General features: G+C 35.8%; 47 protein-coding genes and 1 tRNA gene (2 of these 48 running past the window's edge). 14 read left to right on the top strand and 34 right to left on the bottom strand.

What is annotated here, in order from left to right:
* A protein-coding gene (locus DD829_RS17185) for a hypothetical protein (protein ID WP_228408232.1) crosses the window boundary here: on the bottom strand, window positions 1-1,777 show its 5' portion. 1,436 nt of this gene lie to the left of the window's left edge; 1,777 of the gene's 3,213 nt are visible here — the first part of the coding sequence; its start codon is at window positions 1,775-1,777; the stop codon falls past the left edge of the window.
* A gap of 187 nt (window positions 1,778-1,964) precedes the next feature.
* Between DD829_RS17185 and DD829_RS17180 the strand changes: the two genes are divergently transcribed.
* A complete protein-coding gene (locus tag DD829_RS17180; RefSeq protein ID WP_116547973.1) occupies window positions 1,965-2,762 on the top strand; it encodes a T9SS type A sorting domain-containing protein in 798 nt (265 codons plus the stop codon).
* Window positions 2,763-2,861: 99 nt separating this feature from the next.
* Window positions 2,862-3,650: a T9SS type A sorting domain-containing protein gene (locus DD829_RS17175; protein ID WP_116547972.1), complete on the top strand. Its 789-nt coding sequence runs from the start codon at window positions 2,862-2,864 to the stop codon at window positions 3,648-3,650.
* A gap of 45 nt (window positions 3,651-3,695) precedes the next feature.
* Here the strand turns inward: DD829_RS17175 and DD829_RS17170 are convergent, their stop codons facing one another.
* The 9 genes from DD829_RS17170 to DD829_RS17130 form a co-directional block, all read right to left on the bottom strand.
* A complete protein-coding gene (locus DD829_RS17170; RefSeq protein ID WP_228408231.1) occupies window positions 3,696-6,512 on the bottom strand; it encodes an aminopeptidase in 2,817 nt (938 codons plus the stop codon).
* Window positions 6,513-6,566: 54 nt separating this feature from the next.
* Entirely contained in the window at window positions 6,567-7,946 is a 1,380-nt protein-coding gene (gene pyrF, locus DD829_RS17165; RefSeq protein ID WP_108408649.1) for an orotidine-5'-phosphate decarboxylase, read from the bottom strand.
* 228 nt (window positions 7,947-8,174) lie between these two features.
* Window positions 8,175-8,522 (bottom strand): YkvA family protein, encoded by a 348-nt coding sequence (locus DD829_RS17160; RefSeq protein WP_076390861.1) that lies wholly within the window; start codon window positions 8,520-8,522, stop codon window positions 8,175-8,177.
* A gap of 83 nt (window positions 8,523-8,605) precedes the next feature.
* On the bottom strand, window positions 8,606-9,145 hold the full coding sequence (locus DD829_RS17155) for a TlpA family protein disulfide reductase (RefSeq protein WP_108408650.1): 540 nt from the start codon (window positions 9,143-9,145) through the stop codon (window positions 8,606-8,608).
* 14 nt (window positions 9,146-9,159) lie between these two features.
* Window positions 9,160-9,912, bottom strand: a complete 753-nt coding sequence (locus tag DD829_RS17150) for a hypothetical protein (RefSeq protein ID WP_108408651.1) — start codon at window positions 9,910-9,912, stop codon at window positions 9,160-9,162.
* A 1-nt stretch (window position 9,913) separates the two neighbouring features.
* Entirely contained in the window at window positions 9,914-10,477 is a 564-nt protein-coding gene (locus DD829_RS17145) for a thioredoxin family protein (RefSeq protein WP_108408652.1), read from the bottom strand.
* A gap of 17 nt (window positions 10,478-10,494) precedes the next feature.
* Window positions 10,495-11,565, bottom strand: coding sequence for a chorismate synthase (gene aroC / locus DD829_RS17140; RefSeq protein WP_076390865.1), 1,071 nt, complete (start codon window positions 11,563-11,565; stop codon window positions 10,495-10,497).
* Between the two features lie 51 nt (window positions 11,566-11,616).
* Entirely contained in the window at window positions 11,617-13,251 is a 1,635-nt protein-coding gene (locus DD829_RS17135; protein ID WP_116547971.1) for an LIC_10190 family membrane protein, read from the bottom strand.
* A 56-nt stretch (window positions 13,252-13,307) separates the two neighbouring features.
* Window positions 13,308-13,850, bottom strand: coding sequence for a glycine zipper domain-containing protein (locus tag DD829_RS17130; protein WP_108411672.1), 543 nt, complete (start codon window positions 13,848-13,850; stop codon window positions 13,308-13,310).
* 230 nt (window positions 13,851-14,080) lie between these two features.
* On the opposite strand from DD829_RS17130, the gene DD829_RS17125 reads away from it, so the two are divergent.
* Together DD829_RS17125 and DD829_RS17120 are read left to right on the top strand one after the other, a co-directional pair.
* A complete protein-coding gene (locus DD829_RS17125; protein ID WP_108411673.1) occupies window positions 14,081-14,515 on the top strand; it encodes a hypothetical protein in 435 nt (144 codons plus the stop codon).
* Window positions 14,516-14,950: 435 nt separating this feature from the next.
* On the top strand, window positions 14,951-19,414 hold the full coding sequence (locus tag DD829_RS17120; protein ID WP_108409554.1) for a GEVED domain-containing protein: 4,464 nt from the start codon (window positions 14,951-14,953) through the stop codon (window positions 19,412-19,414).
* Window positions 19,415-19,817: 403 nt separating this feature from the next.
* On the opposite strand, the gene DD829_RS17115 is transcribed toward DD829_RS17120, so the two are convergent.
* The 10 genes from DD829_RS17115 to thrA all read right to left on the bottom strand — a co-directional run bounded on the left by DD829_RS17115 (window position 19,818) and on the right by thrA (window position 28,994).
* On the bottom strand, window positions 19,818-20,045 hold the full coding sequence (locus DD829_RS17115; protein ID WP_076390870.1) for a hypothetical protein: 228 nt from the start codon (window positions 20,043-20,045) through the stop codon (window positions 19,818-19,820).
* A gap of 585 nt (window positions 20,046-20,630) precedes the next feature.
* Window positions 20,631-21,209 carry a hypothetical protein gene (locus tag DD829_RS17110; RefSeq protein ID WP_116547970.1) on the bottom strand — a complete coding sequence of 193 codons (579 nt, stop codon included), beginning with the start codon at window positions 21,207-21,209 and terminating at the stop codon, window positions 20,631-20,633.
* 5 nt (window positions 21,210-21,214) lie between these two features.
* Window positions 21,215-21,724 (bottom strand): hypothetical protein, encoded by a 510-nt coding sequence (locus DD829_RS17105; protein WP_116547969.1) that lies wholly within the window; start codon window positions 21,722-21,724, stop codon window positions 21,215-21,217.
* A 156-nt stretch (window positions 21,725-21,880) separates the two neighbouring features.
* Window positions 21,881-21,951: transfer RNA gene (locus DD829_RS17100), tRNA-Cys, on the bottom strand.
* A gap of 56 nt (window positions 21,952-22,007) precedes the next feature.
* Window positions 22,008-22,514, bottom strand: a complete 507-nt coding sequence (locus tag DD829_RS17095; RefSeq protein WP_116547968.1) for an RDD family protein — start codon at window positions 22,512-22,514, stop codon at window positions 22,008-22,010.
* Window positions 22,515-22,536: 22 nt separating this feature from the next.
* Entirely contained in the window at window positions 22,537-23,901 is a 1,365-nt protein-coding gene (locus tag DD829_RS17090; RefSeq protein ID WP_108409897.1) for a DUF4403 family protein, read from the bottom strand.
* Between the two features lie 32 nt (window positions 23,902-23,933).
* A complete protein-coding gene (folB, locus tag DD829_RS17085; protein ID WP_076390875.1) occupies window positions 23,934-24,296 on the bottom strand; it encodes a dihydroneopterin aldolase in 363 nt (120 codons plus the stop codon).
* A gap of 5 nt (window positions 24,297-24,301) precedes the next feature.
* A complete protein-coding gene (gene thrC / locus DD829_RS17080; RefSeq protein ID WP_116547967.1) occupies window positions 24,302-25,603 on the bottom strand; it encodes a threonine synthase in 1,302 nt (433 codons plus the stop codon).
* Window positions 25,604-25,615: 12 nt separating this feature from the next.
* Window positions 25,616-26,539, bottom strand: coding sequence for a homoserine kinase (locus tag DD829_RS17075; protein ID WP_108409529.1), 924 nt, complete (start codon window positions 26,537-26,539; stop codon window positions 25,616-25,618).
* Window positions 26,540-26,549: 10 nt separating this feature from the next.
* Window positions 26,550-28,994, bottom strand: coding sequence for a bifunctional aspartate kinase/homoserine dehydrogenase I (gene thrA, locus DD829_RS17070; RefSeq protein ID WP_116547966.1), 2,445 nt, complete (start codon window positions 28,992-28,994; stop codon window positions 26,550-26,552).
* A 506-nt stretch (window positions 28,995-29,500) separates the two neighbouring features.
* Here thrA and DD829_RS23385 point away from each other — a divergent pair.
* Together DD829_RS23385 and DD829_RS17065 are read left to right on the top strand one after the other, a co-directional pair.
* The gene (locus DD829_RS23385) at window positions 29,501-29,698 is read left to right on the top strand and encodes a bacteriocin-like protein (protein ID WP_123906912.1); all 198 of its coding nucleotides are present in this window, start codon (window positions 29,501-29,503) and stop codon (window positions 29,696-29,698) included.
* An 18-nt stretch (window positions 29,699-29,716) separates the two neighbouring features.
* Entirely contained in the window at window positions 29,717-29,899 is a 183-nt protein-coding gene (locus tag DD829_RS17065) for a hypothetical protein (protein WP_108408938.1), read from the top strand.
* Window positions 29,900-29,940: 41 nt separating this feature from the next.
* On the opposite strand, the gene nadA is transcribed toward DD829_RS17065, so the two are convergent.
* The 3 genes from nadA to DD829_RS17050 all read right to left on the bottom strand — a co-directional run bounded on the left by nadA (window position 29,941) and on the right by DD829_RS17050 (window position 32,589).
* Complete coding sequence (nadA, locus tag DD829_RS17060) at window positions 29,941-30,960, bottom strand: quinolinate synthase NadA (RefSeq protein WP_087712302.1); 1,020 nt, start codon at window positions 30,958-30,960, stop codon at window positions 29,941-29,943.
* A 106-nt stretch (window positions 30,961-31,066) separates the two neighbouring features.
* Window positions 31,067-31,633, bottom strand: coding sequence for a guanylate kinase (gene gmk / locus DD829_RS17055; RefSeq protein WP_116547965.1), 567 nt, complete (start codon window positions 31,631-31,633; stop codon window positions 31,067-31,069).
* Window positions 31,634-31,731: 98 nt separating this feature from the next.
* Window positions 31,732-32,589: a YicC family protein gene (locus DD829_RS17050; protein WP_076390880.1), complete on the bottom strand. Its 858-nt coding sequence runs from the start codon at window positions 32,587-32,589 to the stop codon at window positions 31,732-31,734.
* A 185-nt stretch (window positions 32,590-32,774) separates the two neighbouring features.
* Here DD829_RS17050 and miaA point away from each other — a divergent pair, with 185 nt between their 5' ends.
* Window positions 32,775-33,695 (top strand): tRNA (adenosine(37)-N6)-dimethylallyltransferase MiaA, encoded by a 921-nt coding sequence (gene miaA / locus DD829_RS17045; RefSeq protein ID WP_108409572.1) that lies wholly within the window; start codon window positions 32,775-32,777, stop codon window positions 33,693-33,695.
* Between the two features lie 319 nt (window positions 33,696-34,014).
* On the opposite strand, the gene DD829_RS17040 is transcribed toward miaA, so the two are convergent.
* From DD829_RS17040 to DD829_RS17025, 4 genes are all read right to left on the bottom strand, one after another.
* On the bottom strand, window positions 34,015-35,427 hold the full coding sequence (locus tag DD829_RS17040) for an efflux transporter outer membrane subunit (RefSeq protein ID WP_108409573.1): 1,413 nt from the start codon (window positions 35,425-35,427) through the stop codon (window positions 34,015-34,017).
* Between the two features lie 293 nt (window positions 35,428-35,720).
* Complete coding sequence (locus tag DD829_RS17035; RefSeq protein WP_108409574.1) at window positions 35,721-38,903, bottom strand: efflux RND transporter permease subunit; 3,183 nt, start codon at window positions 38,901-38,903, stop codon at window positions 35,721-35,723.
* 225 nt (window positions 38,904-39,128) lie between these two features.
* On the bottom strand, window positions 39,129-40,289 hold the full coding sequence (locus tag DD829_RS17030) for an efflux RND transporter periplasmic adaptor subunit (protein ID WP_076390884.1): 1,161 nt from the start codon (window positions 40,287-40,289) through the stop codon (window positions 39,129-39,131).
* Between the two features lie 361 nt (window positions 40,290-40,650).
* Window positions 40,651-41,247, bottom strand: a complete 597-nt coding sequence (locus DD829_RS17025; RefSeq protein ID WP_108409471.1) for a TetR/AcrR family transcriptional regulator — start codon at window positions 41,245-41,247, stop codon at window positions 40,651-40,653.
* A 291-nt stretch (window positions 41,248-41,538) separates the two neighbouring features.
* On the opposite strand from DD829_RS17025, the gene DD829_RS17020 reads away from it, so the two are divergent.
* Window positions 41,539-42,093: a thioredoxin family protein gene (locus DD829_RS17020; RefSeq protein ID WP_076390886.1), complete on the top strand. Its 555-nt coding sequence runs from the start codon at window positions 41,539-41,541 to the stop codon at window positions 42,091-42,093.
* Window positions 42,094-42,266: 173 nt separating this feature from the next.
* Here the strand turns inward: DD829_RS17020 and DD829_RS17015 are convergent, their stop codons facing one another.
* Window positions 42,267-43,172 (bottom strand): AraC family transcriptional regulator, encoded by a 906-nt coding sequence (locus DD829_RS17015; RefSeq protein ID WP_108409470.1) that lies wholly within the window; start codon window positions 43,170-43,172, stop codon window positions 42,267-42,269.
* A gap of 123 nt (window positions 43,173-43,295) precedes the next feature.
* Between DD829_RS17015 and DD829_RS17010 the strand changes: the two genes are divergently transcribed.
* Genes DD829_RS17010 through DD829_RS17000 form a run of 3 tightly spaced genes read left to right on the top strand, consistent with a single transcriptional unit; the run spans window position 43,296 to window position 48,487 of the window.
* Window positions 43,296-44,525, top strand: coding sequence for an MFS transporter (locus DD829_RS17010; RefSeq protein WP_108409469.1), 1,230 nt, complete (start codon window positions 43,296-43,298; stop codon window positions 44,523-44,525).
* 1 nt (window position 44,526) lies between these two features.
* Window positions 44,527-46,005, top strand: coding sequence for a trehalase family glycosidase (locus DD829_RS17005; protein ID WP_108409468.1), 1,479 nt, complete (start codon window positions 44,527-44,529; stop codon window positions 46,003-46,005).
* A gap of 28 nt (window positions 46,006-46,033) precedes the next feature.
* Window positions 46,034-48,487, top strand: coding sequence for a TonB-dependent receptor (locus DD829_RS17000; protein ID WP_108409467.1), 2,454 nt, complete (start codon window positions 46,034-46,036; stop codon window positions 48,485-48,487).
* 149 nt (window positions 48,488-48,636) lie between these two features.
* Here DD829_RS17000 and DD829_RS16995 read toward each other — a convergent pair whose 3' ends face one another.
* Window positions 48,637-49,923 (bottom strand): DUF6602 domain-containing protein, encoded by a 1,287-nt coding sequence (locus DD829_RS16995; protein ID WP_116547964.1) that lies wholly within the window; start codon window positions 49,921-49,923, stop codon window positions 48,637-48,639.
* 339 nt (window positions 49,924-50,262) lie between these two features.
* Window positions 50,263-50,901, bottom strand: a complete 639-nt coding sequence (locus tag DD829_RS16990; RefSeq protein ID WP_108411206.1) for an MBL fold metallo-hydrolase — start codon at window positions 50,899-50,901, stop codon at window positions 50,263-50,265.
* A 129-nt stretch (window positions 50,902-51,030) separates the two neighbouring features.
* Here DD829_RS16990 and DD829_RS16985 point away from each other — a divergent pair, with 129 nt between their 5' ends.
* Window positions 51,031-52,242, top strand: coding sequence for a type IX secretion system plug protein domain-containing protein (locus DD829_RS16985; RefSeq protein ID WP_076390897.1), 1,212 nt, complete (start codon window positions 51,031-51,033; stop codon window positions 52,240-52,242).
* A gap of 117 nt (window positions 52,243-52,359) precedes the next feature.
* Here the strand turns inward: DD829_RS16985 and DD829_RS16980 are convergent, their stop codons facing one another.
* Together DD829_RS16980 and DD829_RS16975 are read right to left on the bottom strand one after the other, a co-directional pair.
* Window positions 52,360-52,611, bottom strand: a complete 252-nt coding sequence (locus tag DD829_RS16980) for a hypothetical protein (RefSeq protein ID WP_076390899.1) — start codon at window positions 52,609-52,611, stop codon at window positions 52,360-52,362.
* Window position 52,612: 1 nt separating this feature from the next.
* A complete protein-coding gene (locus DD829_RS16975; RefSeq protein ID WP_123906910.1) occupies window positions 52,613-52,843 on the bottom strand; it encodes a hypothetical protein in 231 nt (76 codons plus the stop codon).
* A 461-nt stretch (window positions 52,844-53,304) separates the two neighbouring features.
* Between DD829_RS16975 and DD829_RS16970 the strand changes: the two genes are divergently transcribed.
* Window positions 53,305-55,251: a M4 family metallopeptidase gene (locus DD829_RS16970; RefSeq protein ID WP_165796752.1), complete on the top strand. Its 1,947-nt coding sequence runs from the start codon at window positions 53,305-53,307 to the stop codon at window positions 55,249-55,251.
* A gap of 82 nt (window positions 55,252-55,333) precedes the next feature.
* Here DD829_RS16970 and hemH read toward each other — a convergent pair whose 3' ends face one another.
* Both hemH and DD829_RS16960 read right to left on the bottom strand, forming a co-directional pair.
* Window positions 55,334-56,356 carry a ferrochelatase gene (hemH, locus tag DD829_RS16965; protein ID WP_108411519.1) on the bottom strand — a complete coding sequence of 341 codons (1,023 nt, stop codon included), beginning with the start codon at window positions 56,354-56,356 and terminating at the stop codon, window positions 55,334-55,336.
* Between the two features lie 62 nt (window positions 56,357-56,418).
* Window positions 56,419-57,297 carry a NifU family protein gene (locus DD829_RS16960; protein WP_108411520.1) on the bottom strand — a complete coding sequence of 293 codons (879 nt, stop codon included), beginning with the start codon at window positions 57,295-57,297 and terminating at the stop codon, window positions 56,419-56,421.
* 154 nt (window positions 57,298-57,451) lie between these two features.
* On the opposite strand from DD829_RS16960, the gene DD829_RS16955 reads away from it, so the two are divergent.
* Window positions 57,452-57,671, top strand: the beginning of a protein-coding gene (locus DD829_RS16955; RefSeq protein WP_108411521.1) for a gamma carbonic anhydrase family protein. It continues 317 nt past the right edge of the window; 220 of the gene's 537 nt are visible here — the first part of the coding sequence; it begins with the start codon at window positions 57,452-57,454; its stop codon lies beyond the right edge, outside the window.

Below are 57,671 nucleotides of genomic sequence, written 5' to 3'. Positions count from 1 at the left end.
CTCTGATGAATTTGGTATCCTGAAGTACAGCATTGGTATTCAGATAGGATAAATTTCCTTTTGTGAAAAATTTACCGCTGATCCATCCAAAATCAAGATCATTCTTTATTCCTTTATATGTTTCCTGCTCATCAAGATAGTTGATTCGGTAATTTAATGTTGATTTATTGTTCCATTTGTTCAAAAAGCTGAAAATAAATCTGTTCTGCGTTCTTCCGCTGAATTCCTGCGCCAGATTGAAATCTCTGGAGAATTCCACATCATTAATTCGGTCTAAAATATGAAACTGCTTGTCTATGTATTGATATTCGAAATTCGGAGTTCCTTTCCAGTTGTTTTTGGTGAAGGTTTTGTTTCCGAAAATTCTCCATGCATATCCTATATTCTGCTGAGAATCTTTTGATGAAAATAAATTGACATCATAATTGCTCAAAGAAATATCCGCTCCTATTTTTCCGTCTTTTAATAAATATTCTGAGTTTACAGAATACACCTGCGATTTTTCCGGAGAAGGAAGTTTCCTTACGGCACGATAATCTCCCATGTTGGGACCAACGTAAGCGAAAACACGCCCGTTGTTGTTTGTCTGCGTAATTTTGTAATCTCCTAAATTAGCCCCGAAATACGTATAAGAAACGCTGTACAATGTTTGTGTGGCATCGGTTGAAAACTCATAATAATTTCCTCCCGAACTTTGAACCAGTTTATATAAGATTTTATTGACATCATATTCTGTCACCACTCCGGAAGGAGCATACATTAAATTCGGATTGTTTCCGGCATCTGCAAGAATCTGCTGATCTTCCTGTGAAAGATTTAAAGAAAGCGGTGCATTTTTATTATCATTTTCCATAAACCAGTTCAGTCCGAGCTTCAGTTTTTCCCTTTTATGCTCAACTTTTCCGGTAAATAAATATCTTGAATAATTTCTGTTGGTATAATTATAAGATATCGTAATGAAATTCTGCTGGAAAATCGGTCGGAAACTGGTAAAAGTAACTTCTCCGGTATTGTAATTGATGATGTAATCCTGATTTTCACCGCGTTTCATGAGGATTCCGTCGATAAAAACCTGTTCAGAACCTGAAATTAAAGTGATAAACTGTTCTCCGTTTTTTCCGGTTAAACGATAAGGACCCTGATTTCCTTCCACTCCCTGAAAACGGATTCTGTGAAATTCACTTCGTGCAACCCCCATCGAAACATCCACAAAGGTTTTGTTCTCTTTCCCGAATTCCGTCTGAAATTCTAGTCCCATGCTTCTTCGCTGATATTTAGCGAAATAATTTTTAGCTTCCACCAAATCCAGATGTCCCGCTCTCAATATCGATTTGTCCTTGATATTAAGCTGCATATAAATTTTGTCGAATTCCTCAAGCGTTTGTGTATATCCATCTGCCTGAATCGGGAGATTATGATCCGAAATACTTGCAAGAATAGTCACATCTTTCGAAAGCCTTCCGGAAATCTGTAAATCCATAGAACTTTGTACAGACTGTCCTTGATTGTTCCCAAACGTAATCCCACGAATGATGGATCCTTTGGAATTTAATTCCCCTAAAAATCTTTTTTTATCATTTTTAGCAAGAACTCCTTCATCTACAATAATGCGGTTGTTGGTTTTTACAAAATCCAGCGTGTCTTTTGCGAAAATATCCTGCTCAAATCTGGCAGCGAGAATGCTGTCCCGTTTAAGACTGTCATTTTTAAGAGTGTCTTGCGGAAGATTGGGATTTTTCCATGTAAATACCTGAGCATTTCCTGAAAATATGCCCACGAACAACAACACGAATATCAGAATAAAATTTCGCAAATCTCTAAAAATAAAGCGTAAAAATACTTAAAAATACTTTATGGAAAGGGTTTTAGTATTATTAACAGAAAATTAACCCAATTATTGCATTACTAAAAAAAAATGGCGTAATTTTGGCTTGTAAATTATTAATAATTAAAATTTTAAAATCATGAAAAAGATTTACTCTCTATTTGCTGCAATGGTATTTTCAGCGTTTGTATCTGCACAAACTACAATTTATTCTGAAAATATGGGGACTCCGACAGCTACAACTGCTATTTCTGCCAATACATTTCAGAATGGTAGTCCGATTTCTTATTCTGGAACTGCTGATGTTAGAAATTCATTGGCTTCTTCAGGTTATACTGGAGCTTCGGGAGGTGGAAATATATTTTTTACAGGAACAGTTGGTACAAACTTTATTATAAGTGGAATTAATACATCGTCTTACTCTAATATTCAGTTGAGTTTTGGTCAACTAAAAACTACAAATGCTTCTAGCAACGAATTAACAGTAGAAGTAAGTTCAGATGGATCAACATGGACACCATTAACTTATACAAGAGCTACTGGTAGCGGAACAGCTAATACTTATATCTTAATTACTCCTACAGGAACAATTCCTTCAACTTCAACTTTAAGCATTAAATTTACCAACACGATTACAGGAAATTGGAGGCTTGATGATATTAAATTAACTGGAACATCAGGAACTTTAGCCGTTACAGATCTATCTACTGTAAAAGGAAGTAACTTTGTTAAAAATACTTTAGTTAAAAATGATGAGATTACTTTCGGAGCTGATGCTAAAGATATGAAAGTTTACAACATGCTAGGACAGATCGTTAAAACAGCTTCTGTAAAAGAAAATGAATCTGTAAGTGTTGCTGAATTAAAAGAAGGGAACTATATTGTAACTGGAGTTGTAAATGGTAAAAAAGTTTCTCAGAAAATTATTAAAAGATAACTTTAATAATATATTAAATATATACCACCATTTAACATAAATGGTGGTTTTTTTATACCTTTGTAAATGTAAATTATTAATAATTAAAGCTTTAAATTTATGAAAAAGATTTTTACTGTCTTAATAGCACTTTCAGCTATGAGTTCTTTTAACGCTCAGAATCTTATATCAAACGGGAATCTTGAAACTTGGACTGATCCTGCTGCTAAACCAGATGGATGGTTCAGTATGGCAGGAGGAGCAAAAGAAACAACTTCAGTTCATGGAGGTAATAATTCTGCAAAAATTTCACCTGTCGCAGTGAATACTAACGGAAACTTAGATTATATTGATGTAGCAGCAACAGGAAATACTGATTACACTGTTTCTTATTGGGTGCTGGATAATGATCCTAATGCTAGAGCAAGACATTGGATACAGTTCAGAACTGCAAGCGCTAATATTTCCGTTACAGGAAGTTCTTTTCAGCCATCGACTTATACATCTGATAACGCTAATTGGGTTAATGTAACAGCAACGGCAACAAGTCCTGCAACTACAGAATTTTTAAGACTTAGTTTACGAGTTTATGCTCAAAATAGTGTTACTACAGGTGCTATTTATTTTGACGATGTTGTTCTAATTCCTTCAGGCTCTTTGGGAACTATAAATCCTGAAATTCTTAAGAATAGCGTAAAAATTTCCAATACCTTGGTTAAAAACTCTTTTGATTTATATCTTACAGGAAACGCAGAAGTTAATATTTTTTCATCTTCAGGGCAGATATTTGAAAGCAAAAAAATAAGGGATTTTGCTACTTTTGATGCTTCTCTGCTTCCTGTTGGAGTTAACTTTGTACAGATTAATCAGAATGGGAATATTGTAGTCAAGAAGATTATAAAGCAATAATATTTAATAATATATCAAAAAAATGTCGCCTTAGAGCGACTTTTTTTAATACCAACCTCTTCTCGCCGCATTAATAATAGAACTCAGATTAAGAATTAAAGTATATCGTATTCTTTTTCCGTAATCTTTAAAGCCGGGTTCGAAACCTAAAGAAGACTGTACAGGAAGATAAATTTCAAGAAAATCGGGGATGATTCTCACTTTTACGCCACTGTCCCAGATAAATTTCGTCGATTGGTTTTTGTTGTCATAAACTCCTGCATCTGCATAGACGTGGAAAATTTTCCATACACTTGTATCTACGTTTACTGAAGTAATCCATTTATTTACACTTCCTGGAATGAACGATTTAAATCCTCCGTCTGCCAAAACATACTGCTGGGAAAGAATTCCTCCTGTTGCGCTCTGTCCCAGTAAGTTATAGGAAAAAGAGTAGTCTGAAACTCTGGAAATTCCGTAATTGAAGGTGTTGTTTCTGGTATTGTTTTTAATAAAATATCCTGCGAATAAACGTACACTCAGTTTTTGTCTTGGCGCAAATTCCCATCGGTAAAATCCTTCTGCGGTTACTTTATGAAAATCTTCCATCCACTGTGTACTTACGCCCAGACTTTTTTCGTGAATACTCTGGCTGTCGTTATATCCATATCCAACGCTCCAGAGATTATACCGGTCATAGTCGTTATTGGCAATCATCAACGCATTAAGATCTCTTTCAAAATAGTTATAAGAAACGCCTAAACTTCTGCTTACCGTACTTCTCGGGTTTTTTCGGAAATTTAAATTTGAATAAATAGAGGCTTTTCGGTAGGCAAGATCATAATCATAGTGAAAATAAGAGCCTGAAACTCCAAAAGTAAGACTTCGGATGATGCTTTCAGCAGGAAGGAAGGAATAAGCAATGGCTCCCGAACCGGTCAGTTTTCCTGTTCCGGTACTGTAAGTCGGAGTAATGGAATACAGGAACTTCTGATCGAAAAACGACTGGTTTTTAAAATTAAATCCGATCAGAAATTTATCGTACGTATTGCTGAAACGTACTCTCGGATTGATATAAATTTCATTAAATTCAGGATTGGGGATATCTTTAATCAGTTTAAGCTTTATTTTACGCATATTGGAAAAGAAACCTTTCGCATACAAAAAGTTATCCCTGTAATTGTCTTCCGGAAAAATGTAATCATCATTCAGCGTTATTTTATAGGTGTCTAAAGCCGGAATGGAGAAGTTTTTTGTCTTTTGATTTTCTTCTGTTTCGACCCAATATTCTGTGATTTCCCCGTTTTTTGATGTCGTCTGCAGCTTCACCGGAATATTGGCAGATGTATTCTTCTGAATGGTTACATTCAGAGAATCGCCTTCTCTTTTAAATTTTCTCAGTCTGAAATTTACCCTGTTTTTATGTTCAAGAAATTCAGGGAGGTAAGCTGTTCTTTTATCTTTTTCTGCTAATTCTTTTAAAAAATCAGCAGGATCAATCTCTTTGTCGGTATTTTTAGCAATAAAATCCTTTACAAGAGCTTCAAAATTTCCGTAGCCCATTTTGTCGGCAGAATAATTGAAAAGCGTTCCTGTTTCAAAATTACTGATCGCCATGTCATTAAAATTACTCAGGTCAGAATAATCTTCATCAATTTTCTGATCCAGATTCTGAGACATAATGTATTGATATGCCAAACCATATCTTTCAGTAAGTTTTACATCCGAAGCATGAAATAATTTTAAAGGTTTTACGCCGAAAATTTTCGTTTCAGGTAAATTTCCCAGCAATTTGGTATCTGCGTAGAATTTTTTGAGGTACTGAATTTCCAGATAAGATTTCAGTCCGTTTCTGAACCAGTGATGATCCTGTTTGTCGGTAATAATTATTTCATCTAAAACTTTTTTGGCAACGATGCCGAAATAGTCAAGATCTGTTTTTTCGGCATCTGTAAAAAGCTGGAATCTGAATTTCCAGAAAGCAATGTCATTATTTCCGAAAAAATCTTCCTTGTTTCTGAATTTATCTGAAATAAAAATTCTTTCGGGAACAGAACCAATCCTTTCTTTGATGAATTTTAAATGTAACGGAAGATAAAATTCCAGACTCTGTTTTTCTTCTGGTTTTAAATTATAGCCAAACTTAATTTCTGTATGAATATCATTTGTATTGATATTAATGGAAGGATATTCGTTTTGTGAAATCAGAAACTCTGGATCAGAATCAAGATAACCATTGAAGGAATTGATCTGTGTCTGTAAAAGATTACTTTCCGCAAAATAATTAACCGGAAGATCCAAATTTACCGTCCAGAATGTATTATAACTCACGGTTTCTTCAATGTCGGCATACTTTCTTTTGGAAATATTGTCCGGATCAAAACGATCCGGAACAATAAAGAAATATTTTAACGCTACATGAGTATCAGAAGTTCCGTATCCTGTAAATTTCTTATCAGGAAGCTGAATCTGATATTGCAGCTGAAGTTTTATTTTTTCTCCGGGTTTCAGAGTTTCTTTCAGGGGAAGAAAAATATTTTCCTCAGAAGTTTCTCCAACAGGAATTTCTTTGCCTGAATTTTTAACCTGTAAATTCAGCAGTTTACCCAGTTCATTTTTTTTGGCAAAATGAAGATCGGTATTCCTGTCTTCCAGCTTTCGGTAGACCAGAGAAGTTCCGCGCCTGTTGTAAGCGGCGACCCAATTTAAAAGCTTAATGGAGTTAAGATCTTTCTCCGAATTGTTGAAATACACAATTTCTTCGGTTACATCGAGCATCTTTTTATCCTGAGACAGCTTCGCTCCGATGTAAATACTATCTTTCTGTGCAGAAACTTCTGCAACACCCAAAAACAAAATAAGACAAATACTGATTCTTTTCAAAATTCCTGATAAAGTATCAAATATAACTTATTTTACAGAGATTTTGCAAAGATTTTAGTGCTGAACTTCTTTTTTTTCTAAAGAATTTAAATAGGCTTTCCAGCCTTCGTTTTTATAAGTCTGAGCTGCCTGTTCTGCATTTTCAGCTTTATAAATGCCTCTTCCTACAATAATGAAATCTGTATGAAGCTTTTTGAAAACGTGTTCCGGAGTATTGTACTGCTGTCCTTTTCCGTCTCCTGAATCGGCTAAATTTACACCCGGCGTGAATAATAACATTTCCTCAGGAAGCGCATTTTGAGATACTCCTCCGATAACATTCGGGTGCGATGAAGCTATTTTTAACGCTTCTTCACGATAAGCACTTGTTGTTAACGCTCCTTTCGAAGACATTCCGATGATGGCTACAACGCCTACATTTTTGAAGCAGTCTAAAGATTCAAAACCTCCGATTACCTGAGAAGTTACAAAATCTGCCCAGTCTGTAATTTTAAAAACACCGCTTGTAAACTGAAGTTCCTGCGTGTTTCCGATGTCTGCAAATTTTCTGTCTTCCATTAAAAGGAAATTGTGTTTTGCAGCAAGAGCTTTTAATGGAGTAATGGTTTTTTCGTATTCGAAATCCGAAATAATATCGATATGAGTTTTTAAAGCAATAACGTGTGGTCCCACTTTTTCAGCTAAATCTAATAATTCCTGAGTGGTGGTAACATCCGCAGAAGCAATTAAGTTAGATTCTTTTGCTAAAGCGGTTTCCAGTAATTTTTTGGAAACGGAATGTTGTGCAGTTTCTAATTTCTGTTCGTAAGAAGGTCTTATTTTTTCTTCAAACTGAATATGGTTTCCCTGTAAAAAATCCTGAATTCTTTTTACTTCATCATCCGTAAGTTCGCCGTTTTCACGAAGAATGGTGCAGACTTCAGAAATATTGAACAGCGTATGAACTCTGTAGCCACGGCTTTCCAGAAGCTCTTTTCCGCCCTGTTCTCTGTCTAAAACCACCACGATGTCTGCAACTTTGATGTCTTCCTGCTCAACTTCTGCAATGGTTTCAATTAAAGATTTTCCGGAGGTGATCACGTCTTCCACCAAAAGACAGTTTTGTCCTTTCTGGTAAATTCCTTCGATCAGTTTTTTAGTTCCGTAGTTTTTAGCTTCTTTTCTTTTAATAATTAACGGAATATAGCTTTCCAGAGACATCGCTGTAGCCATCGGAAGTGCTGCATAAGGAACTCCGCAGATCAGATCAAAATTATCCAGAGGAAGCATATCCAGTAAATAATTGGCTAAATTTTTTAAAATTTTCGGATCTGAAGCCAAAGGTCTTAAATCTACATAAAAAGGGCTTTCGATTCCGCTTTTCAGGGTAAATCTTCCGAATTTAATGATGCCCAGTTTGTAGCACTCCAAAAAGAATTCTTTTTTACTTTCCATTATTTTTTATTAGATGTTGCAAATTTAAGGAAATGATGTTAAATGTCAATTGTGAATTTTGTTTCGTTTTTTTTCAAACACGAATGACACGAATGTTTTCACGGATGACACAAAATTAATCTGCGAAATCAATAAAATCTGCGAGATTAAAAATTAGGATTCGCCTTTAGCATTTCTCCATAAAAAAACCACTCGTACGACGAATGGTCTTTAATTATTATCTTCAAATTATTTTACAATTTCGGCATCAATTACTTTCGTGGTGCCTGAATTATATTTTTGCTCGGTTTCCCAGAGAAGAAATTTATCTACCTCTTTTATCAGCTTTGGAATTGCAAGTGATAAAACAGCAAGATCATCCAAAACGCCGATCACTGGGACGGCAACTTCCGGCAGAAGATCTATCGGGGAGATCACGTATAACAATCCTAACAACGGCAGAATAATATCGATGGATCTCATAGGATATTCTCCTTTTCTCCACATTTTTATCATTCTGAAAATATCAGGGATTTTTTTTACGAAACCTTTGTGGTTAATCGCTTCTTTTGCCAGATTCAGTTTAGAATACTTCATTTTGTGTTTAGGTTTAAATAATTTTTTTTAACTCTGTAAATTTCGCAAATTCTGTACCAATAATTTACAAAATTTAGTTAAAATTATTTAATAATATTATCTATAAACTGATGGGTAGATTCTGTGTTCCAGTCTCTTGAGGCATCTTCCTTGATTAAAATTCGTCCGTCTTTATCCAGAAGATAGGTTGTAGGAAACACTTTCGGAAGGATTTTCTCCGAGATCGGACTTTGCGCAATGTATACAGGAACGTTGTAATTATTTTCTTTCAGAAATTTTCTTACAGCATCCTCTTTATCTTCCATGGCGATTAAAACAAAATTTACATGATCTTTTCTGGTTTCATACAGTTTCTGGATCGAAGGCCATTCTTTTCGGCACGGAGGACACCATGTTCCCCAGAAATTAAGGAAAACCGCTTTTCCTTTAAAAGCTTTAAGATTGGTACTCGGAACATTAATTCCCTTCAGATCGATATCATAATCTTCTTCGCTGATGTGTACCGCGTTTTCAATGGTGGCTACCGGAAAAAATGCTTCCTGCAGTTTCTCCTTTACTCCCGGAATAAATGCGATAACGGCAATAACTGCAATCAGTACAATGTAAATTATATTTTTTTTCATTAAATCTATATTATTTATTTTGTCCCAATATATTGAAAGTAATTATTTTTAAGCTGATAAACCAGAAATTTTTTTGAAACGACACCCTCTTTATCAACAATCGGAATATACAATTTGTCTTTTTCAAATGTAATCAGTTTCAGCGGACGTTCCGGTCTGTCAACAACGCTGAAAAAGTCAAAATCAACCTGAATTTTATTGAGAGTTGTTGTTTTTGTTTTAAAAATCTTATCAGAATCAATTAACAGATCTTTTCGGATTGTAAATGCCTGAATTGCCTGAGCCATATCTTTCGTAGAGAAAATCCCGTTAGAAATAACAAGATAATACATCTGATTATTAAGATGAACTTTTACAATTTCCGAAATAAAATAAGGAGTATCAGACTGTTCTTTATTATAAATGGTTTTTACTTTTCCATTTGAGGAATATTGAATGATCTGATCAAAACTTTTCATTGTTCCTCCCAGTTCTGTATCCCAAACATAAAATCTGAGTTTTTTATCTTCGGAGGTAATAATGCTTACTTTATTATTTAATTTTTTAAAGTTATACGACAGTGTTTCAGGATTTTCGGAAATGAATTTCTTGAATTCTGCAGAAAAATGTAAAGATTGGGATTCTTTATTGTCATAGTCGTCATTCTGAGAAAATTTTTCATATTCTTTTGAAAAAAATAATTCTTTATTTTCAAGCTTTGAATTTTGAGCATTCAAAAAATTCGAAATGCATAGAATTACAACAAAAAATCTGAAAAATTTCGACATATTACAACAATTCTAAAATTTCCTGAACAGCATCTTTTCCTCTGTTCTTAGCATAATATACCTGAAGATCGTTATAGAAATGATCTTTTGTATATACTTCAGGATCAGCTTTGTATTTCATCAGAAGTTCTGTTCCGAATTTCGGACGCGGTCCCCATGAATTTTTAACGTTAAAATCTTTATCCAGAATAATCACTTTCGGAATCGATTCGGTTCCGTTTGTTAAAAACTTACTGATTAAACTCTTGTCGCTGTCTCTCAGGAAAATACGAACCTCATTTTTACCTTCGAAAAATTTAACCAAAGCAGGAACGGTTGCACTTGCATCACCACACCAAACCTCAGAAATAATTAAAATTTTACCGTCGAAATTTTTAGATTCTAACTGTTTTAGCTGTTCTTCATCTGCCACATATTTCTTTAACGTTCTGTCGATTCTCTGAAGCCCAAGTTCGTAATAAGGTTTATAATCTGCCTCCTGCTGATTGGAAGGGGTTTCTAATCTCTGTTTTCCGATTTCCACATACTCTTCGAAAGAGATGCCTTTTTCCCAGTAATTTTCCACTGCTAAAATTATGATGTTTAAAAATTATTGATGTTTCTTGTTTTGTTGATGAGGAATAAATCTGCCAGAACAAACGCCGCCAGACTTTCCACCACCGGAACTGCTCTTGGAAGAACGCATGGATCGTGACGTCCTTTTCCTTCTACAATTGCCGGATTTCCGTATTTATCCACACTTTCCTGAGGTCTTAAAATCGTTGCCACAGGTTTGAAAGCTACACGGAAATAAATATCCATTCCGTTGGAAATTCCACCCTGAATTCCTCCTGAAAGATTGGATTTTGTGGTAAAATCTTCATTGAAAAGATCGTTGTGTTCTTTCCCCGTCATTTTGGCACCACAGAAACCGCTTCCGTATTCAAAACCTTTTGCTGCATTAATGTTGAGCATGGCTTTGCCTAATTCCGCCTGAAGTTTTGAGAAAACGGGTTCGCCGATTCCTACAGGAACGTTTTTGATGACACAGGTAATCGTTCCGCCAATCGTGTTTCCTTCTTTTTTGATTTCTTTGATTCTCTCGATCATTTTTTCTGCCGTTTCCGCATCCGGACAACGCACTTCGTTGCTTTCGGTTTTCGAAAAATCCAAAGCCTGATAAGGTTTTTCACAGAAAATTTCGCCTACGGAAGAAACGTATGCGTTGATCTCGATATCCGATAAAAACTGTTTTGCTAAAGCTCCGGCAACCACCCAGTTAATGGTTTCTCTTGCAGAAGATTTTCCGCCGCCGCGATAATCCCTCAATCCGTATTTCTGATCATAAGTAAAATCTGCGTGGCTTGGACGATAAGATTCTGCAATATGATCATAATCTTTTGATTTCTGATTTTCGTTTTCGATGATGAAGCCAATCGGAGTTCCTGTTGTTTTTCCTTCAAAAATTCCTGAAAGAAATTTTACCGTATCACTTTCTTTTCTTTGGGTTACGATGGCAGACTGCCCCGGTTTTCTGCGATCCAATTCGTACTGAATTTTATCGAAATCTACCGTTAAACCTGCCGGAAAATTATTAATGATTCCACCGTAAGCCAGACCGTGACTTTCTCCAAATGTTGTAAGACTGAGAAGATTACCTAAAGTATTTAACATACTACAAATTTAAGGCTTTTTCTTCAGATAAAAAGGCTCCCGAAATATGATCTATTTACCGAGAGGATTGATAGTATAAATAACAGATTTTGCCTGTTTTCTTTCCTGATTGTTTAACTTTTTCCAGACGAATCCTTTTTTCAGGTTTTTATCATCAATTAATTGAGGAAATATCCCGAGTTTTTCATCCTGTGAAACGTAGCCTGCGGAAATAGCAGGGAGTTTAGAATCGTAATTAAAAGGATAATTGGTGGAAACATTAAAATTTAAATTACCAACCCTGAAAGAATCAAACTTTGTGCTTTCATAGACCGAAGGGTTGTACAACTGTTCTTTTTCAAATTTTCCCATAAAACTTCCCGGATTAAAGCTTGGGAAGTAGGTCTGCAAAATATTCGGGAAAGTTAAAAAGCTAATAAAGAGGATACTTAAAACAGAAAATACCGCAACCGATTTCTTCTGGTTAAAATAATCTCTGAAAAGGATAAAGAAGATCACGAAAAAGACATCCATAAAAAATCTGTACTGCGCTGAAAAAAGAAGAACCAAAACACTTTTAATGATAAGCGAGATACAGATGAAAGTAATAATTCTGTTTTTTTTGATGAAGGTAAAAACAACGAAAATGATCAGACTTACAATAAAAAGAAGATTTATTTTTGCTTTGATTCCATTGAGAAAAAGCCAGTTTCTGATGTAATCAATGGCAGAAAATTTCTGAATTTCTTCATACGAATACTGCATGTCGTATGTTTTCTGAATAGCAAACTGAGAAGATATTTTTAAAACTTCAGGATTGGGTTTCCAGCTTACTCCTAAATCTATTATTGAAACTGGGAAAACGGGATATCCGAATGTGTAAATATTTTTAATGAAAAACAGGAAACCGATTAAAATTCCGAAGATTAAATTTTTTAAGTCGGATTTCAAAATAAAAACAGAGTAGAGAAAACTCAAAACCGGCAGCCAGATCATAGTAGGTTTGATGATAAAAACAAAAACTGAAAAAGCGAACAGGAGAGAGGTTTGTTTATTTTGTTTTAGAATTTCATTTAAAATGATGAGTGAAAAAACAATAAAAGGCAAATCCGGACTTGGTGACTGACAGAACAATAGTAAAACCGGAATAAAGCAAAGTTGAATCCAGCTTTTCTTTTCTATTATATATAAGGTATAAATAATCAGTACAACTGAATTAATTCTTAAAAACGGATCGGAAAAATTGGAAAATCCCGCCTGAAAAATATGCCATACCGACATTTGTCCTAACGTGAGATCGAGGTTGGATATTCCTTTTACCAAACCCAATTCTTTCAGCCATTTTATAGTGGGAACATAATATCCGAAATGGTCCAAAATATAGGGATAAAAAGATCCGCTGAATAAAATAATTAATGAAACTAAGCAGATCAGCGAAAAATCTTTTTTTGAAAAGGCTGTAAAATCTTTATAAAATTTATCCTTAAAAAAATAAACCAGTCCTGTTGCAATGGTAGAAAATTCTACATAACGGTTTAAAGGAATAAAAAATGCAAGAATTGTCCACAATAAGCTTATTCCAAGAATTCCTAAAAGAATTTTTCCGGATATTCCTTCAATTAATTTTCCTGAAAAATTTTCTACAATTTTCCCTGTTCCCATTAAAACAGGAATGAGTAAAAGTGTGGAAAGCAAAAGTAAAATCATAAAAAAAGATTGCCTAAAAATAAGCAATCTTTCTCTTTTATGATGAAAATATAATTTTATCTTGGCTGTACTCTACCGCTTTTTCTGTCCTGCGCTCTACCCAAAGTATATCCTGTCGCACCCCCGATTACACCCCCAATGGCTGCACCGGCTCCCGGACTTTTCTTATTAACAATAGCTCCTAAAGCCGCTCCACCTACAGAACCGATGATGGTACCTTTAGCCGCTTCGCTCATCCCTTTTTTCTTGGCGGTTGTCTGCGAAGAACTTCCATTATTGGCATAAGTTCCGTTGCTGGAACCTGAGCTTTGGCTTGGTCTGTCTCTATAAACGGTACGTGTTTCTCTTATCACTTGCGGTCTCGCGTTTGCTGCTGCTGTTTTCGCTTTTTGTACTTCAGCTACACTATCCGCTTTTTTCTGTGCTTCATAAGCCATTTTTTCTTTCTCGATGGCTAATTTTTGTTTTTCAATTTCCAACTGTCTCATCTGGAACTCCATTTTCTGCTGTTCCAAAGATTGCTGGGCTATCTGGTCGTCTTTTTTACAGGCGGTCAGTAAAAATACCGACATCAGTCCTGTTAATACTATACTTTTCATAACTCAAATTTTTATAAGGATTTTAAGTCAATCCAACTTCGATGTTAATTCTGTTTCCAATTATGAAGCCAAAATTCAGTTAAGCAATGTTAAATTTTTTAAATGAATCTTAAAATTATGATGTAAATCCTTTATTCATAAATGGTTTTAAGGTGTTAAAAATTGTTGATTTTTACTTAAAACCTAATTAATATGAATTCTTTATCTTTGGATCACCAAATTACAGTATTATGAAAAAATCAATTGTAAAAATTATGCTTTTTACAGGCGTAATTGCTGTCGTAAGTTCTTTTTCGGCATTTAAAGGTGATTCTGAAAAAAATCACTCACCATCTAAAAACATTTCTCAGACAGAAACCTTTCAAATCCGTTTTGGGTTACAGAATCAGAATGGTTCTAAAACACTTTCAGGAAGTTATGATCTAGGTAATTTTGTAGCAACAAATACCGTAACCGGAGAAACTTTTGAAACGTATGGCGGAAGCGGAATGCAGTCTTTGCCCCAGTATTTTGACGGTCTTCCTGAAGGAAATTATACCTTCACTGCCACACAGGGACAGGGAGGATGGGTAGGCTACGGTTCTGTGACGGCAGAAGTTTCTGAGGCCAAAGTGGATGCAGATGGTTATGTTACGGTGTATGTTCCTATTGCCTGGGAAGAATAATTTATACTTATTTACAAATTGGCCTGTCTTTTAAGCCTCCTGAGTAAGGGGGCTTTTTTATTTAAAGCAATAACGCGTTGTTTTTTTACAGATCGAATTTATAATAGGGATGCCTGAGTTTACTATTTGATAAAATCGTTTATAATAAAACATAAAGGATGACGTTATTAAAAAAAACAAATTTGGCAACATTAATGATTTATATAGTTAAAATTTAATGCATTTTCTGCAAAAAGATTGTAATTTATACTATATATTATCAAAAAACGAGTTAGATTTGCAGTACAACAACAAATTTCTAGCCTATGGTGAATTATTTTACTTTTTTTCAATTTTATCACAAACTCAATATCTTGGATAATCCTTATTCGAGATATAATTTCTTAAGCAAAATTTATAACTTTCATATCCTAAGAGGATCTAATATTTATTAATATGAAAAAATATCTATTGTTTTTTTTCTTGGCACTTTCGTATATACTGAGTGCACAGGTAAATTCTTATAGTTTTTCACAATCTACGGGAAGCTATACAGATTTGCCAAGTACGGCAACGGTCTTGGCAACTGCAACAGGGAACACAGGAGCGGCATCATTAGATAATGTTGTTTATCCGGTTACTCTTCCTTTTCCGGTTTCATTTAACGGAAGTAATTATTCTTCCATCAATGTTTCAACAAACGGATTTATTACTTTCGGAGCAACCGCTCCGGGAACTGCTACCTACAGCCCGATTTCCAGTACGGAAACTTATGCAGGGGCTGTTTCTGCATGGGGTAGAGATTTAAATTCTGTTTTTAATATTGCTTCTAAAACAGGAAGCATCAGTTGGGCTGTTGTAGGAACAGCGCCTAACAGAGAGATTGTAGTACAATGGTCAGACTTCAGACCTTCTTATTCTACTTCTACCACGAGTGTTTATACTTTTTCTTTTCAGATAAGACTTAGAGAAACTACAAATACGATTGCCGTAGTTTATAAGGGAGGAAGTTACCTTGCGGGTACTACGTCTGTAAGCGGAACGATTCAGGCGGGATTAAGAGGGGCTACGAATGCCGATTTTAATCACAGGCTGAATGCTACCACTGCTTTGTTTACGGCTTCTACTTTGGCAACAGCGAACAGCAGCACCCAATCTTTCAATACAACCGCTGCAACTCCGGGAATGCCTTCAGATGGTCTTATCTATACATGGACTCCGCCATCTTGTTTTGGTGCTTCAGGTTTTGCTTCTTCAGGGGTTACGGCCAACAGTGCTACTGTTACATGGGCTGCAGCATCAACACCTCCGGCGAACGGGTATGAAATATATTACAGTACAACGACTACTGCTCCTGCTACACCTCAAATCACAGGTATTGCGGGAACGGCTACAAGTTATACAATTCCTGGTTTAGCTGCCAATACAACTTATTATGTTTGGATTAGGTCAAAATGTAGTTCAACCGCTCAAAGTTCTTTAATAGGACCTATTACTGTTTATACAGGATACTGTACACCTACAGGCGGTACGTCTTCTACAACCTACTATTTGAATAATATTACAACTACAGGTGGATGGACTAACCTTGCGTATACAGCTACTTCTTATCAGGCTTATGTAAACTCTCCTGGAGTGGTGTTAAGCTCTCCGGGATTTACTGTAACAACCAACTTAGCGACATCAGGTGGAAGTACATATTATTATTATGTATGGGTAGACTGGAATAATGATCTTGATTTTAATGATCCGGGAGAAACTATTTTAGCAACCACTACTTATACAGGAACTGCAACGGCAAATATTGCTATTCCTGCAGGACAGGCGGTAGGAAACTACAGAGTACGTACATCATCATCATTTATTGGTGCAAATACTTCGTGCGGACCATCTCCGTATGGAAATTTCGTGGATTTCACTTTATCTGTTGTAGCTCCTCCAACGTGTCTGCCTCCGACTGGTCTTACGATCACTACGGCAACAACATCAAGTGCTACAATACAGTGGACAGTTCCTGCAACACCACCGGCAAATGGATATGATGTTTATTATAATACTACAGGTGTTGCTCCTACAGCGGCAACAGTTCCTCAATATAGCGGTGTAACGGGACCTAGCCAGTTGATTACCGGTTTGGCTACAAGTACAACGTATTATGTTTGGGTAAGAGCGAAATGCAGCAGTACAGATATTAGTTATTGGTCCGGACCTCGTACGGTTTACACAAATTACTGTGTTCCTACGGGAGGTTCATCTTCAACAACTTATTATCTGAATAATATTACAACTACAGGTGGATGGACCAATTTAGCTTATACTGCATCTTCGTATCAGGCGTATGTAAATTCTCCTAGTGTTGTTTTAAGCTCTCCAGGATTTACAGTAACGACCAACTTGGCGACATCCGGTGGAAGTACCTATTTTTATTATGTATGGGTAGACTGGAATAATGATCTTGACTTTAACGATCCGGGAGAAACTATTTTAGCAACGACTACTTATACTTCAACGGCAACAGCAAATATTGCGATTCCTGCGGGACAGCCGATAGGGAACTACAGAGTTCGTACTTCATCATCATTTATTGGTGCAAATACGGCTTGCGGACCTGCTGCGTACGGAAACTATGTAGATTTTACCTTATCTGTGGTAGCACCTCCGACGTGTCTTCCTCCGACTGGTCTTGTGATTGCAAATGCGACAACGTCAAGTGCAACAATACAGTGGACGGTTCCGGCGACACCACCGGCAAATGGTTATGATGTTTATTACAATACTACTGGAGTTGCTCCTACAGCAGCAACTGTTCCTCAGTTCACTGGAGTTCCGGGACCTAGCCAACTGGTATCGGGATTAGCTTCAAGCACAACGTACTATTTCTGGGTAAGAGCAAGATGTAGCAGTTCAGATATTAGTTATTGGTCCGGACCTCGTACGGTTTACACCAATTATTGTCTTCCTACAGGTGGTTCATCATCGACAACCAATTATTTAAAAACGATTACATCAACAAACGGGTTTACGAATCTGAATTACACTGCTACGACTTACAGTGCGTATGTAAATAATTCGGCAACAAGTTTCTCTGTATTGCCTGGAGGAATTGCTAACGTTTCGATGAATGCAGGAACAAGTACATATTACTATTATATCTGGATCGACTGGAATAATGATTTAGTATTTGATCCGGCTACTGAGCAGGTGTATTATTCCGGAGGTTATATCAATTCTGTTGCTAACGCTCCGATAAGTTCTGTAGGTCGTCCTTCAGGTTCTTACAGAGCAAGATTTGCAGCGTCTTATATCGGTACGGTAACTCCTTGCGGACCGGCTCCTTATGGTAATTATGTAGATTTTACATTTATCATTAAGCCATGTTCTACAACAGCACCTACGAATGTATATGTGGATGCAATTGCTCATAATGCAGCGACTGTACACTGGACTCCTTCTCCTGATAACCTTGGTTATAAAGTATACTGGAGAAAGAACGGAACAACACCATGGGTAAATTCATCAGTTGTATTAACGCCGCCGGCAACAGCGTATACAATCAATACAGGTTTAGATCCTGCTACAAAATATGATGTAATGGTAGTTGCTGTTTGTAACAATACTGAAGGTACTGCTACACCGGCTGTGTTTACTACAAGATGTGATCCAACCCCTCCGAATGTAACCATAAGTAATATTACTACAAACTCTGCAATCGTAACTTGGGCTCCTATTGTGGCGAGTGCTACTTATGTAATCAGATATAGAATTGTAGGTACAGGAACATGGACTACTGTGAATATCACTGCACCTCCTTTAAATACATATGCAATTACCGGATTAACTCCGTATACTACATATGAAGTACAGGTGGCAAATATCTGTAACGGTGAAACGACTGTTAACACTTGGTCTAATCCTAAGGTATTCACTACGGAAAGAACTTGTCAGTTACCTCCTCCGGGACTTACCATTACAGCGATTACTCCAACTACAGCACAAGTAACATGGGATCCTTTCCCGGGAGCTACTTATATCTTAAGATACAGAAAAGTAGGAATTCCGAGCTGGACAATGGTACCGTCTAATACCAATACGATTACTCTAACAGGTTTATTGGAGCTGACTAAATATGAAATGCAGGTAGCAAACGTTTGTAGCGGAACTCCGGGAACGTATACACTTCCTTATTTCTTCACAACGCCAACTATTGTGTATTGTCAGATGGCATCTACAGGAGCTATAACTTCAGAATATATTTCTAAAGTAACGGTAACGCCAAATGGCAAACCTCAGATGACGAATATTTCTGTAGGATCTAACTATACAGATTATACAGGAGTTACAACTAAATTTATCGACCTTATTCAGGGATCTTCGAACAACAAGATCGTGATCGATAAAAAATTAGCAGGAAACAATAAAGCGGGTGTTGCAGTATGGATCGATTTCAACAGAAACGGATACTTCGATATCAACGAAAGAATCCTTGCGGACGGACCAAATACGAATCCTACAGCAAGTACAACGTTTACAGTACCTGCAGATGCGTTCATCAGTCTGGTAGACTACAAATATGTAGTAATGAGAGTGGCAATGGGCAAAGATATCATTCCGGTAAATTGTACCAACTTCCCAGATGGTGAAGTAGAAGATTACACGGTAAGAATTTCTAAGCTTCCGGTTCCTAACTCGATCAATCAGTCTGATATATTGATTTATCCGAATCCGGTTAGCACAATATTAAATGTTAAGAACATCAGTTCGAGAGGGAATTATAAGATCTATAATTCAGCCGGACAGGTGGTATCAAGCGGTATTATCTTAAACAACAAAATTGATGTTCATACATTAATAAACGGCGTTTATGTAATCGATATTGAAGATTCTAAAGGAACTGTACAGAAAAAGTTCATTAAAGAATAAAATAATTAATAATTTACACCAAATAAGCCTTCAGAAATGGAGGCTTATTTTTTTGTTTTCTTAATAAATGTTAAAATGTGAATTATAGAAAAAATTCGACGATAATAGAATATTTAATTTGTCATATGCCAGTAATTACAGCAATAAAAGAAAGTTAGCAGGTATAAAAAAGAAAATATATCCTGTTATAATGAAATTAACAGTTTTTTAATCTTTGATAAAAATTGTTAATTGATGAAATTAATATTTCATATAGATGTATCTAAAACTAACATTTCATAAATTTGCAGTCACTCATGTTTAATTTGAGTTTTCATGGTTATTAGTTTTTATCCTCGTAGAAATACGGGGATTTTTTATTGTACAAAGAAAAAATAGCAAGAGAGAAAGAAGAATAGAAGCTTTAATTTTGGTTTTTCGCAAATAAGAACACTTTAAACCTGTCATTACTGCTGTATCTTTTACAGCTTTCATCCATAAACAAATCAGGAGATTTTTTAAACTCTTCAATGTACTTAAGACCTTCTTCGTCTATACTTGGAATAATAATGTAATCATACAGCGTTTTTGTAAACTCGCTGGAATTTTTTAAAATGTTCTTCTTGTGTTTTAATGCTTCGTTAAATGTCATGATTTTAGTTTATGCAAATTTAATCATTATTAAGTGAAAAAAACAGCACTCTAATGAAGAAATTTTGTATGCAATATTTAGTTTTTTTCGAAAATAAATACATAAAATATTGATTATCATTAATTTAATAATTTGTATTTTCGTTTTTTAATAGAATTATTTCTATGATTTAGGTCATAAAATATAGAAATAGTTATAACTAAATTTAATATATAACATTTAAATGTTTTAGTATCTCAGTAAGTTTGCCTCTCATTCGTGAGAGGTTTTTTTATTATGACTCAGATCATACGGTAAAGAATGGTTTTATTGTAGCTTTAAAACTTCAATTTCCATTCGTTTTTAAACAGTTTTAGAAACTTCTCAGTTTTTCTGGGAAGTTTTTATTTTCAGTTGCGAAAATCTGTAAAATGATAAATCGTCGGGAAAAAGTCGGGAAAAGTAAACAAAAATACTAAATGCTTTTATGAAGCTATTTAAATATTTGATGGAGTTATCATCTGTTTATTTCGTGTCTTTTTGATGTTTTTAGTTGTTTTTGTAGTAAACAAATAAAACAATAACAAAGTCCTGTTTGGAGCTTTGTTATTTTAATAAATTTTTCTTTTTAATATCTTCTTCTATTAGTAGATTAAATTTGTCAATATTTAATTTTTCAATTAACATTTCTAGGTGTTTTGACGAAGGGAATAAGATAAATGAATAATCGACTTCGTCACTTCTGTTACTTTTAATAATGATATAACTTTTTCCTTTTCTATAATAATAATCTGCATAAAAAGGAGTTTGTGAAATTATCGGACCATTCAAATAAACGCAGCTGCCTTTCAAATTCTTATTATACCATTCAATTTTTTTATCAACTGAAGTGATTTTATTGGCTATATTTATTTTATCCCATTCATTTTTCTTTTCAGCCATATATTTTAGATAGTCTAAGAAGACATAAAACTCGTGTCTGGTTAATATAAATGATGATTTTTTAAAAATAGGATCATCTGATTCAACATCAATTAATATATTTTCTACAATAGGGTCATTATCATAGTCAAGCATAATATTATAACTCTTTTTAGGATTTTCCATTGAGTAGGAGCTATATTTTATAATATTCTGACTAAGAGCTAAATTCGAAAACAAAACAAAAATTATTAATTTTCTCATTTTTTCTAATTATTATTTAATTTCCACTTTGTCCCATCTTCAAAAACGACTTCATAGGCTCTTGCACCAATAAGCTTTTTTCCATCTCTACTTAATATATCCCATTGTCCAGAATCAGTTTTGCCTGGCTTTAGTGCGTCATCAGTAAAGCCTCCACCTGTACCAGTTGAAACTCCCATATCAGCAGGCTCACCAAATGAATTTTCACCGTACCATTCAAACCGAATTGCTGAAATTGTTTTGTCAGAGATGTTTTTATATGTTAATGCAACGTCTTTATAGGTAGAATATTCTTTTTCTACAAATCTGTATTTTAAAACTTGAACAGGGGAATTTTTAGTTAACTCTTTATCTAAAAAACTTTCTTTCGTATCTAAATTTGCTTTTTGTTGATTTGAAGCCATAATGCTATCAACTATTTTACCTGCTTTAGCTTCAATTTCCGGAGAGTATTCTTGCTTTTTTCCGCAAGAAAACAATAATAATATTGTTAAAGTGAATAGTGTTTTTTTCATAGTTAAAAATTTTCCGCAATATATAAAATCTTTGTAATTTTCTATTACGGAAAGCCTCAACAGAAGAAAAGGGATCGGATCATAGCCAAAAGTTGGGGAGAAAAGATAAATAAAAAAATCCCTAAACGCTTAAGCAGCAATTTAGGGATTTTAAAGAGGTACCTAGCGGATTCGAACCGCTGTAGATGGTGTTGCAGACCACTGCCTAGCCGCTCGGCCAAAGTACCATTTACCATTTTTGAGGTGTGCAAATATAGTAAAATTTATTTTCGAACAAAAATTTTTAAGCAATTTCTTTCGTGCCAATGCTCTCTATTTCGCTTTTTGCCTGTCTTTCAGTCTCATAATTTTTTGTGTGAATTACCCTTGTATCGCTCCAACTGTCGTGCCATCCGTTTTCGCCAAGAAAAGAAAGAGCATCAAAAGGTACTAATCTGGAAAAAGTACGACCTATAATTTGTCCTATTGTTGGCTTATTTCCGTCAATGCTAATTACTGAAGTTCCTGTTATAAATTTAGCGAGTGTTTTTCCAAAATAATATTCCATTAAAATAAAATAACCCAAATAGAACACAAAATATATGAGCATGGAATAAAAACTAAGTGAAGAATCATTTTCCAGTAAATCATCAGTTATTGATTTTCCGTAAATAATGGCATAAATAAGTGAAAAAACAAAAATCATTGCATAGTATGCGAACTGAACAAAAATTCCATCTAAAAATGTATTTGCAAATCTCTGCGACTTTGTTGCTCTGTGGATATCCACAATCTTAAGGTACTTTCTCATGTGTAATAGTTTTTTATAAATTTTAAATTCCTGTTAGTGTTAATTTTAAGGTAGCTTTAGTATCAATAACGGCAGTAATTCCATAAGGATTGAGGAGGATTTTGCTGGGCTTGAGGCTGAATACTTTTCCGTTCATTTTTAAGCCTTTATAATATTCTTTATTGAATGCTTCTTCGATGCTTTTCATTGAACTGTTTTCCAGTTCCTGGGTAGGAATTCCGTATTCTTCCTCGATCATTTTTACAATTCGTCCTCTAAAAAGGAGCGTGGCTGTTTTTTGAAGGAAATTTGCCGTTTTCAGGTTGAATTTTGTGTTAGACAATACAATTTTCTTTTTGGCTTCATCATACACCGGAATTCCGGAAATAAAAGCTTTTCCGTTTACATACCCTTCGGTTTCCGCTTCTATCATCACCTTATCATCAACGCCGTATACTTTAATGTCTTTAATTTTTACGGATGAACCTCTTACATCATATTCCTTATTCAAAAACATATTTCTCGCAATATTGGTCGCTTCTGTAAACGGAATATTGGCGGTTGTCTGAAGCAGAAACTGATTTCCCAAAGTCGGAATAAATGTGAAACCCGGAGCCGACTTTATCGCAGGAGCAGAACCCGGCTGATTTCCCGTAAATGTTTCAGAAAATACATCAATTCCGATGTTGGTATCAATCTGGTTGGCGTAAAATTTTAGAGGAGTAATGTTCACTTTCACCGGAGAAACTTTCAGCCACGTTTTGTATTCTTCAGAAATATTAAAAGGCTGTGCAAAAACATTCCACGCCATTACGGCGTATTGCTGAAAGTTGAGCTGGGTTGCCATTTGGCTGTCGATGGTTTTACAGAATTTCTGCTGTTGTTCCACCAGACTCTTTTCCACCAGAGAAGTAATCGGGATTTTAATTCTCCCATAATCCAGAACCGGTTTGGTTACCCATCGGAAACCGTTAGGTTTTGTGTTGGTGGTGATGGTCCAGTTATTCTGAAAATTTAATACCGCATTAAAGGACATCACCGTTTCAAAAGTGGTGTTCTGATACGTGTAAATTCCCAGCGTTCCGATGCCTTTTTCTGCCCAGACTTTTAAAGGAACTTCAATCAGTATGTTTTGATTGGTTCCTCCTGCAAGACGGATAGGACCGGTTTTCCAGACTTTTACTTTAAACTGGTCATTGTCATTATCCGTGTAAGAATCGTCCTGATAAATCAGATCTTTTACCGATGCATTAATCAGATTGCTAATCTCTGAAAGCGGAATGGCAACCGGCATGGTAATACTCGACTTTACTTTCGGAAAATTATAGTTCGGAACTTCAGAACTCATCGTTGTTTGTCCCGAAACAGCCGTACAAAACAGAAGAAATATTATTTTTACAACTTTCAATTGTGTAATTTTTTATAAATGAATATCAGAATTTAAGGCTTAAAACTTTTTTCCAGCTCAATACTTGCTCCTGTCATTTCGCCTTTCATCGGTGGAGCTGTTTTCGTTATTTTTAATTTGATATAATCTACCTGCGGAAATGTCTCATGAATTTTAAAGATGATTCTTCCTGCGACGTGTTCCAGCAATTTAGACTTTATTTTCATCTCATCATGAATAATATCATTGATGTCTGCGTAACTGATCGTATCTTTCAGATCATCAGAAGCTGCTGCATTCCAGAGGTCGGTATGAAGTTCTGCATTTACAATATAATAGGTACCAACAATATTTTCTTCCGGAAGAACACCGTGGTAAGCATATATTTTTACATTTTCTAAATAAATCCTGCTCATAACTCTTAAATTTCTGTAAGCAAAAATCGTTTTAATTCTGCAAAATCGGGACTAATTTCAATACTTTTTTTCTCTTTTTTCATTAATAATTCTAAAGATTTGGGCAAATCTGCTGAAGTATGAATTGCTTTCTCTACTGCCTGAGGAAATTTTACGGGATGTGCGGTTCCCAGAATGAAGCCTTTTTTAGGATTGTCTTTAAAATATTTCTCCATAGCAGCGTATGCGACTGCGGCGTGAGGATCGAGGAGATGATAGTAATTTTCATACACATTTTTAATGACAGCCAATGTTTTTTCATCATCTACAGAATATCCTGAAATCATATCCGCTAAATCCTGAAACTTATTCCCGAAAAGCGTTAAAATTCTTACAAAATTACTCGGATTTCCTACGTCCATTGCATTAGAAAGCGTAGCTACCGTTTCTTTTATCTGTAGTTTTTCTGTTTCTAAATAGTTGGGAATAACATCGTTTTCGTTACACGCAGCAATAAAATGTTCTACAGGAAGTCCTCGGAAATAAGCCAGAATTCCGGCACACAGATTACCGAAATTTCCGCTTGGGACGGCAATAACAGGTTTTCCATTTTCTGTTTTTTTCCATTGCTTCAGCGCGAGCAGATAATAAATTTGCTGAGGAAGCCATCTTGCGACATTAATGGAATTGGCAGACGTTAAAAATAATTTTGAATTAATTTCTGCGTCCGAGAAAGCCTGCTTTACCAAATTCTGGCAATCATCAAAACTGCCATCAACTTCTAAAGCAGAAATGTTTTCGCCAAGTGCGGTTAACTGCTTTTCCTGAACTTCGCTTACCCTATTTTTTGGGTAGAGAATAACCACATCAATATTCTCAGTTTTATAGAATCCATTCGCAACGGCTCCTCCTGTATCTCCCGATGTAGCAACCAAAACCGTTACTTTTTTATTTTCACTTTTCAGAAAGTAGGAGAGGCAGCGGCTCATAAATCGGGCTCCCACATCTTTAAAGGCTAAAGTCGGGCCATGAAAAAGTTCTAAAGAACAGATGTTTTCATTGATTTTTTTCAACGGAATTTCAAAATTGATGGTTTCCGAAACGATTTCTTTTAAAATCTCTGAAGGAATTTCATCGCCCACAAAATCTTTCATGCATCGGTAGGCAATTTCTACATCGCTGTAAAGATCTAAATTTTCAATAAAATCTTTTTCAAATAATGGGATGTATTCTGGGAAAAATAGTCCTTTTTCTTTTCCCTGTCCTTTTATGGTAGCTGTTTTGAAATCAACAACTTCTTCTTTATCTTTTAAATTATAATACTTCATAGGCTGATTTTTTTATTCTTCAATAATTTCTATTCCTTTAGGATTTACTTTAGAAACATAAGCGAAACTTTCAATGTCAATTGTACGGTAAACAGATTTCATCATTTCTGCTATTTCGTATGAAATTTTTTCGTTTTCGGAAAGCATAAAAACGGAAGGTCCGGAACCTGAAATCCCTCCGCCTAAAGCGCCTAAACCGAGACTTTTTTCTTTAATTTCATCGAATTTAGGAATCAGAATACTTCTTACAGGCTCTACGATCACATCTTTTAAACTTCTTCCGATTAGTCCGAAATCATTATTCTGGATTCCGGCAACCAGCCCTGCGATATTTCCCCATTGCTCTATGGCGTCCTTCAGAAGAATATTTTTTTTCAGGATTTGTCTTGCATCGGAAGTTTTTACTTCGACTTGCGGATGAACAACTGTTACAAATAAGTCCGGTGCATTCAGTGGAATAATATCAATAGGATTTGAAGATTTGATTAAAGTAATTCCGCCAAAAATACAAGGGGTAATATTGTCTGCATGTTTCACCCCTGAAGCTAATTCTTCACCAAACATGGCAAAATAAATCATCTCTTCTTTAGAGAGAATATTTCCCAGCAACCAGTTGGCTCCAAAAGCAGCTCCTGCTGCACTTGCCGCACTGGATCCCAATCCGCTTCCGGGTTTTATTTTTTTATGAATGATTACCTCGAAGCCGTTTTTAAGGTTTAATTCCTCCTGAATTTTCAATAAAACTTTTCCTGCAACATTTTCTGAAGTTTCTTCCGGCAGTCCGAAATCGTCTGTGTGTCTGATGATGATCTCAGAGGTTTCCAGCAGTTTCAGTTCCATTATATCAAACGGTTCATGAATTGCCATTCCTAAAATATCGAATCCGCAAACCAGATTGGCAATGGTAGCCGGAACTTTTAATTTAACTTTTTTCATAATCTAACTTTTAAACTGAACGGAGAATATCTGCGAAAACACCACTTGCTGTAACTTCTGCACCGGCTCCCGCACCTTTTACAACAAGAGGCTGTTCATAATATCTCAGCGTTTTGAAAATTACGATATTATCTTTTCCATACAGGTGAAAAAGATCGCTTTCCGGAGCAATATGCTTCAGTCCTACTTTTGCTTTTCCCTCTTTAAATTCAGCAACATATTTTAAAATTTTGCCTTTATTTTTTGCTTCCTCCAAAAGATTCCTGAAATGATCTTCATACTTGGAAAGTGCATCATAAAAGTCGTTTACGGTTCCTTTCATGCATTCTGCAGGAAGAAAACTTTCATTTTCAATACTGTTAAATTCAATGGAATAACCTGCTTCTCTTGCAAGAATCAGAATTTTTCTGGCAACATCAGTTCCAGCTAAATCAAGTCGGGGATCGGGTTCTGTATAACCTTCTTTTTGAGCCTGAGCCACAATTTCAGAAAATGTCCTGCTTCCGTCGTAATTGTTGAACACAAAATTTAAAGTTCCGCTGAGAACCGCCTGAATAGAAGTAATTTTATCGCCGCTTCGGATAAGATCATTAATTGTTCCGATAATCGGCAATCCTGCTCCCACATTGGTTTCAAATAGAAATTGACAACTGTGGTTTCTGGCTGTATTTTTTAAATTTTTATAATTTTCAAAATCAGAAGAAGCGGCAATCTTATTACACGCAACAATATTTACACTTTTCTTCAGAAGTTGCTCATAGATATTCGGAACTTCGGAACTCGCGGTAATATCTACGAAGACAGAGTTTCTTAGATTTCTTGAAATAATTTCCTGCGCAAATTTTTCCGCAGAAGCTTCCTGACCATTTTGATCGAAGTTGGTAAATTCATTTTCTGAAATTCCTTTTTCTGAGAAAATCATCTTACGGCTGTTGGACAGTCCTGCAATTCTTAAATTAACAAGAAGGTGTTCTTTAAGATAGTCGTTCTGGCTATAGATCTGCTGAATTAACTTCATTCCCACATTTCCTGTTCCGCAGATGTAGAGATGTACCTGTTTTATTTCGGACTCAAAAAATTCTTCATGTAAAACATTAACCGCTTTTGTAATATCTTTTTCTGAAATAACAATACTGATGTTTTTTTCTGATGATCCCTGAGCAATTGCTCTGATATTGATGCCGTTATTTCCCAGACAACCGAACATTTTGGCACTCACGCCGCTTCTGCTTTTCATGTTTTCTCCCACCAAAGCAACAATGGCAAGATCTGTTTCAATTTTTACGGGATCAATTCTTTTGAGCTTTAAATCATCTTCAAAAGCAGAATCAATGGCGCTTTTTGCATTGAAAACATCTTTTTCGCTGATCGCAATTGTAATAGAGTGCTCTGAAGAGCTTTGGGTAATTAAAATGACATTAATCTTTTCCTGACTCAGGCATTGAAATAGTTTTGCGGAAACTCCGGGAATGCCTATCATCCCGCTTCCTTCTAAAGTAAGCAGAGCAATATGGCTCATATTGGATACACCAACAGCAATTTGTTCATTTTCTAGATGAGATTTTTTTACATGATGAGAAATTAATGTTCCCTGAGCTTCCGGATCGAAAGTATTTTTAATTCTCAGGTCAATATTTTTCACCATTACCGGCTGAATGGTTGGAGGATAGAGAACTTTTGCCCCAAAATGAGAAAGTTCCATTGCTTCGGAATATGAAATTTCAGCAATAGGTTTCGCATGGGAAACCAATCGCGGATCTGAAGTCATCATTCCGCTTACATCTGTCCAGATTTGAAGTTCATCTGCATGGATAACAGAAGCAATGATTGACGCCGTGTAATCTGAACCGCCTCTTCCTAATGTTGTTGCATTTTCTTTTGCATCTTTTGCAATGAATCCGGGAGTAATAATGATCTGATTTTTATTTTCATTCAGAAATTTTGTCAGATTTTCTTCTGTAGCTTCAAAATTTACTTTTGCGTTGGTGAAATTGCTGTCTGTAACGATGTGAGAATCCATCCATAATGCATCCAAACCATTTGACTTTAGTCTTGCTGTGATAATATTTGAAGAAAGAAATTCGCCGTACGATGTAATTTTATCTTTAATTCTGTCTGTAAACTCTTTCAGGATAAAAATGCTGTTGCAGATGTCCTCAATATCATTAAAATGTTTTTTCACGAAACTAAGCCAAGAACTCTGTTCTGCAAAAGGAATAAGATCTTTAACAAGGTCTAAATGTTTTTCTTCAAGATTTTTAAGGATGTGAATATAATTTTCATTGTTGTGAGAAGCGGCTTCTGCAGCTTTTATCAATTGATCTGTAACCCCGTGAAGTGCTGAAACGACAACGACGATTCTGTTTTTCTGAGATTCTTTTTTAATAATGTTTTCTACTAACATTATATTTTGTGAATGGGCAACCGAAGTACCCCCGAATTTTAAAACTTTCATTATTTGTTTTTTAATTATAGAAAATTGAATTTTACTCTTTAGGAAAAAGAGTACGCAGACTTATAATGATATGTGAAAATGCACCCCGTTATGGGGTAGTTGTAGTTGTTGTAGCAATAACAGAAACAAAAGATACTTCCGAAATAGAGAAAATCGGAGTGGAAATATCTGATATGTTTTTTGAAAAATTCATTGCTGTATGAACAAATGTACAAATTTTTTTGAATAATTTACTTCATTGTTTGAATTAAATTGAATTAGTTTCCACAATTCATAATTATTTTTTTTGAACAGGAGGTATTCTTAGTAACGCCCGGATTTAGTGTAAAATGATGATTTATAAATCTTTAGTGATAATCTGTAGAATACTTTTATTCTAAAAATAATTTAAACGAATGATGACCACATTAAAAGATTATTGCTACATGTGAATTAATTTATCAACGGAGGGTGATTTGTTGTGTTTTTTTATTAATTTTAGGCGTTCACCAAACCAATTAAATACTATGAAAAATCTAAAAAAACTAAGCAGACAAAATCTTCGTTCCATTAGCGGAGGTATTACAGACAATTGTGTGGTAGATTCGGATTGTGGTCCTAAAGGCTGTGCAGTATGTACAGATCTGAGAGGTAGAAGAGTATGTCTTTATCTTAACAATTATGATCCGTTTAATCCCAATAGCTGCTTAATTACAGAAGGTTAAAACTTAATTATAATTATTATGAAAAAACTATCAAGATCAAAATTAAAAGAAATCAAAGGTGCAACAAGCTGTACAGGGTGTCCTGTTCAGAATAATTACGGAAACGGACCAGAATATTCAGCTTCATGTGCAAGTTACTTCGCATTATCACAAAACTGTCAGATGTGCGTGGATGTGAGCGCAGACTGTTTTGAAAATTAATCTGAAAAAACAAAAAGCACTGCCAAAAACAGTGCTTTTATTTATTTTATGCTTTTTGAAAGATCAAGCATCGCTTCTATAGGTTTCAGCGCTCTTAATCTTAAATCTTCATCGATGATAATTTCAGGAAGCTCATATTTCATACATAAATATAATTTTTCCATGGTATTACGCTTCATGTAGAAACATTCCGAGCAGTTACAGCTTTCATCAAAAACCAGAGCAGGAATTAATTCTTTATGAGGAGCACGTTTTTTCATTTCGTGAAGAATTCCTTCTTCTGTAGCGATGATGAATTTCTGACAGTCATCCTTTTCAACATAATTCAGAAGGGCAGAAGTGGAACCGATAAAATGAGCCAGCTTTAAAACGGCTTCTTCGCTTTCAGGGTGTGCAATTAATTTTGCATCAGGATTATCTGCCAATTGTTTTGCAATTCTTTCCATAGAAAATGCTTCGTGTACAATGCAGCTTCCGTCCCAAAGGATCATATCGCGTCCTGTTTTCTGAGATAAATATCTTCCTAAGTTTTTATCCGGTGCGAAAATTATCGGTCGGTCTTTCGGTAAAGCTTCAATTACTGTTTCAGCGTTTGAACTGGTAACAATAATATCACTTTCAGCTTTCGTTTCTGCGTTACAGTTGATGTAGGTTGCCACCAAAGCATTTGGATGCTGTTCGCGCATTTTTCTCAGACCTTCTCCGGAGCATCCGTCTGCCAATGAACAGCCAGCCATTGTATCGGGAAGAACTACTTTTTTAGTCGGATTCAGAATCTTCGCAGCTTCCGCCATGAAATGAACTCCGCAGAAAACAATCATATCTGCATCTGTATCTTTTGCCTGTCTTGCCAGTTGCAGAGAATCTCCCAGAAAATCAGCAATATCCTGAATGTCTCCGGGTTGATAATAATGCGCCAGAATAACGGCGTTTTTTTCTTCTTTCAATTTAAGAATTGCCTGTACAAGCTCTTCTCCTTGAGGAATTGCTATATCTTTTATATCCAGAAATCCTCTTACAGGAATCGCAGATTTAGCTTTTTCTAATGTTTCGGTACTCATATCAACCTCAATGTTTTAGAATCAGAAATTAAAAAATAGGAATTAAAAATTAGAATTTTGACGTTTTATAATAAACCTCAAGCTTCTTGTTTCCATCATCCGGTCTTTAACTTCCAATAAAATTTTTTATTAAACTTTCTATTTCTTTTTTTGCTTCGTTCAGATCGCTGTTGATGACGATTTTATTAAATTCCTTTGCGTAAGACATTTCTTCTTCTGCCTTTGCCACACGCGTTTTGATGGTTTCTGCATCATCTGTGTTCCTTGAGATCAATCTTCGTTCCAATTCTTCAATGGAAGGCGGTTCAATGAAAATCGACAAAGCCTGTTCTCCGAAATACTTCTTTAAGGAAATTCCGCCTTTTACATCTACATCAAAAATAACCACTTTTCCCTGATTCCAGATTTTTTCTACTTCAGATTTTAATGTTCCGTAATATTTGTCGGTATACACTTCTTCAAATTCTACAAAAGCATCTTCCGCAATCTTCTGTCTGAATTCATCGGGCGTTAAAAAATGATAATCCACTGCATGAACTTCGCTGCCTCTCGGCTGTCTCGTTGTACACGAAATCGAGAACTGCAATTCATTGAAAACCTCCAGAGAATGCTTTACCAATGTTGTTTTTCCGCTTCCCGACGGCGCTGAAAATATGATAACTTTATTATTCAAAGTTTTTAGTTTATGGTTTAAAGTTAAAATCTATTATTCAAAATTATTATGTTTATCCAAAGTTTTTTACATTGAATTTTAAACATTAAACGTTGAATTTAAAGTACATTTAACGTCTGTTCTTTAATCTTCTCTAGATCATCCTTCATCATCACTACCAGTTTCTGAATTTCAGAATGATTGGCTTTGGAACCTAATGTGTTGATTTCACGACCGATTTCCTGAGAAATAAATCCAAGTTTCTTACCGTTGAAATCTTCATTGTCCATTACTTCTTTGTAATATTTCAAATGCTGGGAAAGTCTTACTTTTTCTTCTGAAATATCCAGTTTTTCTGTAAAATAAGCCATTTCCTGATAGAAACGGGTTTCATCTACATTCTCAAACTCTTTTAAAGTTTTCTGATAGCGCTCCTTCACTGCCGAAATTCTTTCTTCTTCGAATGGAATGACCTCACCTAAGTATTTATCAATATTCTGAATATTTCTTTCAAGCTCTTCATGTAAAATTTTACCTTCCGTTCTTCTGAATTCTTCAAAACGGTCAACCGCAGCATTCACAATTTTTGCCAAAGCTTCCCATTCGCCTTCGGATAATTCGTCCGGTCTTGAAGTTATCGCATCCGGAAGCCTCACTGCCATTTTCAGATATTCGAAATCGGGTCCGTCTGAAGCGATGTTTTTCAGCTCCTTCATGTAAGAATCAATTAAACTTTTATTAATTTTTACATCGTTGGACTCCTCAAGATTTTCTATATTGATGTAGCAGTCTACTTTTCCACGGATTATTCTGTCGTTAAGAATTTTTCTTACCTCAAATTCCTTTTCTTTATATCTCAAAGGAATTTTGATATTTAAATCGAAGCTCTTGCTGTTCAGGGATTTAATATCGATGGTAATTTTTTTACCTTCAAAAACGTCTTCGGCTCTACCAAAGCCGGTCATTGATAAAATCATAGTTTTTTATTGTCCTACAAAGATAAACATTTAAGTCTATAGTTTTGCTAGTGTTGAAAGCTGGAAGAGGGAAGAAGGAAGCGGGAAGATTGTTGTGTATATTATTGAATAACGATTTTAACTTTCATCTTCGTTCTTCCAATCTTCCAGCCAATTAAATAAACTCATTTTCGTAAATTAGCGCGGTGAAAAAGAAAATTTTAATTTCTGTTGTAGGACCCACCGGAATTGGTAAAACAAGACTGGCAATTGATCTTGCAAAACATTTCAGCACAGAGATTGTTTCGTGTGATTCGAGACAGTTTTTCAGGGAAATGAAAATCGGAACGGCTTCACCGTCTGCTGAAGAACTTGCCGAAGCACCTCATCATTTTATCGGAAATCTTTCGGTGGAAGAATATTATTCGATCGGGCAATATGAGGAAGATGCCTTAAAAAAAATCAGTGAACTTTTCGAAAAACATGATACCGTCATTTTAGTTGGTGGAAGCATGATGTATGAGAAAGCAGTGATTGAGGGATTGAATGATTTACCGGAAGCGGATGAAAACAATCAGAAAAAATTACAGGAAATTTTCGAAAATGAAGGAATCGAAAAACTTCGGGAAATCCTGAAAGAACTCGATCCCGAATATTTTGCCATAGTAGATTTTCACAATCACAGAAGACTTTTGCGGGCTATCGACGTGATTTGGCAGACGAATAAAAAATATTCTGAACAAATAGCTGTTTCGCAGGATTCCAGAGATTTTAAAACCATCCGTATCGGAATTGAAGCACCGAGAGAAGAGTTGTACGACCGGATTAACAGGAGAGTGGATATCATGATGGAAAAAGGCTTGCTGGAAGAAGCAAAAAGTCTTGAGAAATTTAAACATCTCACCGCTTTGAATACGGTTGGCTATTCCGAATTATTTAAATATTTTGATGGAGAATGGGATCTTGATTTTGCCGTTTCCGAAATTAAAAAAAACAGCCGGAGGTACGCAAAACGTCAATTGACTTGGTACAGAAAAGCGGATGATATTCATTATTTGCAGTTGGGATATTCGCAGGAGGATTTTGAGGGGTTGATTGGGTATATTAATGAGGAATTTCAAAAATAAATCTTTTGGAACCATTAAGATTTTTGTTAAGGAGTTTAGAATATTAAGATTGGCTTCGCTTTTAATATAGTGCTGATTGAAAAATCTATTTGATTTTTTTCTTAATTAAACTTAACTCCTTAAATATTCTTAATGGTTCAAAATTTTCGCAGATTGTCATTCTGACGAAGGAAGAATCTCTACGAAAATATTATAGGTTCTTCACTCCACTTTGTTCCGTTCAGAATGACAGGACAGAAAGCTATTAGTTTGAAAATTTAATTCAAAAAAAAATGCAGCCCCAAAAGACTGCATCCCATAACAATATAATTTTAATTTACTACTTCCAACCGCCTCCTAAAGCCCGGTACAAATCTACAATACTGCTCAATCTCTGTCTTTTTACAGACGCCAGATTAAGTTCAGCTTGTAAAGAATTTCCCTGAGCTGTTATCACTTCTAAATAGTTTGCCATTCCGCCTTTGTACAGCATTTCGGCACTTTTGATTCCGTTTTTTAAGGTTGCCACCTGTTCCGTTGCTTTTTCTTCCTGAACTTTTAAACTTTCATTGGAAACCAAAGCATCAGAAACTTCTCCCACCGCATTTAAAACCGACTGACGGAACGCCAATACGTTTTTCTCTCTTTGAATTTTAGCCACATTTAAATCCGTTTTCAATTGTCTTTTCTGGAAAATCGGCTGAGTCAGACCTCCCAAAACAGAACCGAACAATGAAGCCGGAATCTGAAACCAGTTATCAATTTTAAATGAATTGATGCCGCCATTTGCCGTAATTTTCAAGGAAGGGTACATGTTTGCCTGCGCAATTCCTACCATAGAATTGGATTCCAGTAAAACCAGTTCCTGTTGACGGACATCCGGACGACGGCTTACCATTGCTGCGGGAAGTCCTGCGGAAATGTCCTGTGGTAAAGAAGTATCAGACATTTCAATCGTTCTGTCGATTTTATTTGGATTTTCACCCACCAGAATACTCAACGCATTTTCCTGAATCGCAATATTTTGTTCCAGTTGCGTAATCAATAATTCAGTCGATTGTTTCTGAGCTGTTGCCTGTTGAACGCCTAAAGAAGTGGTGTCACCGCTTTGCCATAATTTTTCTGTAAGAGAAAGCGTACGGTTGCTGAGTTCCAGATTAGATTGGGCAATCTGCAATTGTTTATCCAGCATCAGCAGATTGTAATACCCTTGAGCAATGGCTGCAACAACCTGCGTCTGAATGGCTTTTGTTGCTTCATAAGTCTGCAGATACTGCATTTTTGAAACTTCCTGCTGATTTTTGATTTTACCCCAAATATCAGCTTCCCAGGATAAATTGAATGCTGCATTGTAATCTTCAACATAGCTTTTTCCTAAAAACAAGTTCAAACTTTGTCCGTTCATGCTGTTTTTGGAAGGCTTGGAAATCTGTGCGGAAACTCCGAAACCAACATCAGGATATTGAAGATACTTTGCCTGTTTCAGTTTTTCCTGTGATGAAGCAACCTGCTTCAAAGCAATCTGTAAATCGTAATTGTTTTTAATTCCTTTTTCGATTAAGTTTTGCAGCATCGGATCGCTGAAAAATTGTTTCCATTCCAGGTTTGCCACACTTGCGGTATCTGCTGTTGCTGTATATTTAAAGGTTTCGGGAAGCTCCAGTTCAGGCTCCTTGTATGCCAGTTTCGACACACAGGAGACTGAAACCAAAGCCAGTCCAAAAGTGATGATGATATTTTTTATTCTTTTCATAAAGGTTTAAATTTTTAATGGATTACAAAACTTTGAGAAATTGTTTCCAAGCAGTCTTTAGTAGGAGAAAATACTTTGCTTTTTATGATTTTAGTTTGAATAGTTTCTTCTCTATTTTTTTATTTGAACCATTAAGAAGCATTTAAGTAGTTAAGATTAATTAAGAAAAATCAAATAGATTTTTAATAAGTATTCTGCTAACAGCGAAGCCTATCTTAATAATCTTAACTTCTTAATCAAAAACCTAATGGTTCAAATTATATTTAAATTCTCAAAGTTTTGTCAATTATATATTAATGAGCCGCAGCTAAAAATTCTTCCTCCAGTTTCTGTCTTTGAAGTCTTTTCTTTTTTCTGCTCGGCATTTTTTCATGTAAATACTGGAAAATCACAAACATCACCGGAATAATGAATACTCCGAATACAACTCCTGTTAACATTCCGCCCACAGTACTCATCCCGATCGAGTGGTTACCTTTCGCAGAGGCTCCCTGAGTCCAAACTAACGGCAGCATCCCGATGATGAAGGCAAACGAGGTCATTAAGATCGGTCTTAAACGTAATCTTGAAGCCTGAAGAGCGGATTCTAATAAAGATCGTCCCGCATTTCTTCGCTGTACGGCGAATTCCACAATAAGGATTGCATTTTTCGCTAATAATCCGACCAGCATGATCAATCCGACCTGAACGTAAATGTTGTTATCAATTCCAGCCAGTCCCGTGAAGGCAAATACTCCGAAAATACCTGTAGGAATCGTTAAAATAACGGCAAACGGAAGAATGTAACTTTCGTACTGAGCTGCCAGTAAGAAATAGACAAACAAAATACTTAACATAAAGATAAAAGTAGTCTGTCCGCTTGTTTTAATCTCTTCACGGGTGATCCCTGTCCATTCGTACCCATAACCTCTCGGAAGTGACTTCTGTGCTACTTCTTCCACTGCTTTAATTGCATCTCCGGTGCTGTAACCCGGCTTCGGTGTTCCGTTGATCGTTACCGCATTGAAAAGGTTGTTTCTTGTCACTGTTTCAGGTCCGAAACTTCTTTTTAAAGTCACCAATGTTTTTACAGGAACCATTTCGCCGGATTTATTTTTAACATAGATTCCCTCCAGAGAATTCGCATCGGTACGGTAAGGAATATCTGCCTGAGCCATTACTCTGTAGTATTTTCCGAATCGGTTGAAATCTGAAACAAAGCTGCTTCCGTAATAAATCTGCATCGTCTGCATTAATTCTGTAATTGAAACGCCTAACTGATTGGCTTTATCATTATCAACTTCAATCGTGAATTGTGGATTTCCTGCTGCATACGTTGTAAACGCGAAGGCAATTTCCGGACGTTTCATTAATTCTCCGATGAAAGCCTGAGTATTGGTTCCTAATTGTTCCAAAGAGCCGTTCGTTCTGTCCTGAAGCATAAATTCAAAACCGGAAACGTTACCAAATCCCTGAACGGTAGGGAAGTTGAAGAAGAATGCATTGGCATCTTTCACCTGCGAAACTTTCCCTGTTAATCCTGCTGCAATCTGATCCGGATCACTGATTTCACCCCGCTGATCGTGGTCTTTTAATTTAATGAAACCTGCGGAATACGGAGAAGCATTGGCGTTACTGATGAAATTCAGACCGTCTGCAACCCAGAGATTTTTTTTCGCTTTTTCACCGTTGATGATTTTATCAATCTGCTCTGTTGCGTTATGTGTTCTGTCTAATGAACTTCCCGGAGGAGTATTCACGGCATACAAAATGAAACCCTGATCTTCGGTAGGAATAAATCCTGACGGTGCTTTTTTAATTAAGAAAATACTTGCGGCAGTCAGCAAAACCAGTCCTCCGACGGCAACCCATTTGTTTTTAATTAAAAATTTAAGACTGTAAATATATTTCTTTGTTAAATTATTAAAGCTTGTATTGAAAGCATTGAAAAATCTCGCTCCGAAACCTGTTTTTTTCCCATGTTCACCGTGTTCTCCCTGAGGATCATTTAATAATAAAGCACAAAGAGCGGGACTTAATGTTAAGGCATTCACCGCAGAAATCATAATGGCAATTGCCAGTGTAAAGGCAAACTGTCTGTAGAAAACTCCTGCAGGTCCCTGCATGAAACCAACCGGAATAAATACGGCACACATCACCAGAGTAATGGAAATAATGGCTCCGGAAATTTCACTCATCGAACTTGTTGTAGCTTGTTCCACAGGCATTCCGGTATTTTCCATTTTGGAGTGAATCGCTTCCACCACCACAATTGCGTCATCCACTACAATACCAATGGCGAGTACCAAGGCAAACAAAGTCAGCATATTGATACTGAAACCAAATAACTGTAAGAAAAAGAAGGTACCGATAATCGCAACCGGAACGGCAATCGCCGGAATTAAAGTAGATCTGAAATCCTGAAGGAAAATATACACTACAATGAATACGAGGATAAATGCAATCACTAAAGTTTCAACAACCTGATGAATAGACGCGTCTAAGAAATCTTTAGAATTGTACATGATGATCGGTTCCACTCCTTTTGGAAGCGTTGTTTTGAACTGGTCTACCTGTTTTTCAATTTCCGTTAAGATTTCGTTGGCGTTGGAACCGGCAGTCTGCATAATCGCAAATCCGGCTACCGGTTTCCCGTCCACTCTGTTAGCTGCTGTATAGGTATAAGATCCGAATTCTACTCTTGCCACATCTTTTAACCTTAAAAATGAACCGTCTGTATTGGCTTTAATAGCAATGTTTTCGTAGTCTTCGTTCTTGTTTAATTTCCCTTTATACTTTAAAATATATTCATAAGTTTCCTTGCTTCCCTGTCCCAAACGACCCGGAGCGGCTTCTAAATTGTGATCTTTTACCGCGTTCAGAACTTCCTGTGGCGAAAGTCCGTTTGCTGCTAATCTGTCCGGTTTCAGCCAAAGTCTCATGGAATAATCTCTCGTTCCGAAAACCTGCGCCTGCGCCACTCCGGGAATACGCTGAATCTGTGGTATGATATTAATTTTCAGATAATTCTGTAAAAAAAGTTCGTCATATTGTTTAGGATCGTTACTGGATAACCCCATAAACATGATCATACTGTTTTGTACTTTCTGCGTAGAAACTCCGGCCTGAACAACTTCCTGCGGAAGCTGGCTCATCGCTTTCGATACTCGGTTCTGTACGTTTACTGCTGCGTTATCTGCATCAGACCCCTGCTTGAAGAAAACATTCAGCGTCATCGTACCGTCGTTACTGGAATTGGAAGTCATGTACGTCATGTTTTCAACCCCGTTCACAGCTTCTTCGATAGGCGTAGCTACAGAACGTGCGACAACCTCCGCATTGGCTCCCGGATAAAATGCCGTTACCTGAACGCTCGGCGGAGCAATATCCGGAAAGAGGGCAATGGGTAAATTAAAGAGGGAGAGCGCCCCCAATAATAAAAGTATTATGGAGATCACGGTAGAGAGTACCGGTCTTTCTATAAATTGTTTTAACATAAGAAGTTTATTTTTTAATGTGGTTTAAACTTTTTAGCCTTAAATTTTTAAACACTTAAGTAGCTTTTAGTTTAATTAAAAACTTTGCATGCAGTTCACTTTAGCTGAAAATCAATGATTTTCAAAACCTTATGTGTACTTATTGAGCGATTGCTTTTTAACTTACAATAACTTAAGTGTTTAAAATCTTATATGACTTTTGTGGTTAAAAAGAAGTTTAAACGGTTATAATGGTTTTGCTTTCAGTAAGCTGTCGGATGAAATCGCTTTCGGCTTAATCGAAGCACCATCTTTTAACATTCCGATTCCTGTGAATACGATTTTTTCTCCCGGCTGTATTCCTTCGGAAATGAAATAATAGTTTTCAGTTTTTCCTGAGATTTTTACAGGTTTACCGGTTACTTTCTGGTCTTTGCCAACCACATAAACATAGGTTTTATCCTGAATCTCAAACGTAGATTCCTGAGGAATAACTACTGCATTTGATATCAATTGAGGCATACGAACTCTGCCTGTATTTCCTGTTCTCAACGTTCCGTTGGTATTTGGGAAAACCGCACGAACGCTTATTGCTCCTGTAGATTTGTCGAACTGTCCGTCTACGATGCTCATTTTTCCTTTTTGCGGATAGACACTGTTGTCGGCAATCACCAAATCCACCATCGGCATATTTTTCAGTTTTTCTTCTAAACTTGCGCCCTCATATTTATTCTGAAAAGCGATAAAATCCAGCTCACTTAAAGAAAAGTAGGCGTAAATCTCGCTGATGTCTGATAGTAAAGTCAGCGGATTCGCATCTGTTCTGGAGATCAGACTTCCTTTTTTGTGAGGAATTCTTCCGATGTATCCGCTTACCGGAGCCGTGATGGTTGTAAATCCGATATTGATTTTTGCTCCTCCAACGGAAGCTTTCGCCTGTGAAGCGGCGGCAACTGCGGCGGCGTAATTTGCTTTTGCCGTTCTCAATTGTACTTCAGAAACGACTTTTGCAGCAACCAGAGGTTCCAGCCTGTCAACTTCCACTTTAGCTTTCTGGATATTGGCATTGGCAACCTGTAAATTGGCATTTGCCATATTCATCTGCTCTCCGTAAGCTCTTGAATCTATTTTAAATAATGGCTGTCCGGCTCTTACGTAAGCGCCTTCTTCCACATAGATTTTATCTAAATATCCGTCGACCTGAGACCGGATTTCCACGTTGTTTTTTCCTTCCAAAGCGGCAGGAAATTCCTGATAGGTTGTTGCAGGAGATGTAATGACGGTATAAACGGGCAGTTCCGGAGCGGGTGGAGCAGCGTTGGCTCCTTCTGCAGCCTTTGTACAGTTTTGTAAAAGGATAATTCCTGAGAGAAGTACAATGAATCTTATTTTTCCAAATATTTTCATTTTGAGTTTAATTTTTAATGAAGTGTTAGATTAAGTAGTGATGTTTTTAAGTTGAATTCTGTTATTTTTTCTAACGGTGTTAATTTCTAGTTCAAAAAAAATTATAGAATTCTTAATGTCGACTTTCAGATCGTTGTTTCCATGAGAAGAACTTTTTAATGTTAGTTAAATATGACTTATATGAGGTGTGAAGTGTGTTACTTTTGCTAACGGTGTTAATTATTAAAGTAAAAAAGATCAATAATTAATTGTTTATATTCTGCATGATTGTTTTTTTTTATTTTTAATTTGGTTTAAATGAATAATTTACATTAATGGATGTTAATATTCCTAACGGTGTTAATTTTTAGTTCAAAAAAATTTACAAAGACTTAATGAAAGCAGAAACTGTTTCATCTAAAGTCGTTTTGTTCATGGTAGAAGGAATATCGTCATTACGCATCATCATAATTGATATCAAACCATGAACTGCTGAAAATAAGGCGTGTGACATATGACAGGCGTTATCAGGATTTGATCCGTTTTTCTTAATAATCTCGTACGTACACTCGTAAAGCATATTCTGGAAAGAAGAAAATTCTTCCTTCATCATTCCTTTTCCGCTGCACTGCATTCCCAATCCGAACATTAGCTGATAATACTCTTTGTTTTTAAATGCAAACTTCCAGTAAGCATCCACAATAGCTTTCAGTTGTTCGTCCGGAGCGTCATATTCTCTCTGTGCTTTCAGCAATTCTATATGTAAACAGTTGAAGCCATTCAGAGAAATTTCGTACAAAATCGCTTCTTTGTTTTCAAAATAATCATAAACCACCGGTGCGCTGTATTCTATGGCATCGGCAATTTTTCTCATGGAAAGGGATGCCCATCCTTCGGTTTTAGCCAAAGAAAATGCCGCATCCAGAATACTGGCGCGTATATTTTCTTTCTCTCTTTGCCGACGTTCGTGCAGACCCATGATTTTTAATTACTAACAGTGTTAGCAAAACTACAAACTTTTGAGGATATCTTCCAAACAAATTTTACGCTTTAACTTTTAAAGTAAGATTTTGAAGATGTCTGTAAATTGGCTGGATGCCGGAAGAATAGGATATTTCTAAGCAGTATTTGTTTAATTATCGTAAAAATTAATAGAGTTTATAGTCCCATTCAATCGATTATAATTTCTGAGACTTCCATCTTCTCGCATCCATCCTCCATACTATAATAATCAAGAAATTCTATATCTTTGTAATCAAATAAAAAAGTTATGAATACTCCCTCAAATATGATCGAACTGGGTACAAAAGCTCCTTTTTTTGAGCTTCCGAACCCGTCAAAAAGTAACGAAATTCAGTCTTTGGATGATCTGAAAGGCGAAAAAGGAACTTTGGTAATCTTTATGTGCAACCACTGTCCGTTTGTTCTTCATGTAATTGATAAATTAACCGAACTGTATGAAGATTACAACGAAAGAGGAATTGAATTTATCGCCATCAATTCGAATGATGTGGAAAAATATCCCGCAGATTCTCCTGAAAAAATGATTGAATTCCAGATTGAAAGAAAGTTTGATTTCCCTTATTTATACGACGAAAGTCAGGCGATCGCAAAAGCGTATGATGCAGCCTGCACACCGGATTTCTTTTTCTTTGATGAAAAACTGGATTTAATTTACAGAGGACAGATGGACGATTCCAGACCGGGAAATCACAAAGAAGTAACAGGAGAAGATCTGATTATTGCTTTCGAAAATCTTTTGTTGGGAGAACCGCAGGAAGAAATTCAGAAACCGAGCATGGGATGCAATATCAAGTGGAAGTAATTTTTGGTTGATAATAGCGGGCTGTCAGTTGATGGCTTTGCAATTCAAATATATAAAGCTGTTCTTTTTGAACAGCTTTTTTTGTTTTGTAATGATTTATAAATGAATTGTTTAATTTTAGTTAAAAAAGTTATCCACAATTTTATCCACAGAGTTATCCACAATTTATTTTGCTAAAAACCGGCTTTTATTTTTACTTCTTCCTCTACCTTTAAATCTACATTCACTCTGTTCTGTGGAAAATTTTTCATGAATTCTGAAGGTGTCTTTCCTGTATATTTTTTAAACATTCTGTTGAAATACGTTACGTTATTAAAACCACAGCTATAGCTGCATTCTGAAATACTTTTATCCTGTGCCATCAGTAAACAGGCTTTATTGATGCGGTACCGGTTCACAAATTCGGTGAAAGTGATCTGAGTTGCTTTTTTGAAAAAATTACAAAATGCAGGTAAAGTAAGATTGGCAAGTTTGGCGACGTCCTCAATGTCAATTTCTTTATCATAATGATGTTCAACATACGTGAAAATATTTTCCAGTCTTGTTTTGTTTTTGGAAATAATCGTGTAAGGCATAATTTCCTTATTCAGAAGTTCGTAATCATCACATTTTGAAAGCTCAAAAAGAATTTCCAGCAATAAAAGATATCTTTTGTAGCCTTCAGATTTCAGCATGAGTTTTAATTTCGGAAGCATATTGATGTGAACCTCATCATGAAAATGAATTCCGTATTTTGACAGTTCCAGAAGATTTTTGATTGATCTGGCTTCAACTTCCTGTTGCGGAAACTGCAGAATCTCCTCTTTAAACTGCAAAACAATTTCTTCATGCGGATCGATAGAATTCAGTCCAAAACCGGAGTGGGGGATATTGGAACCTATTAACACCAGATCACCGTTGGTGTAATTGCTTTTGTGATAACCGACATGCCTTGTCCCGCTCCCGGAAACTATACAGACGAGCTCAATTTCGGGATGATAATGGTATTCCCATTTAAATTCCGAGATGGGAGAATTGTTGTGAATGGTGCGAAAAGAGCTCTTTTCATCGGGGACAACACGTTCAAAAGTGACTTTCATTTAGTTAATCATATTTTGAAGCCTAAAATAATAATTATATTAATATAGTTCAAATATTCATTTATGATGTTAAATTAATGTTAAGGCAAATGAATATATCTTAGCCCACAAGAAATTATATGAATGAAAAATTTCAATATTAAGGCAGTTTTATTTTTAAATTATTTTGTTTTCGCGATTCTTCTGAATTCCGTGGGAACAGTAATTTTACAAATGCAGCAAAATTTCGGGATCTCCAAATCTTCAGCAAGTGTTCTGGAGGGGTTTAAAGATCTGCCGATTGCGATCTGCTCATTCATTCTGGCTTCGTTCTTACCTAAAATAGGAATTAAAAGATCGATGCTGATCGCTTTGCTTTTGGTAAGCTGTATGTGTTTTGTAATGCCTTTTGCCAACGAATTCTGGTTTTTCAAATTGCTGTTTACCATCGTCGGGGTTTCTTTTGCGTTAATTAAAATTTCCGTTTTCACTTCCATTGGTTTGGTAACGGATTCAGATAAGGAACATTCAAGTTTTATGGGTTATCTGGAAGGTTTTTTTATGATCGGCGTATTAATGGGAAATGTTTTATTCAGCTTATTCATAGACGACCACAATCCGAGATCAACCCATTGGCTGAATGTGTATTGGGTTTTAGGTGGACTTTCAGCATTGTCTTTTCTGTTCCTGTTTTTTACCAGATTAAATGAAAACGAAGCGAAAAGTGAAAAAACAGATTTGTTGGGAGATTTGAAAAACAGTGTGAGTTTATTCAGTTATAAAAAAGTCCTGTTCTTTTTACTGTGTGCTTTCCTTTTTGTTTTGGTAGAGCAGAGTTTCCAGACCTGGACGCCGACTTTTTACAAGGAAATTTTAAAAGTTCCGACTTCCATGAGTATTCAGGCAGGAGCTGTTTTGGCAGGGGCTTTCGCGTTGGGAAGATTTCTTTCGGGCTTTTTCTCAAAAAAATTCAGTTGGATTTATGTGGTTTCTTTTTGTGTGGTAGGTTTTGCCATAAGTATTTTATTGGTTCTGCCATTAACTCACAATATTAGTATTGGTGCAGGAACGACCTGGTTAAATGCTCCGTTGGTTGTTTACTTATTTCCTTTGATGGGCGGTTTACTGGCTCCGATTTATCCAAGCATCAATTCTGTGATTTTAGCGTCAATCCCGAAATATTTACACAGCGCAATGTCGGGTTTAATTGTGGTTTTCTCTGCAATCGGAGGAACCATAGGATCCATTATTACAGGTTTTGTGTTTCAGGAATTCAGCGGACAGCAGGCATTTTATCTCTCATTGATTCCGCTTTCCCTGTTGATTGTTTCAGCAGTTATTATGAACAAATTAAAAATAAATCCTAAAAAATAAAATGAACAAGCAATTATATATACATGAAATTCAGGCTCTTTTTGATGATGTGCAGAGATCAGAGGTTTTTGAAGATCAGAAGATGATGACGGATGCGGTTCCTTTGTTTCCGGTCGAAGAAATTAATGCAAAATATGAAGCGGAAAAACAGTCTGAAAATTTTAATCTGAAAGAATTTGTCCTGTCAAATTTCGATTTTTTAGGAGCTAAAATTTCGATTCAGAGAGAAAATCATCTTCCGATTGAGGAACACATCGAAAAATTATGGGATGAACTGACAAGAACAGCCTATGAGGAAAAAGGAACGTTGCTGAAACTTCCAAAACCGTATGTGGTTCCGGGAGGTCGTTTTAACGAATTTTTCTATTGGGACAGTTATTACATTATGTTGGGGCTTCAGGTTTCAGGAAGGGTGGAAATGATGGAAAATATTATTGAAAACTGTTCTTATCTCATTCAGAATGTAGGATTTGTACCGAATGCAAGCCGCACTCATTTCTTAAGCCGTTCTCAGCCGCCCTATTTATCGTTGATGCTTGATCTGCTTTTTGAAACAACAAAAGACGAAAATATCTACATCAGATACTACGACACCTTAGAAAAGGAATATGCTTTCTGGATGAACGGAACGGAAAAACTGGAAAATGGTTCGGCGGTAAATAGAGTAGTGAAAACAATTCACGGAGACATTTTAAGCAGATATTATGATGCTGAAAACATACCGCGCCCTGAAAGTTATTTAATTGATATTGAAGACAGTGAAAATGCTGGAGAAGAGTTTTACCGAAATATCAGAAGCGCCTGCGAATCGGGTTGGGATTTTTCCAGCAGATGGTTTGCAGACGGAGAACATATACAGACTATTGAAACGTTGAATCTTGCTGAAGTTGATCTGAACTGCCTTTTATGGCATTTGGAAAAAACACTCGCAAAATCTTCATCGCTTCAAAAATTAAATGAAAAAGAAATTGATTATTCTGAAAGAGCAGCAAAGCGAAGACAAATAATAGATCAGTATTTCTGGGACGAAACTTCCGGAACGTACAAAGATTATCATACTCAAAAAAACACAAACACACCGTCTGAACATATTGCTGCTCTTTATCCTTTATTCCTGAAAATCGCCAGTGAAGATCAGGCAAAGGCTGTTGCGAAAAATATTGAAGAAAAATTTCTGTATCAGGGAGGTTTGGTAACGACGACTCAAAACACAGGTCAGCAATGGGATTTTCCAAACGCCTGGGCGCCGTATCAGTGGTTGGGTTATCAGTCGATGAAAAACTACGGTTTTGATGATCTGGCTGAAAAAATTAAAAACAACTGGTGCAGCAATGTGGAAAGAGTGTACAAAAACACCGGAAAACTGATGGAAAAATACAATGCTTTAGACATAGAAACCGTTGCAGGAGGCGGAGAATATCCTAATCAGGATGGTTTCGGATGGACAAACGGAGTGTATCTCAAATTAAAAAAGAATTAAAACTAACAAATAAAAATCAAATAAGGCTATGAAAAAAAGATCGATGTTTTTACTTGCCGGTATTGCAACCTTGTATTACAACAATGCATACGCTCAGGAAACTCCTAAAGATTCCACGAGATCGGCTTCCATCGAACAGGTGGTTATTACGGGTAACTCTAACCCGAAAAAGAAAATAGAATCGAGTACGGCGATTTCTACTTTTACAGCAAAAGAAATCCAGAAACAAAACCCGATCAGTGCGGCAGCTTTGCTACAGCGTGTTCCCGGTTTTGCGGTAGAAACTTCCGGTGGTGAAGTAGGAAACAACCTTTTCGCAAGAGGTATTCCTTCTGCGGGAGCGTATGAATTTGTACAGGTTCAGGAAGATGGTCTTCCGGTGTTTGAAGACGGAGCATTACAGTTTGCGAATGCAGATAATTTCTTCCGTGTAGACAATTCGGTAAGCAGATTAGAAGCTTTGAGAGGAGGTTCAGGTTCTATTTTTGCGAACAATTCTCCGGGAGGTTTAATTAACTTTATTACCAAAGAAGGCGGAAACGATTTCCGAGGAACGGCAAAACTGGAAACCAGTACTTATGGATTAATGCGTACTGATGTAAATGTAGGAGGAGCTTTGGTTCAGGACAAATTATTCTTCAATGTAGGAGGTTTTTACAGAACGGATGACGGAATCAGAAAAACAGGTTTTAAAGCCAATCAGGGCGGACAGATCAGAATGAATCTGAAATATGTTTTCGATAAAGGCTATGCCAAAATCTATTATAAAAAACTGGATGACAGAAATACGTTCTTCCTTCCGATTCCTTTGGTGCAGAACGGAAATGATCTGAAAGAATTTTCCGGTTTTGATGCCAATTACGGAACGTACAGCTACAGAAACATCAGTCAGTTGAATATTCCACAAGTAGGCGGAGGATTTTTCAGCAGAAATTTAGAGGATGGAATTCATCCGAAAGTTGATGTTTTAGGAGCGGAATTCAAATATGATCTTGGTAGCAATTTCTCTGTTTTAAACAAGACAAGATATACCAATATCAATATGAGTTATACAGGAATTTTCCCTGCAGGCGGACCTAAAACTGCCGCTGAGTTTGCATCTAAGCCTGTTTCTCAAGGTGGAGATTATGGGATGACCAATTATCAGTATTCTTTAGTAAGCAACGGAGCGGTGGTAAATCCGGGTTACGTTCAGAAATTAGGATTCTGGGCAATTGATAAGCAGATGAATAATTTTGTGAACGATTTGCAGTTCAGTTATAAGTTTGATAAAGGGAATGTAACGGCAGGTTTCTACAAATCTAACTGGAAATCCCATCAATACTGGAACTGGAGCAATATTTTAACTACCGCTTCAGACAAACCGGAACTTTTGAATTTGGTAGATACTTCATTAACGCCAAACAGTGTAGGTTATTCTAAAACGTACAACGGAGTTACCAATATTTCGTTCCTGTTGAGAGATTCTCAGATTCAGGGAAGTCTGAATGATCTTTATCTGAATTTGGATTACAACATTACCGATGATCTTAGTTTTAACGGAGGAATTCGTTACAGCCGAGATTTCTATAAAGGTTATGGGGTGAACACGACGAGCGGAAATCTTAACAATTCCGGATTGACTACTGACGGAACGCACAGTTTTGCAACAACCACTGCGGACGAAAATATGTCTGTTTTAGGCAATAAATACACGTACTGGAATTTTGATGTGAATAAAGTTTCTTTCACAACGGCGCTGAATTATAAAATCAATAAAGAAAATGCAGTGTATGCCCGTTTCTCCAATGGTTTCAGATCGCCGAATGAGGAAGCGTACTACAACAATATGAATAATTTATCTGTTGTAAAGCCGGTAACAACCAATCAGTTGGAAGTGGGGTATAAGTACTATTCAAGAACGTTTGATGTGGCGGTAATTCCGTTCTATTCTACATTGAAAAATCTTTCGTTTACCGATGTGTATTCAGACGGAAGCTCAGAGAACAAATTTGCAAATACCACGAACTTAGGAGTTGAGCTGGAAGGATACGCAAGATTATTCAACAACGTGTTTGAAGTAACATTCAACGGAACGATCCAAAGTCCGAAATACAAAGACTTCACGGGAAGAAATGCAGACGGATCTACATTCAATTATGACGGAAATACCGTGAGAAGAATGCCGAAATTCTACTTTAATATTTCTCCTGCGGTAAATCTTACCAAAGAATGGAGAGCTTATGTAAGCATGAATTACTACGGAAAACGTTTTCAGGATGAGAAAAATGCGCAGACTCTGCCTTCTTTCTCAGAATTTGGAGCGGGAACTTCTTATCAGTTAGGCAAAATCCGTTTTGCGGTAGACGGAACCAATATCTTTAATACCATCGGTATTACAGAAGGTGATCCAAGAGCCGGATCTCCATCGGGAGACGGAATTATTATGGCAAGACCAATTATGGGTGCTGCGGTAAGAGCTTCTATTACGCTGGATTTCTAAAATTTATTTCTTCATATAATTGATAAAACCGTCAGGAATTTTTCTGACGGTTTTTATTTTTTTTAGAGTAAATTATTATCTTACACATACTGAAATATTGAAGGATAAAGAAGCAAATAAGTTCAATTTGAATTTAACCTCGGAAAATATTATTCGTGGGTAACTTTATTTATCCATTTCGACATTAATCCATTAGAGTTTTCACCGACATAAAATATCCCGTCTTTACAAACTATTAAACATTCTTCAGTTGAAAGCTTAATTTCGGATTCATTGTAAAAAATTAGTCTTTCAGAATGTAATCTTTTTAGGGTTTGTTCAACATTGATTTTTTCTGTAAGAATAAACTTTTGGAAGTCTTTATCATTAATCTTAATTTTTTCTTCTTTTAATAATTTGTTGATAATTATAAATTCGATTTTATTTAATTGGACAGGTTTCCATTCAAATATTTGAGGTTCTGTTTGTAATTGTGATTCATCGATGTCAATATAGCTGTAACTCCATCCTTTTTGTTGTTCATTACTTTCAAATTTACAATCTATAAATCGATGAATTGATTCAGAAATCAATCCATCATCAAAAAGTGCAGTCGATGAAATCTTAAATTTAAAAGAAAGCCTAGTCCAAATAAGATCTAACAAATTCATTAAAGGATTTTTATTTGTTGATAAATATATGCTCCAATAAAATTCCTTGTTCTGAAATGGAACTGCATTTGGCATGCCATTACATTTTAGGAGGGAATTATTTTCGCATATTATCATTGAAGGGAAACTTCCAATTCCAAATCCTCTATTCTCTCCAATATTTACTTTCTCCTCTAATATTTTCCAAAATGAATTCCTAAGTGAATATTCTGATTTATATCCAAAATATCCGAATGTAATTCTAAGCGGAAGAAATGCCTCCATGAATAAAATGTGATATGTATATTGCAGATATTCTGGAAGTTCTTCTAATTTATTTCTTTCTGGAAGTTCAGTATTCGTAAATAATTTCCATGCATTACTCAACATTCTCATGATATAAGGCTCACCATCAAGATCAGGAGTACTGCAAACTTTTGTAACGCTTTGCATTTTCGTAAAAGAATCTAAAATTTCTTTCTTATTAAGATTTTTTTTAACTTCTAAAATTGCAATTACTTGACTATAATGATATACTTTTTTATCAGTAAAAGGAATAATTTCACCTTCACCAACAACTAGCATACTATCTATTTGAGAACTAATATCTCCGCTATTATTTTTTATTTTTCCTGAAGATATTCTTAAATCGAAATCTTTAAAAATTGATTTATTAAGTAAATCATTAGTTAATCCTTCATACATTTCACCAATAAGTCCTGGGTGTTTTATATACTCTGATTTTTTAATAATTTCAATTCCATTTTTTTTTAATTCTTCTAAGAAATCTGATATAGATTTAATCATTTATTTCACTTTTTTAGTATTGTATTGATAAGAGCATATTTAAAGAAAATATTCGCGTTAATTATTTAATTTTATTGTTAATTATTTAATGATTTTACTGCAGTAATAAATATTCTTTATTTTGAGGCGTTTTTTCATAATCTTTATCCAGGCTTTTAAGTAAATTAAAGATTTCGAAAGCTTATACTAATCAGCATTTTTTCAAAATACAAGAGTCTTTTTTTTTGTTTAAACATGCTCTAATGGTTGACAACTATAAGTATCTACAATTATAATTCAAAAACATGCTTATGATGAATTGTATTTCTTTAGTTCAGATAAAATTTTTAATTCTTTTTTCTACTTAAAAAACGGATTATACTCCTTTTCAAAACCGATTTTCGTAGGATTTCCATGTCCGGAGAAAACCTGAGTGTCATTATCCAAAATGAAAAGTTTGGTTTTGATTCCTTCAATTAACTGTTCGTAGTTTCCTTTGTAAAGATCGGTTCTTCCGATGCTTCCTTCAAACAGAACATCACCAGAAATAATGAATTTCTGGTTTTCGTTATGATAAACCACACTTCCCGGAGAATGCCCCGGAACATGATAGATTTTAAACTTTTCTCCGTCAAAATCCAGTTCGTCACCCTCATTAATATATTGGATTTCCACATTAATATGATCCAGCTCAAAACCGAATCTCATCCCGCTGATCTGGAACATGTCCAACACTTCTTTATCTTCTCTGTGCATCAGAACAGGGACTTTATACGTGTCAAAAGCCCATTGTAAGCCTAAAACATGATCAATATGAGCGTGCGTTAAAAGAATTTTTTCAATTGTCAGTTCATTTTCTGAAATGAAATTTTCGATCGCTTTGGTTTCCTGTCCGTTCATATTTCCGGGATCAAATAACCATGCTTTTTTATTTTCATTATAAAGGATATAAGTGTTTTCGCTTGCAAAATTGAATACGAAACCTTGAATCTGAAGCATATTCTGAATATTTTTTATTGAAACAAAGATAGCTACAAAAGTTTTGGTTTAAAAGTTTTAATAAATTTTTAATTGATAAAGATCCCCGGATTGTATGTTTAAAAACGATTTTTCGTTATCTTCGTCATAATGAAAACATTGCAGCTACTTTTACTTTCTTTGGGCGGATTGGTTTTTGGACAGAACATCCAGAGCATTCAACTGTTCAATCCACAGACCAATGACGAAACACCGGTTATTAATTTTAATCAGCAGTTGGTTTTAAGTTTCGATGATCTTACCAACGCAAGTGAAATCTACAGATACACCATAAAGCATTACAACAGAAACTGGGAAGACGATAATCTGTTTTTTACGGAATTTGCCAACGGAAGTTTAAACGGTTTGCTGGATAAATTTCAGTACTCTTTCAACACCCTGCAATCGTACACCCATTACACGCTGAACTTTCCGAATGAAAAAATGCAGCCAAAAATTTCAGGAAATTTTGAATTGATCGTTTACAAAGATTCTGCAGAGAAGCCTCTTTTTAAAAGAAGATTTTATGTGGTGGAGGATGCGGCAACTTTAGCATTAGGGATTTCAAGATTTGCTGATGCCAGAAAACCTGATGCCAACCAAAGGGTAGAAGTGAAAGCCGTTCCGAAAGGGGGAGATTTAGCCTCGAATGTCAATTCCATGACGCTGAATGTAATGCAGAACAATAATCCTAATGTTACAATAAATAATTTAAAACCAAGTGCCACATTGGGGAATCAGCTTCTTTTTCAGCAGTTGTCATTGGTTTTTCCCGGAAATAACGAGTTTTATTATTTCGATAATAAAAATATGAATATGGCAGCAGATATGGTTCGTGCAACCGAGCTATTGGAAGGAGTCAACCAGACTTATCTTCATCCGGTCTGGGCTTTTCCGCTGAATTATCAGTATCAGCCGGATGTAAACGGAGCTTGGTATTACCGAAGAAATGATCTGGGAAGAGAAAGAGATGCCACAAGAGAGGCAGATTATTCATGGGTGCATTTTTATCTTGATTCTGAACCTACTGACAAAGAAATTTTTGTTTTGGGAGGTTTCAATAATTTTAAGCCAAGTAAAGAAAACCAGATGCAGTATGATGAAGCTTCAAAAAAATATGTAGCAAAAATATATCTGAAGCAAGGTTTTTACAACTATATTCTGGCAACAAAAAATCCTGACGGAACGCTGAATTTCGGTGAAGTGAACGGGAATTTCTGGCAGACGGAAAATCTTTATCAGGCATTTTTATATTATGCTCCTTTCGGAAGAAATTATGACGGATTAATGGGGTATGGTGAATTCAGAACGCCGGTGAGATAATTTTGTTAAGGCTTTAATTTATTTACAAAAGATTTGAACTGAAAATCTATAATTAAAAAACCTCACAGATAAATCCGTGAGATTTGCATATAATAATAGTCTGGAAGTTGCATAAATCTACGTTTTGAATACGGCTGTAATCAGAATATTTTTTTCATCTTCAAAAAGATAATGAATGTTTACGGGATAGCCCTGCATTGTTTCAACAAGGGTTTCCTGAAATCTTTTTTTCTCTTTTTCTGAAATTGCGTTTACACATTCTTTTAGTTCTTCTAAAAAATCAATGCCTTTATTTTGTTTTTCGGCATTAAAAACTCTCATAAGGAGTCTTATGTCGTTTTTGGCGATAGAAGAGAGCAGTATATTCATTTTAAGCACAAAACTTTTTCAGCTCAGAAATGTTTTCATAGAAATCCAGTTTGGTTTTGGGGTTTTCCTTATGAAACTGAATTCTGTATAGAATTTCATCCATGCAGAATTGTGGTATTTCTGCTGTTCTTTCTGTCTCAAAATTTTCTATCATTTGTGCAAAAGCTTCCAGCATTTCAGAATTTAAGTTCTCAATTTTATTTTTCAGAATTTCTACAGTTGCATTCATCATTTCTTTATTTAAGAGATTGAACTTTTTATTTGACAGGGTAAAGGTAATGAAAAATTATTTTATTTTAAAAATTTATTTAATTTTTAAGGGGGTGTATTTTATTTATTTACTATTTTTTTTATCATTTTGTATTTTTTTTATAGGGGTGTTTGTTTATTTTATCGATTATTTGTTTTTGTAGAATAGTGAAGTTTTTTTTGTATAATTCAAACAACTTTGAATTATAATGCACTACATAGTGAAAAATTTTAATTCAAGAATGCATGATTTATATTAAATATTTTAACATAAAATCTGTTTTGAGATAAAATTTTACATTAATAATGTTAATTGTTATAAAATCGTAATTATGATTTTTTCTTTGATATATATTTTCTATTGAATAATTAATATTTATTTCGTTAATTTGGTGTAGAGTTTATGTTAATTAAATTTAAAACCATTAAATATTTATTATGAAAATGAAATTTATCCTAGTGTCAAGTGTTGCTGTATGCTCTTTTGTTTTCGGGCAAAATGTTCCTTCAAAATTAATTCCGGCGAAAGACGGATTGCATGCAGATTTTATGAGATTCGAAAAAGACAGACCTGCTTTTCAGGGCAGTCCCGTTTTGTTTGATGAAGCTTCGCAGAGACTTTCTCAGGCTCAAGGTCGTAAGTTGGGATTTGAAAAAGATCAGTTGGGATTTGAAACACACAGATTCCAGCAGACCATCGATGGTATTCCTGTAGAATACGGAATGATGGCTGTACAGACAAAAGACGGCAAGATTGTAGGAGAGTCCGGAAAATGGATCGTTAAAACTCCGAAAAATTTAGAAAAAAGCGCAAAAATTTCAGAAAGCATCGCTTTACAGAATGCAATGGCATTTGTAGGGGCTGAATCTTACAAATGGCAGAATAAAGAAGAAGAAGAATTCATTAAAAAAGAATCTAATGATGCCAATGCTTCTTTTGCTCCTAAAGGTGAAGTAGTTTATTACTCTGATCCGTCAGATGAAAAAATGAACGACTTAAAATTAGCCTACAAATTTGATATCTATGCAGAGAAACCTTTGAGCAGACAATATGTTTTTGTAGATGCAAAAGACGGAAAAGTATTGGGGGTTGATGCTATCATCCATGATGTAAATGCTCCGGGAACGGCCGTTACAGGGTACAGCGGAACCAGAAGCATCGTAACAGATTCTTACAACGGAAGCTACCGATTAAGAGAAACCGGAAGAAATGGCGGAACTGCTGTACAGACTTTCGACCTTAAAAAAGGAACCAGCTATGCTTCAGCAGTAGATTTTACAGATGCGGATAACAGTTGGAACAACGTTAATGCAAATAAAGATCAATATGCGACTGACGCACATTGGGGAGCGGAAATGACGCTGGATTATCTGTATACTAAATTCGGAAGAAAGAGTATTGATAACAATCATTTTGCAATAAAATCTTATGTACACTATTCTACCAATTATTTTAATGCGTTTTGGGACGGAACCAGAATGACCTATGGTGACGGAAGCTCATCTACCAATGGAGGAAAACCCCTTACAGCGTTAGATGTTTGCGGACATGAGATTGCTCACGGAATGACTTCCAAAACAGCAAACCTTGCTTACCAGAGAGAATCCGGAGCTTTAAATGAAGGTTTCTCCGATATTTTCGGAAATTCAATAGAACGTTGGGCAAGACCTACACAGAATAGTTGGAAATTAGGAGAAGATTTCAGCTACGTGATCAGAGATATGGCAAACCCGAATGCTTACGGACAGCCGGATACTTATCTTGGAACATACTGGAAAGCAACTACGACAACAGGTTGTGTAACTCCTTCTCAAACCAATGACTATTGTGGGGTTCATACCAATTCGGGAGTTCTTAATTTCTGGTATTATTTATTGGTAACTGGAGGAAGCGGAACTAATGATAAAGGATTTGCTTACAACGTTACAGCAATCGGTCTGGATAAAGCAGCAGCGATTGCTTACAGAACACTGACTACCTATTTATCTTCTTCATCTACTTTCCTGAATGCAAGAACATATTCTCTTCAGGCTGCTGCAGACTTATACGGTGCAGGAAGTGCTGAAGTTACTCAGGTTACCAATGCATGGAATGCCGTAGGTGTAGGAGGCGGAACTTCTGCAGCAGGAAAAACAGCGGTTTCAGATGCATTGTTATACACCATCAGTCCAAATCCGGCAACAGATAAATTTACCGTTTCATTTGAAGGTAAAGAAGGGAGCGGAGTGGTAGAACTGATGAGCTTAACAGGCAAAAGAGAAATTTCCGAGAAAGTGAAATTAACAGACGGAGCAAACAGAGTGGAAATTCAGCTTCCGGGTAATATGCTTCCGGGAATTTATGTAGTAACCGTAAACGGACAAAAAGCAGGGAACTTAATTAAAAAATAATAGTATACCATAATATTTTTAAAAGCAAGACCACAGAAATTTTTCTGTGGTCTTCTTTATTGTTCTTGAGATTTAAAAGGTACTACACCAGATAAAACTCATGAAGTTTTTCCTCGCAAAGTGTTTTTACCACTTCAATCCATCGGTCTTCATCATTAAGACACGGAATGTAATGGAAACCTTCTCCACCGCCGTGTAAAAACTGCTCTTTTCCTTCTACGGAAATTTCTTCCAGTGTTTCCAGACAATCTGAAACGAAAGCCGGACAGACAATGGCTAGGTTTTTTACCCCTTTTTTAGGAATGGTTTCAAGTGTTTCATCGGTATAAGGTTCGATCCATTTGTCTTTTCCTAATCTCGACTGGAAAGAAACAATGGTTTTTTCCTTCGGAAGATTCAGTTTTTCAATTACCAGATTGGTTGTTTTAAAACATTGGTGACGGTAGCAAAACGTATGACTCGGATTGCTTTCTCTGGAACAGCAGTCGTTCAGATTACATGTTTTCGTAGGATCGGTTTTATAAATATGTCTTTCCGGAACACCGTGATAAGAAAACTGCAAAGCGTCGAAATTTTCAGGAAGTTTTTCTCTGATGCTTTCTGCTAAACAGTTGATGTAAATATCACGATCGTAAAAAGGCTGAATATAATTGATCTTTACCTTCGGAAACTTCTGTTTTCTTACTTCTTCTGCCTTTTCCACCACCGTTTCTGTGGTACTCATTGCATACTGAGGATACAGCGGGAAAAGTACAATTTCAGAGACTCCCTGATCTACCAGTTTCTGAATTCCGGCTTCAATACTCGGTTGTGCATATCTCATCCCTATTTCCACAGGAACATCCACCACTTTCTGAAGTTTCTTCTGAATTTTTTCTGTGATCACGATAAGCGGCGAACCTTCGTCCGTCCAAACCGTTTTATATGCTTCTGCAGATTTTTTCGGTCTTGTGTTCAGGATAATTCCCTGTACCAGAAGTGCGCGGAAGAACCAACGGTAGTCGATCACTTTTTCATCCATCAGGAATTCGTCCAGATATTCTCTTACATCATTTACTGCCGTAGATTTCGGCGAACCAAGATTTACTAATAAAATTCCTTTCATAAAATATAAATAATGAGCAATGGGTAACGAGTAATTAAAATATTACTGATTGCTTATGTTTTTTATCCGTTTACAGCTTCTACTTTTTCTACTAAATCCGGAACAAACTGTTTTAAAATATTTTCAATTCCGCCTTTTAGCGTAGCTGTTGAGCTTGGACATCCTGAACAGGCACCCTGTAAAAGCATTTTTGCGGTTTTGTTTTCTTTGTCATATTCCATTAAAGAAATTTTTCCGCCGTCGTTTTCTACTGCAGGAGCCACGTATTCATTTAGTATATCAGAAATTTTCTGTTCGTCGTCTGTATATTCTCTGTTGATGATTTTTTCAACCGGATTTTCATGCTTTTGAGCTTCAATATTTGAAATTTCGCCTCCGTTTTGCAGGTATTCTGCAATTAATGCACGAACCGTCATCATTACCTGATGCCATTCTACAGAATTATCTCTCGTAACTGCCACAAAATTATCGGATATAAAGACTTCCTTCGCAAAATCAAATTCATTGAAAATTGCCTGAGCTAAAGGAACGCCTTCTGCTTCATCTCTTGATTTTACCTCTACAAAACCTTCAAGCAGTAATTTGTTCGAAACAAATTTCATTACATTCGGGTTCGGAGTCATTTCCGCATAGATCTGGTACATTTCTTTCTTCTTCTGAAGATAAATTCTAGGGTTTGCAAGCAATTCATCCTCAATTACATTTTTAAGGCTCTCTGCCACATGTTCCCATTCTACCGTATCCTGTTTTGCAACTGCCACAAAATTTGCCGTAATGAAAATTCTTTCCACAAACGGATAATTGAAAAGTTCCTGAGCAATCGGAATTTCTGAAATATCTGAATCTCTGTCCAACTCCAAAGATCCCGGAATGAGGTTGTAATCTGCTACAAATTTCATTACTTTCGGGTTTTCGGTTGGCTCTATAAGTATCGTACGCATTTTTTCTTTAAATTTGAGATACAAAAATACGCAATTAGAAATAAGAAGCCGGAAGTTGGGAGTTAGATTTTTGCTATCACTGTAATTTACAATCTATGATTTCAATCGATCATTTTCAACTTGGCGCATTATAAAATTTTCAAAATAAAAAAATATGGCACTTATAAAAGAACTTTTAGGGAAAGCCCCACAAATAGGAGAAAATACATTTTTAGCAGAAACAGCAACCATCATTGGAGATGTTACGATGGGAAAAGACTGCAGCATTTGGTATAACGCGGTGATTAGAGGAGATGTTCATTACATCAAAATGGGGAATAAAGTAAATGTTCAGGACAATGCAATGTTACACTGTACGTACCAAAAACATCCTT

Origin of the sequence: Chryseobacterium sp. HMWF035 (assembly GCF_003094695.1) — a bacterium.
GTDB lineage: Bacteria > Bacteroidota > Bacteroidia > Flavobacteriales > Weeksellaceae > Chryseobacterium > Chryseobacterium gambrini.
This window is presented reverse-complemented; position numbering and strand designations above follow the sequence as displayed.

Bases quoted from the DNA above. Each gene is read 5' to 3' on its own strand.
- DD829_RS17065 (WP_108408938.1), top strand. From the start codon at position 29,717: ATGAAAAAACTATCAAGATCAAAATTAAAAGAAATCAAAGGTGCAACA.
- folB (WP_076390875.1), bottom strand. From the start codon at position 24,296: ATGAGCAGGATTTATTTAGAAAATGTAAAAATATATGCTTACCACGGT.
- DD829_RS16975 (WP_123906910.1), bottom strand. From the start codon at position 52,843: ATGATGAATGCAACTGTAGAAATTCTGAAAAATAAAATTGAGAACTTA.
- DD829_RS17035 (WP_108409574.1), bottom strand. From the start codon at position 38,903: ATGTTAAAACAATTTATAGAAAGACCGGTACTCTCTACCGTGATCTCC.
- DD829_RS16990 (WP_108411206.1), bottom strand. From the start codon at position 50,901: ATGCTTCAGATTCAAGGTTTCGTATTCAATTTTGCAAGCGAAAACACT.
- DD829_RS17120 (WP_108409554.1), top strand. From the start codon at position 14,951: ATGAAAAAATATCTATTGTTTTTTTTCTTGGCACTTTCGTATATACTG.
- DD829_RS17115 (WP_076390870.1), bottom strand. From the start codon at position 20,045: ATGACATTTAACGAAGCATTAAAACACAAGAAGAACATTTTAAAAAAT.
- DD829_RS17030 (WP_076390884.1), bottom strand. From the start codon at position 40,289: ATGAAAATATTTGGAAAAATAAGATTCATTGTACTTCTCTCAGGAATT.
- DD829_RS16980 (WP_076390899.1), bottom strand. From the start codon at position 52,611: ATGAATATACTGCTCTCTTCTATCGCCAAAAACGACATAAGACTCCTT.
- DD829_RS16970 (WP_165796752.1), top strand. From the start codon at position 53,305: ATGAAATTTATCCTAGTGTCAAGTGTTGCTGTATGCTCTTTTGTTTTC.
- DD829_RS17150 (WP_108408651.1), bottom strand. From the start codon at position 9,912: ATGTCGAAATTTTTCAGATTTTTTGTTGTAATTCTATGCATTTCGAAT.
- DD829_RS17020 (WP_076390886.1), top strand. From the start codon at position 41,539: ATGAATACTCCCTCAAATATGATCGAACTGGGTACAAAAGCTCCTTTT.
- DD829_RS17125 (WP_108411673.1), top strand. From the start codon at position 14,081: ATGAAAAAATCAATTGTAAAAATTATGCTTTTTACAGGCGTAATTGCT.
- DD829_RS17025 (WP_108409471.1), bottom strand. From the start codon at position 41,247: ATGGGTCTGCACGAACGTCGGCAAAGAGAGAAAGAAAATATACGCGCC.
- DD829_RS17135 (WP_116547971.1), bottom strand. From the start codon at position 13,251: ATGATTTTACTTTTGCTTTCCACACTTTTACTCATTCCTGTTTTAATG.
- thrC (WP_116547967.1), bottom strand. From the start codon at position 25,603: ATGAAGTATTATAATTTAAAAGATAAAGAAGAAGTTGTTGATTTCAAA.
- DD829_RS17005 (WP_108409468.1), top strand. From the start codon at position 44,527: ATGAACAAGCAATTATATATACATGAAATTCAGGCTCTTTTTGATGAT.
- DD829_RS17000 (WP_108409467.1), top strand. From the start codon at position 46,034: ATGAAAAAAAGATCGATGTTTTTACTTGCCGGTATTGCAACCTTGTAT.
- DD829_RS17175 (WP_116547972.1), top strand. From the start codon at position 2,862: ATGAAAAAGATTTTTACTGTCTTAATAGCACTTTCAGCTATGAGTTCT.
- DD829_RS16985 (WP_076390897.1), top strand. From the start codon at position 51,031: ATGAAAACATTGCAGCTACTTTTACTTTCTTTGGGCGGATTGGTTTTT.
- DD829_RS17110 (WP_116547970.1), bottom strand. From the start codon at position 21,209: ATGAGAAAATTAATAATTTTTGTTTTGTTTTCGAATTTAGCTCTTAGT.
- DD829_RS17105 (WP_116547969.1), bottom strand. From the start codon at position 21,724: ATGAAAAAAACACTATTCACTTTAACAATATTATTATTGTTTTCTTGC.
- DD829_RS17015 (WP_108409470.1), bottom strand. From the start codon at position 43,172: ATGAAAGTCACTTTTGAACGTGTTGTCCCCGATGAAAAGAGCTCTTTT.
- DD829_RS17095 (WP_116547968.1), bottom strand. From the start codon at position 22,514: ATGAGAAAGTACCTTAAGATTGTGGATATCCACAGAGCAACAAAGTCG.
- hemH (WP_108411519.1), bottom strand. From the start codon at position 56,356: ATGAAAGGAATTTTATTAGTAAATCTTGGTTCGCCGAAATCTACGGCA.
- DD829_RS17155 (WP_108408650.1), bottom strand. From the start codon at position 9,145: ATGAAAAAAAATATAATTTACATTGTACTGATTGCAGTTATTGCCGTT.
- DD829_RS17075 (WP_108409529.1), bottom strand. From the start codon at position 26,539: ATGAAAAAAGTTAAATTAAAAGTTCCGGCTACCATTGCCAATCTGGTT.
- DD829_RS16960 (WP_108411520.1), bottom strand. From the start codon at position 57,297: ATGCGTACGATACTTATAGAGCCAACCGAAAACCCGAAAGTAATGAAA.
- thrA (WP_116547966.1), bottom strand. From the start codon at position 28,994: ATGAAAGTTTTAAAATTCGGGGGTACTTCGGTTGCCCATTCACAAAAT.
- nadA (WP_087712302.1), bottom strand. From the start codon at position 30,960: ATGAGTACCGAAACATTAGAAAAAGCTAAATCTGCGATTCCTGTAAGA.
- DD829_RS17130 (WP_108411672.1), bottom strand. From the start codon at position 13,850: ATGAAAAGTATAGTATTAACAGGACTGATGTCGGTATTTTTACTGACC.
- DD829_RS17010 (WP_108409469.1), top strand. From the start codon at position 43,296: ATGAAAAATTTCAATATTAAGGCAGTTTTATTTTTAAATTATTTTGTT.
- DD829_RS17160 (WP_076390861.1), bottom strand. From the start codon at position 8,522: ATGAAGTATTCTAAACTGAATCTGGCAAAAGAAGCGATTAACCACAAA.
- DD829_RS17180 (WP_116547973.1), top strand. From the start codon at position 1,965: ATGAAAAAGATTTACTCTCTATTTGCTGCAATGGTATTTTCAGCGTTT.
- aroC (WP_076390865.1), bottom strand. From the start codon at position 11,565: ATGTTAAATACTTTAGGTAATCTTCTCAGTCTTACAACATTTGGAGAA.
- DD829_RS17040 (WP_108409573.1), bottom strand. From the start codon at position 35,427: ATGAAAAGAATAAAAAATATCATCATCACTTTTGGACTGGCTTTGGTT.
- DD829_RS16995 (WP_116547964.1), bottom strand. From the start codon at position 49,923: ATGATTAAATCTATATCAGATTTCTTAGAAGAATTAAAAAAAAATGGA.
- DD829_RS17050 (WP_076390880.1), bottom strand. From the start codon at position 32,589: ATGATTTTATCAATGACCGGCTTTGGTAGAGCCGAAGACGTTTTTGAA.
- pyrF (WP_108408649.1), bottom strand. From the start codon at position 7,946: ATGGAAAGTAAAAAAGAATTCTTTTTGGAGTGCTACAAACTGGGCATC.
- DD829_RS23385 (WP_123906912.1), top strand. From the start codon at position 29,501: ATGAAAAATCTAAAAAAACTAAGCAGACAAAATCTTCGTTCCATTAGC.